This is a genomic window from bacterium SCSIO 12741 (genome assembly GCA_024398055.1).
Lineage (GTDB): Bacteria > Bacteroidota > Bacteroidia > Flavobacteriales_G > Salibacteraceae > SCSIO-12741.
The window spans coordinates 2133845-2191515 of the sequence record CP073749.1 but is presented as its reverse complement, the minus strand read 5'-3'; the positions used below and the strand labels follow the sequence as shown (position 1 = coordinate 2191515).

The following is a 57671-nucleotide window of genomic DNA, read 5'->3' as shown; positions in this document are numbered from 1 at the left end:
GATGTTACGGTTAGTAGCCTCCGCGATCAAATGGGAGTGGTTACCCAGCAATCTATTCTGTTTAACGACACCGTATTCAACAATATAGCTTACGGTGAAGACAAAGCTTCACTCGAGGATGTGGTGCGTGCAGCTAAAATTGCCAATGCTCACGAATTTATCGAAGGGTTAGCCGATGGCTACCAAACCAATATCGGAGATGGAGGAGGAAAACTTTCTGGTGGGCAAAAACAACGCTTAAGTATTGCTCGAGCTGTTCTCAAAAATCCATCGATACTTATTCTTGATGAGGCCACATCCGCTTTGGATACAGAATCTGAACAACTGGTTCAATCGGCCTTAAACAACTTAATGAAAAACCGCACCTCGCTTGTCATTGCTCACCGATTGAGCACCATTCAAAATGCCGATAAAATTGTGGTTTTAGAGAAAGGCATCATTGTTGAGGAAGGCACACACCAACAATTAGTCGAAAAAAATGGTATCTATAAGAAGTTATACCAACTACAGAATTTCAGATAGCGTATAACTTAATAAGAACTGATAGTTATGAAACACCTTTTATCTGCCGCGATTTTATTCGTATTCTCAACCAGCCTGTTCGCCCAGACCCCAATTGTTCTGGATAGTTCGGACGTTTATACACCAAGCACAGAGTTTGACATTATCCGAGGGAGCAACCCCTCAGTAGCCTCCGTTTCTGGTACGGCAAACCACACCTGGGACTTTTCTTCCATTTTAGCGGACTCTACCTTTAAGGTGAGTATTCGTAAGGTAAACACCACTATGTATCCTGAAGACACTGCTTTTCCAGGAGCCAACGTGGTTATGGATAACCCGGTTGACGGAACCATTTACTTTAATAAAAGCAAAGACTCCCTGATCATCGATGGAGTTAGAAATCTTCCCTTCGTGGCTGGAGTGAACATGGACATGAATTTTGACCCGGATGTTAAAATGATCGAGTTCCCGTTCACCTATCAGGATGCTGAAACCAGCGTAACTTTGATTGACACCGTCGTAGATACCAACATTGTGATCTACAGCAAAATTCGCATCGACGGAGATCTTGGGTTTATTTCCACGGTTGAAGGATGGGGAAAATTGATCACCCCTCAAAAGACGTATGACGTGCTCAAGGTCTTCACCAAAGAGTACCGCGATCTGGATGTAAATGGTTACAACGCATTAACCGGTCAGTGGACAACCACTCCGATTATCGAGCTTAACGATACTACTTACCGCTACCGCTGGTATGCCAAAGGCGAAAGCTACCCCATTGCCGAAGCTATTGCAGATGCTCCAAACGGAATTGTAACAGAAGTTTACTACAAGTTAACCGATTCTCTTTTTACTTACATCTCAGCATCTAACGATCCGAAATGTTTTGGAGAAAAAACGGGAGATGCCACAGTAAGCGTTCTTGGAGGATCTGGAAATTACACCTATATGTGGAGTGCCTCAGCAGGCAGCCAGGGTACAGCTAAGGCGAGTAATTTGGGTTCAGGTACTCATACCGTAACCGTAAGTGACGTAGTGGCCGGAAAAACTTCTTCTATCAACGTTACTTTGATGGATCCACCTGCTCTTACCCTTACTGTTGATTCTACTAAGGATGAAGGCACAACTCCTAATACTGGAGAAATTCATGTAAAGGCTGGTGGAGGAACTCCTCCTTATCTTTATGACTGGGACAACTCAAGCTCAACCAGCTCAGTAGCCACCGATCTTCCATCTGGAGACAACACGGTGACAATTACTGATAACAACAATTGCCAGAAAGACACCACGATTACTTTAGGATCTCATGTAGGAATTGAAGATAACCGTGCAAACCTTGAAAACTGGAAAATTCTACCACAACCGGCTAAGGACTGGCTTTCTATTCAAGGAATTGAAGGAAGCTTCACCCTTGAGTTATTCAATGTACTTGGAGCTTCAGAAATGGTCATTGAAGCAGAAGCTGGACAGAAAATTGACATTCGCTCTATTGAAAGCGGATTGCACATCGTACTGATCAAACAAAACGGATCAGAACTTATCCAACGATTGGTAATCGAGTAGTACTCGAAACAAAACATAAATGTCTTAACGGCTCTTTCCTCCTGGGAAGGGCCGTTTTTTTTGTGCAGAAGAAAAATTTGGGCAAAAAAAAAGCGGCCTATCCGAAGATGACCGCTTTCCAATTTCGTTTGGGACCTGAGGTACCTCCCGCTTGTGACAAGCACAAACCCTATGCGGGAGGAGGTCCCAACCAACCAATCGTAAATATTATGAAGTAGTTTTAAACTTGCCTAGGACCTTGAGCCCTCCCGGTAATAGGGCGTACACAGGAGGAGGTCCCAACCAACCAATCGTTATAAACTACTTGTTTATTTCAATTTTATCATTCCCATACTGGGAGTATCAAAGAACTATGAGACAAATTTAAAAATATTCTCTTAAAGTTTTGCACAACTTTCTTAATAATTTTTTCACTCTTCCGAAAGCTGCACCAAAACCTGAGGGAGAATATCGTTCAACTTTTCAACCAGGGCAGGGATTTCCGACAAATTCTTCTCCTCTCCAGCAAACTCGTTTAATCGGTAAATATTGTCTTCCAGTTTACCAATTTTCATCATTAGGATGGAAGGTTTAATCTTATGAGCGAAGAATTTCACCTTCTTCCAGTCCTTCTCTTCAAGCCCTTGGTTCAATTGTTCGAGGTAATCTTTGTTGTTGGTTACGAAGAGCTGAATCATCTCTTTCATAAAGGATTCATCATTGCCGGTCATTTCCCGCAACTCATCCAAGTTATACAGTTTGTCCACGTTTAGGTTATTTCGATTCTACCTTCTTTAATCATCCGGTAGATTGTTGATTTACCAATATCGAGTTTTTTTGCCACTACAAGAACGTTATTGTTGTTTTTCTTTAAGTAGTAACGAATCAAGTTCTCATTGTATTCTTTCAACGTGGTTTCCTGCATCATAAACTCAGGTGTGTCTCTGGTAGACTTAAACACCAAAGACTCCTCATCGATCACATTATCATTGGCCATCACCGCAGCCAATTCAATAACTGCCTTTAATTCCCGAACGTTTCCTGGCCAGTGGTAATGCATCATTTTGCTTTGCGCCTCTTTGGTAAAGGTCATCCGGTTCATGCCATTCTCTTTGCAAAACACATCGGCAAAGTATCGCCCGAGGATGATGATGTCATTTTCTCTTTCCCGCAGCGGCGGAAGCTCGATCGGCAGTCCCAAGAGGCGGTAGTAGAGGTCTTCCCTAAAGTTTCCTTTCTTTACCTCTTCAGCCAAATCTCTATGCGTAGCTACAATCACGCGAACATCTAACTTCAAGGTCTGATTACCTCCAATCCGAGTCACCTCTTTCTCCTGAAGTACCCGGAGCAATTTCGCCTGAAGGTTCAGATCGAGCTCACCAATTTCATCGAGGAAAACAGTTCCTCCGTTGGCCTCTTCAAATTTCCCGATTCGCCGGGATTGTGCTCCGGTAAAGGCTCCCTTTTCGTAGCCAAACAACTCACTTTCGATCAACTCCTTCGGTATAGCGGCCATATTGACACTTACCAAAGGTTTCTTCCGTAATTTGGAATTGTAGTGAATGGCCTTGGCCACCAATTCTTTACCTGTACCTGTTTCACCCGTCACCGAAACGGTGATGTTGGTTTTGGTGGCTTTCTCCATCAACTTAAACAACCGCTTTATAGCCGAGCTATGTCCCTTGATGATGGATTCAAAATCGTAATGAGTTTCAATTTCCTGCCTGAGGTGTTCCAACTCTTCTTTCAGGCCAATGTTTTCCTTGAGGTGCCTTAAGGTGTTCCAAAGACGATCGCGGGTCTCTTCATTCTTAACGATGTAATCATAAATTCCTCCACGCAGCAATTTTACCGCTGTGGTAATATCTTCTTGAGCAGAAATGACAATGAGAGAGGTATCCGGTCGTGTTTTTTTAATCCGTTCGATTAAATCCTCGCATTTCATATCAGCGAGACTGTAATCCAAAGTTATCACCCTGGGTGCACCGTCCAGGTTCTTTAGCAAATCGCCTCCACTTTCAAAGACGACTGCCTCAAACTCAGGGTTTAACTCCACGTTATGCTTTAAATAGCGGGCGTAAACTGGATCGTCTTCTACAATGTATATGCGCATTCGAGTGCAAAAATTGGAATTTTTCCCAAAATTAGATAGGATTTTCAACCCAGGGTGAAGTTGAAACCTAATTTGACCATTTATACGACCGTTTCTCCCATTTGTTTGTTCCTGTAAAATAGATCGCCAAGAAATCTGTTTATTCAGTAAATTTGTACTCCCTGATGAAAAAAGGACTTTACATTCTAATCCTACTGATGACCAGCTTTTGCCTGGAGCTCAGCGCTACGCACAACAAGGCGGGTGAAATCACCTATGAGCGTGTTTCGGGGAACACCTACAAAATTCGGATTACTACCTATACGGATCCGATGAGTACCCAGGCTGACCGGTGTGAGTTGGGAATCAAATTTGGGGATGGGCAGGAAGATACCATCGCCCGGGTAAATTCTCCTGGCGGAATTGGCGGATGTAACCCCAACATCAAATGCGATTGTAAGGGTGAAATTCTGGTTCCCGGAAAAATTCAAAAGAACATTTACGAAACCACACATACCTACGCCGGTAATGGAACCTACGTTATAACGATGGGTGACCCTAACCGGGTAAAAGACATTAAAAATATTCCCAGTTCGGTTAATGTGCCTTTCTTTCTAAGAACCACCTTGATTATTTCACCCTTGCTGGGAGTCAACAACTCTCCAAAGCTCACCTTTGCCCCTATCGATGAGGCTTGTGAGTGTAATCCCTTCTACCACAATCCTGGTGCGGTGGATGCTGATGGAGACAGTTTGAGCTACGAACTTTCCGTGTGCTACGGAAAAAATGGTGATCCCATTCCTGGTTATTCCTTTCCTGCTCCAACTTGCCCAAACAATACTTTTTCCATTGATCCGGTTACTGGAACGCTCACTTGGGACGGGCCTGGAGACGATGGGATCTACAATGCCTGTATTCTCGTTCGCGAATGGCGAAGAGATCAAATAACCAATACTTACCGCGAAATAGGAAACGTGCTACGAGATATGCAGATTGAAGTAAACAAATGCTTCAACTCTCCCCCACAGTTTCTTGAAGTTCGAGATACCTGTGTTTTAGCGGGTGACACGCTCCTCACAGAAATCGTGGCCTATGACAACGAAGGCGATCAAATTACACTTTCGGGTTCCGGTGAACCTCTATCCCTACCCTCGAAAAAAGCCATTTTCAATACGGCTGTGAATCGGGATACGGTACGCTCCAATTTTTATTGGGAAACCGCCTGTTCACATATTCGTCCGAGTCAATACCTCATGAATTACAAAGCGGAAGATGGAAACACCGCCACCCCGCTGATCAACTTTATGACCCACAAAATTCGAATTGTGGGACCCGCTCCTAAAAATGTTACGGCCCAAGCCATTCGCAAAAACATCCATCTCAACTGGACACCACCGGTTTGCAACAACGTGGTATCCTATGAAATCTACCGAAAAATCAGTTCAACCGCATGGACGGCCAGCTCATGTGAAATTGGACTTCCTTCTTACTTAGGTTATGATAAAATAGCCACGGTTACCGGAGCCTCTTCTTCGAGCTATATTGACAACAACGATGGCAAAGGCCTGGTACATGGGCAAACCTATTGTTACCGTATTGTTCCCATGTATCCTGAGAACTACCCTGGATATGCATCAGAAGAGGCCTGTGCAGAGCTATCATTCGATGCCCCTATCGTTCGAAGAAATTCGGTGAACATTACCCATTCTAATCAAGGAACCGATTCGATCTTATGGGCAAAGCCAGTTGATATTATATTGGCTGAATGGCCTCCACCCTACCAGGTAAAAATTTATAGTTCAGAAGGACTCAACAGTGCTACGGATTTGGTTTACACCTCTCCTCAATACAATGCCTGGAACGACATTGACACGCATTATTTACTGGAGAACATCAATACCGATAACAAGGCCAATACAGCCATGATCGAACTCTACAGCGAAGATTCTTTAATAGGATCAACCCACGTAGCTTCTTCGGTATTCCTTCGTATTAAGCCGGATGACAGAAAACTTCACCTGCTTTGGGACTACGACGTTCCCTGGAAGAATTATGAGTACCACGTTTTCAAAGAAATCAACGGCACCTTTCAGGTGATTGATACGGTAACTGAACCGGCATACACGGATTCGAATCTGGTGAACGAAAGAGAGTATCGCTACTTTGTTCGAGCCTTTGGAAACTACTCCATTGTAGAGCTACCGGATACCGTATTCAACAATTCTCAAATCGCATTAGGCATTCCCAAGGACACCATTCCTCCATGCCCTCCACGACTCCCGGATATCGACTCCCGTTGTGAATTGTACCAAAACGAATTGACCTGGAATAACCCGAACAAAGACACAAGCTGTCCTCATGTAGATGCGGTATCTTATAACATCTACTTTACTCCGGTTGTAGGCCAACCTTATGAGTTACTGGTTCATATTCCAAACATTGAAGACACCACTATTCTGTTTGACGAATTGACTTCCGTGGCCGGATGTTATGGAATTACCGCCATTGACACCTTTGGAAACGAAAGTGTGCTGTCCGAAAGAGGTTGTGTGGACAATTGTCCGATCTACGAACTACCAAACGTTTTCACTCCGGGCGGAGATGGGCACAACGACTTTTTCCACCCCTTGATGCCCTATCGCTACATTCAAGACATTGATATGGTCATATACAACCGTTGGGGCCAAGTTGTGTTTAAAACTACCGATCCGGATATTAATTGGAGTGGTATCAATCAGGAATCCAATAAGCAATGCCCATCGGGAACCTACTTCTACGTGTGTATTGTCAATGAAATTAGACTTTCCGGCATCCGCCAGCGCGAATTAAAAGGGTTTATTACCCTGGTTAATCAATTGGACTTTGTTCCATCATCTGAATAGTGCATGTTCACTGGTATTATCGAAGACTTGGGTACGGTCAAAAAAATAGTTCCCGAAGGAAGTAACATCCATTTGCATATTAATAGCAAACTCACTCCCGAATTAAAAATTGATCAAAGTGTAGCTCATAATGGAGTGTGTCTTACCGTAGTTTCAATTGATCTGGAAACAGAGGAATATGTGGTTACCGCCATTGATGAAACTTTGGTAAGGTCTAACATTGGTCAATTGAGAATTGGTGATAAAGTGAACTTAGAGCGAAGCCTTGTATACAATGGTAGAATCGACGGTCACATCGTTCAAGGACATGTGGACCTTAAAGGCAGCATTACCGATGTAGAAGAGCTTGATGGCAGCTGGAAGTACACCATCGAGTATGATGCCAATAGTGGTCACGTAACGGTAGAAAAAGGGTCTGCTTGCATCAATGGCGTAAGCCTAACTGTGGTTGACTCCACTCCGGGGTCCTTCTCGGTAGCTATAATTCCGTTTACCCACGAGCATACCACATTCCACACCTTAGTACCAGGAAGTAGCGTTAATCTCGAATTTGATATTCTGGGAAAATACGTAGCGACCTATCTCGATAAGATCAAGGTCAACTACTAAATCGCCTTACAGAGGGATATTTCCGTGCTTTTTCTTCGGTAGATGGTCTACCTTGTTTTTTAGCATTTGAAAGGCTCGAATAAGCTTTTCACGGGTTTCTGATGGACGAATTACTTCATCTACATAGCCTCTTGCCGCTGCGTTGTAAGGATTAGCAAACAACTCAGCGTACTCAGTTTCCTTTTCCTTCCATTTAGCTTCCGAATCTTCGGCACCCTGAATCTCCTTACGGAAGATAATTTCGGCTGCACCTTTGGCTCCCATTACAGCAATTTCTGCCGAAGGCCAAGCGAAGTTCATGTCTGCACCAATGTGCTTGGAATTCATCACATCATAAGCACCTCCGTAGGCCTTACGCGTAATAACTGTAACTCTTGGAACAGTAGCCTCACTAAAAGCATAAAGAAGCTTAGCTCCGTTGGAAATAATGGCATTCCACTCCTGGTCGGTACCCGGTAAAAATCCAGGAACATCTTCAAACACCAAAAGAGGAATATTAAAGCTATCACAGAAACGAACAAATCGTCCTGCTTTGCGAGAAGCTTGAATGTCTAATACTCCAGCCAATACCGCTGGCTGATTGGCTACAATACCGATGGACTGACCAGCGATTCGTGCAAAACCAACAACAATGTTTTCTGCAAAATTTTTGTGAACCTCAAAGAAGGAATCAGTATCGGTCACTTCTTCAATCACCTCACGAATATCATAAGGCTGATTTGGGTTATCTGGAATCACTGAATCCAGGGCTTCGCGCAACTCAGATTCCGGTGCATCATAAGCCACTGATGGAGGCATTTCCTCGCAATTCTGAGGTACGTAAGACAACACCTTTTTAAGTGAATCTAATGCTTCAATTTCGTTTCTGCAGGAAAAGTGAGTGACTCCCGATTTTGTTGAATGAGCAGATGCTCCACCCAATTCTTCGGAAGTAATATCCTCATGGGTTACTGTCTTTACTACGTTAGGTCCGGTAACGAACATGTAAGACGTTCCTTCCACCATGAAAATAAAGTCGGTAAGAGCAGGAGAATAAACCGCTCCACCGGCACATGGCCCCATAATGGATGAAAGCTGTGGAATAACACCTGAGGCACGCGTATTTCGGTAGAAAATATCAGCATAGCCACCCAAGGAAACTACTCCCTCCTGAATACGTGCACCACCTGAATCGTTTAGGCCAATTACGGGCGCACCGTTTTTCATGGCCAAATCCATGATTTTGCAAATCTTCTCAGCATGAGCTTCTGCCAATGACCCCCCATAACGGTGAAGTCTTGAGAAAATACATAGATCAACCTTCCATCGATAGTACCATAACCGGTCACCACACCATCTCCTAAAAACTTCTGCTTGTCCAAGCCAAAGTTGGAAGAGCGATGGGTCACAAACATGCCAATCTCCTGGAAGGATCCTTCGTCAAGTAGAAAATGAATTCTTTCGCGAGCCGTAAGCTTTCCTTTATTATGTTGACTTTCAATTCGCTTTTCGCCTCCCCCTAATTGGGCTTCGGCAATTTTTCTATCCAGTTCTTCGAATTTCTTTTCCACAGCTAATCTTTTTCTTAGTCATCGCCAAAATCAAACTCCCGTTATCGAGAAGTAGATCTGGCCATGAACATTTTCAGGGTTCCAAAAATAAAAAAGACCGCATTGCGTGCGGTCTTCCTTATCATTTTATTTGGCTAAGTGTTATTTCACAATAGTCACCGTACCGAGCTCTTCGTGTCGGTTCTTCTCATCTTTGGCATCACCCGTGATTAATTTCCAGGTGTAAACGCCTACTGGAGCAGACTCGCCGGACTTACCAACGGTTCCATCCCAAGACTCATTGTAGTCTCTGGATTCGAATACCAATCCACCCCAACGGTCATAAACCATTACGTGGTAGAAGTCCAATTCAAATCCAGTTCCAATCGGCTTCCAAACATCGTTTTTGCCATCGCCATTGGGCGTGAAGCTCGTTGGTACGTAGATGTAGAAGTCTGGACGGATCACTAAGTTCATGATTGTATCATCCTTACAACCCAAGTTGTTGATTACATCCAATCTTACCGGATAATTACCTGCTTCACTGGATGGGAAAGTAAACTGGGTATTGCGCTGCATGGCTGTATCCAATCCAGCGAAGTTCCATTGCCATTCTACCAATTTCCCATCAGACTCGTCTCTAAACTTAATTCGAGTATCAAGAAGCGTAGTAGGCTGAGGACTCATGCTGAAGGATGCTGTAGGCACTTCGTATACGTCCATGTAGTTCTTTCTTACTAAGGAATCCACACAACCATCTGTACTGGTTACCACCAATTTCACGTCGTACTTACCACTCTGAGTATAGGTCTTGTCAACACTTCTACAGGTAGTAGCACTGGTTTCATCACCGAAAGACCATTCACATTTTGCTGATGCATTGGTCAGGTTCTGGAACCCTACTGTGAGTGGAGGACATCCAGCGGCAGTATCAGAGCTAAAGTCAACCACCGGTTGTGGCATAACAGCGATAGTCACACTATCCATTACTTCTGGTGTACCACACTCATCGCTTAACATCAAGTAGTAAGTAGTGGTTTTCTCGGGAGAAGCATTCGGCTGTGCAATGAAGGCATTAGACAAGCCAACGAATGGTTGCCACAAGTATTTGTATCCGTCTCCTTTTCCACCCAGGGCCTTAGCCTTAAGCTTGGTGTTGGATCCTTTACAGATAGCAGTGTCATTTGGCATTTCGATGGACAAGGAGTCAAACAAGTTAACCTTCATCAAAAGTCCGTTCGAAGCACAACCGCGGTTGTCAGTTGCATATACCGAGTAGATCGAATTTGCATCCGGACACACATTAGCCACATTGGTTGAACTCACAGATGGAGTCCAGTGGTACTGGTGCTGTGGACTGTTTCCTCCGGTGGAGAACACTTCCAACTTAGCACAAGTAGACACACAAACTGTGGTAGAATCTTGTGGAGTAGTCAACACCATCAATGGTGGTTCAGTTACCGTAATGGCTTTGTTTCCTTTACAACCCTTCTGGTCACGTACAAACACCTGGTAAGTTTTAGCACCTACATGGGTCTTAGTTACCGAGCTATCCAACATGGCGTAGGTAGAATCTGCACCTGAAGTTGGAGGGTAGTAATTGGATCCTGAATCCAGGCTAAAGAAGAACATTCCGTTTCCACCTTTACCCTTGATGTGTAGTTCTGCATCTCCGTATCCATAACAAGTTGGAGCTACATAATCCAGCGAGTCCACAATAAGTTCTGGGATCTCGGTAATGGTAAACGTGGTATCCAATTTACATCCGTTCGCATCGCTTACTTCCATGGAGTAACCGTTGTAGGCAAACAACTTGGTGAAAGCAGAATCCTGAACTACTTGAGGTGGGTGAGTTGCACCCGACCAGGAACCACTCCAGGTATAGGTATACGGCCCTGTTCCACCACTACCTGATGCAATGGCCCAACCATCACCTTGCTTGTAACAGCTGTCGATGAAAGTAGAGAATGAATATTGCAACTGATTCGGCTGAGTCAGGGTATCAAATTCTGGGAAGGCCTTACATCCATTAGCTCCTCGGGCAAAAACGATATACGATCCAGCCGAAAGACCTGTGAATGTTGCACTATTACTCCAGGTTACTCCTGAGTCAATACTGAAAGACAACGGTTGAACACCACCTGTGGCATGCACCGTAATCTGTCCCGTTCCGTTATCATAACACGTTAAGTTCTGCAGTGACACGGAATCGATTACCGGGGCACCTTGATTGTAAAGTACATCAACTGTAGTATCACTCAAACAGCCCATACTATCCTGAACTTGCAAGGTGTAAGTACCAATGGTGAGGCTATTAAAGAGACTATCCGTTGACCAAGTCAATCCACCATCAATGGTAAACAAGTAAGGCTTTACACCACCTGTTGGAGAGAAGGCAATTGATCCTTGACCCGTTTGACAGTTAGGATCGGTAAGAGTTCCATTCGCTTTAACCGAATCTGCAAATACGGTTATACTGTCTACAATCGTACAGCTACAAGTATCCGTGTAAGTCAATTTGATAACCGTAGTTTGGGTCAAAGAAACCTTTGGATTTGGAATACTTGGATCGTTGAACGCAGAAGCAGGTGTCCAGCTAAAAGTGCTTTGACCACATCCAGTAAAGTAAGTAGTATTCAACTGAAGGCTGTCACCAGCACAGATGGCGGTATCGTTTCCGATTTCCAACTCAGCTACTAAAATCTTAATTCCAGCATCATCGCTACACTTTCCAAAAGTATCAGTTACCAATACCGTGAAAGAATCGGTAGAGTTGATCGTTGCTTCTGGATTTTGCAAGGTATCGAAGTTCAATCCAGTTGATGGAGTCCACTTATAGGTAAACTCTTTAGGATCACGTGCCCCACAGTAGCTCACCTGGAAGGTAGGACGATTTAGGTTGTTACTCAAACTCAACATTTGAGAAGTACAAGATGAAAGTGTACCATAGTCAGCCAAACAACTTGGAGCCAATGTTGAAACGTAGGCTACAGATGCATTGCTGGATGAGCCACTTGCTGAGTTATCCCAACATACTTCTACAAGAAGAGAACTATTTCCATCGTAGTTGTAGTTGTTATCGAATGGATGCATATTCCATCCAGCTGCTGGTGTAACGGTTTTCGCATTGAATACAGTTACTGCATTTTGCTCCCAGGAGGTCAAGGTAGTTTTGTTGGCAGGCAAACACTTTAATTTAATGGTATATCCGGCCATAGGCGAAACACCATTGGTACCCACAACATTAAACCCAAGACCATCTATAATACCAGCTCCAATACCCATAGCGCTAAGTTCAGCAGCCGTGTACAAGAATTGCTGACGTGCTTTCACCTGACCACCACCGTAAGGACATGGCCAGTTAGAGGTTCCTGAAGGACCAGAACCGTTTGAGTTTGCTGTAGAAGTGCTTGATTTATGCACCAAGGCACCCGTACATTGATCCACCGTTGATCCACAGCTGGTAGGCATTGCTCCTAGTGATAAGTTTATCTGTGAAGGAGTACCTGGACAAGCCGGGTTTGGATTTGCCGTAGCGATAATACTCTTCGGCATCGGTGGAGTAACATCTACGAAAATAGAGTCTCGTTTTGTACATCCCGAATCCGATATGATTGTAAACGGATAATACTGACCGACTATCGGAGTAACATCTGGATTCGCTATCGAGTCATTCGACAAGGTCGGATTCGCATCCCACTCATAAGTGTAGGTAAAATGCGTGGAGTCCGCTCCTGCGAAAATATTAATCGTGCTATCCCCGAAACAGATCAAGGTGTCTGAGTGTTTCAGCACGTTGTAGTTTCTTGCCGCAACAATTTTGACCGAATCTCGATCCTGACATGCCGAGGCCTTAACACAACCCTCTTTCATGTCTGACCACACCTCCAGGTAGGTCGTTTTCGAGGGGAAGAATCGTATGGTTTTATTCGTATCCGTGGCGTTCGTATCCCCCATATATTGACCCCCCATTGGAGGGAGTCCCCATAAACCGAGGCCCATTGATAGCTCGACCCTCCGGAGGCCACCACCGTGACCGTATCTGCGCCCATACAGACCGCCATATCCGGCCCTGCACTGGTCGCATTCCTCACTTGTATTTCGAATACGGAGAATCCGTTACCTGGGTAGTCACATTTATCGTCATTAAATACGAGGTAGAATATCTTAATCGGGTTATTACCGATGGATGCCGTCCAGGTAAACTTAACCACTGCTTTATTACTCGTGATACTCGTTACGGTCATCTGAGACCCTGGCATTACCTGATCATGATTTGAGTTAAATGCCAGTGTATCACCAATATCCTTATCGTAAATTGTATCCTCAAAACTGAAGGTTGTTCCATTACAAACCTGGAGTTTGTACTTACTTAACCTAATGGCACTTTTCCCTTGAACATTGGAAATACCTGAGGAGTCAATTGGAATGTTATTGTTACAGGTAGCAACCCTAAACTGTACATCACGAAGGGTCTGAGCCTTCCAGGTACCTGTACATCTTTCGTATTCGGTTACCCAGAATGCAACCACCCGTTTACCAGCGGAGGCCGGAGTAAATTCCATCAAACCAGTCTTAGGGTCCAATGTAAAGTTCGCGGCTGGAGCAGTTGCACTAAAGTTACCCGTGTAGTTCGCACATGTAGTAGAATTCTGCATCGCACAATTCAGGGTAAACTTCAAACTATCACCGTCATTATCAATGGTACCAATACCAAATAGTACTTTCTTACCTACACAGGCAGATGGGATAGGTTTTACTTCATCCGCAAAGTCAGGAGCACTGTTGTCGAAGAAATTGAGATTGTCGAATCGAGTTTCAACATACATACCCCCAGAACTGATATTGGAGTTACCGGTATTACGACAACATTGTGGTGTAAAACCTAAAACCCAGTAATTACACTGAGTCAGAGTAATGATTCCTGAGTATTTAAATCGAAGGTATCCTTGAGCGGTACCGTTCCGACAGTTTGATGTAGGAGCAATACCCGGATTTAGAATCTTGTCACAGAGGTCAGACACCTCTTCAGCCACCAATTGATTGGTACCCGTACCGGAAGTAACACCCGAGTAAGGCCCTCCAAAGGGTGAGGGAACTGGAGCCACAAAAGCCAGGTGATTCAACGTATAAGTGGAAGAAGCTCCACCAGTAGAACATTGTCCAGTAACATTTGCCGTGGTTGCCGAATAGTTAATACCCGCACAATCCCGGAATACCGCTACTTCTATATAGTACTGATAAGTACCAGTAGTAGCTCCAGGGCCTACATATTTATACTTAATACTACCCCCAGAAACGTGAGAAGCATTAGCCCCAAATGCGAAAAACAAAAAAGCCACCAATAATAGCAATTGGCCTTTTTGCAAAGATTTAAAAATAAAATTCATAACTCACCCAGTTTTGTTGTTCCGGAAACGGTTGACGGACCGCATTTTCCGGGCGATAAATATACCTAGAGAAGGACGAAAAAAAAAACGCCCCTTTACGGAGCGTTTTTTCTGATTCACCAAGTTAATCTACCGGTTTATTCTTTTTCTCTGATCAGAGTAATAGTTCCTTTCTCTTTAATGATGGTTTGATCCAGGTCTCTGATTTTGAGTTCGATGACATAGAAGTAGGTTCCGTCAGTTTGTGGAGCACCTGCTTGGTTATCTCCTTTCCAGATCGGATCTTCTAAGGTCAACTTCTTCACTCTTCTTCCCCAGCGGTCGTAGATAAAACCTTCGATGCTGTAGAAGTCACGCTTAAACCATTCCTTCATCACCTCTTCTCCATCGGCACAGTAGCAGGTAGCTACTCCATTGCTGTTGGGTCCACATGGGCAGTCTTCTGCTGCTGGAGTGATGATCGACCACCAGTCGTTCATGCCATCACCAAAGTCTTCACCCTTTTTCGCTGGGGTAAATACGTTCGGGAATTTAGGCTTAACGCGCTGATCAATGTCCATATCGATTTTTATACTGTCTCTACAGCCAGCATCGTTTACAGCGACCAACCATACATCGTAGGCTCCAAACAAATCGTACTTCACTTTCAACTCTGATTCAGGACCAGGGTGAGAAGTATAACGTCCGTGTGGGTCATACTCATCCCAACGTGATAGGGTATCTGCTGTTCCAAAGTATGGACCTGATGCAGTGTACCACTCAAAGTATCCGCCTCCGGATGAGGTGATGGTAGTATCTCCGTAGTTGCCTTGCTCGGTGATGTTTACATAAGTAACTTCTTCACCGATAAACTTCTTGTCTACCCCTGCTGGATTGGTTCTGATATCCGCATTTGGATTACCATAAACCTTGTAAGGAATATTCTGGAATCCTCTACCATCCACGCGGCTTACACATCCTGTGATGGTATCTACATAGCGGGCAAACACATAGTGCAATCCATTGCTGTTATCCAATCCTGGATATTCGAAAGTAGATCCGGTATCATCTGGAAGAGTAGACAGTGTATCTACATACCACTCAACGATCAATCCGGCTGGAGCATCTTTTACAAACAATCCCTGAATGCTATCCCCTTGACAGAACACAAAACGCTCTTCCACTTCTGGTAGCTCAATTTGTGCACGGTGGATCACCTTGGCTGAGTCAAAGGACAAACAGCCATACTCAGGGTGATTGGTCCGGTAGCGAACAGCAAACTGATACTTGATCGTACGCTCCTGTCCGGCAGGAATCTGACATGGACGGAATCGAGCAATGTGAGGAAGTGGCATCCATGAACCTCCATCCCAGAAGTTAAAGGCTAAATCTTCTATCGCATTCGGCCATCCTGAACTGGCTTTGTCGCCATAGCTCAACAGAATGTCGTTTCCGGGAATACCCAACTTGGTATCTCCTGTTCCTCCGATATTGATCCCTTTGGCAATTAAGAACTGGAAGGTATCCGTTCTAATCTTGTTTGCCTGGATATCACAGAAGTCGTTACAGTAGTACATGTCCAGAATATCAATCTCCGGTGCTTCTACAACCGTGATTGGAATAGTGGCGCTGTTTCCACAGAATCCAGTTTTCTCAATCTTCAAGGTATAGCTACCCGTAGTTCCAAACAAAGCAGGATCAATCACACCACGTTGGGCGTCGATAATGGCGTTTGGCACTTCCAAACAACTCCAGATTCCACCTTTTCCTTCTACATCTACCGTATCAATGACTGGGTTACTCAAACAGAAGGAGTAGTCCAGATAAGGTATACCGTTGTGTAAAATACCGTTGTAGGTCGTATCCCAACCTGGGTGTACAGGTAACTCAAAGGTATCGGTGTTCCAACAGCCTTTGAATACAGTGTAGGTAAATACGGCTGTATCTACTTTACCACCCGAGGTGTTAAACTTAGTTCCATCGATGAAGTAAGTCATCTTTCCATTGGCATCTGGAATGGAGTCAACTCCATATCCTTTAAAGTATCCACCTGGAGTCTTGGCAATCAACTGCTGAACGGTAGTATCCTTCCACAGAGCACACAAGCTATCCGGAGTTAACAATCCGGCATCTGGTTTTCCAACAATCGTTACCAGGTTACTATCCTTATTGGCACAAGCGTCTCCGGTTACTTCATAAACTACCCAGAAAGTTCCTGTACCGGATACTTTAGGGTCCCAAAGTCCAAGTGTATTGTTAATGATACCAGCTCCTGACCAGTTACCACCTGGGGTAGTAATGTTCCAAGGAGTTGGAGAGGTCAACTGAACGTATCCATTGTCAATACAGTGAGGATCTGTAGTATCAGGCTTAACATCGTATTGGCTAACCACATCAACTAACACATCTAATGTATCGTGACATACTTGGTAAGCTGAGTCAGTAATGATTACTCGGTAAACTCCAGTTGTAGCCAAAGAAGCGTTAGCAACTGCAGAGTCTTGGTTTGTAGCTCCTACAAAACCACCATTTGGTTTTGGGTTCCAATCGAAAGAGAACAAGCTGGAACGCATTCCTGAACAAGCACCAAACTGAGTTCTTGGAATCGTTTGTTGTGGGAATCCAGGAGACATAGCTCCGTTGCTACAAGCAGCAGGTCTCCAGTTAAACTGCTGGAAGTAGTAACCAGATGCGTTGTAGGTAACCGGATCGAAAGTCATTTCGTGGTGACCTGCATACCCATTTTGGTTTTGCCAGCACACTTCAACGATAATGTTCGAATTTCCATCCCAGTTGTACTGGTTGTCAAATACGTGAGTATTCCATCCAACTGTAGGAATTACAGCTTTAGGAGAGAATACTTCAAACAATTGCTGATTCACAAAGTTTGTTCCAACCAATTCATTTTGACTGATACAACCCATCTTAATAGTAAAGTTGTTGAATGGAGTGTACTGTGGACTACCTGGAGATCCGTAGATCTTGGTAATCTCCCAAGCGATGGACGAAATAGGTCCAGCTTCCATTCCACGGGCTTTCAAATCAGCTGCCAGGTAAATGAACTGAGCCTTAGCCGATGGGTTATCACTACCGTATACTACCGGTAGGTTATTGGAGTTAGCACCGTTCTTCAAAGAACCGTTACCACCAATATTAAAGTTTTTCGTTGTCCCTTGACATTTGTACTGAACCGTTCCACAAGGACCGTAGTTAATACTTCCTTTATCTACCCAAAGGTCAATAGTCTTCTGCAAACAGATCAAGGTATCGGAAACTTTAGCTTCCATATTGTCAGGGAATGGATCCGTTACCGAAACCTTCACTTGTGATTCACGAACACAACCTGAATCTGATTCAACAAGAACAGTAAATGTAGTATCGTGTGTTACTCCAGAGAATGTTGGATTCTGCAAAGTATCGTAGTTCAAGAAACTTGATGGGGTCCACTTGTAAGTATAATTCATGGTTGAGCGTGAAGGAGTCACACCCAATTGTCCAGAACCAGGGTTACACAAGAACAAGTCTGGAACAACTTTATTCGAGAAGCTATCTACTACAGTAATTAGAGTAGTATCTGTTTTCTTACAAGCCAAGGCTACCAAACATCCCAAAATCAAATCTGATTCTACACTAAGTACAGTTGTTTTAGTAGGCTTAAAGAGTGCCGTTCTATTGGTATCCTGATTAGTAGTATCAGGAAAGAAGTTCACACCTGTAAGAAGTGGGTCTCCACTAAGGGACTTCCAATCGTATTTACGACCTCCGTAAGCTAAGAGGTTAACGTCATCACCAATACAGATAACTTGATCGGGTCCAGCATTTGTTGCATTCCGAACCTGAATCTCAAAAGCAGAGAATCCATTACCAGGATAATCACATTTGTTATCATCAAAAGAGATGAAGAAAGACTTTACAGGGTTTTCACCAATAACAGCAGTCCAAGTGTGAGTTACAACTGCTTCGTTTCTTTTCAGGAAAGTGATGGTTTGCGTTGCACCAGGCAACACACGATCCACGTTCGTCTCAAAATAAAGTGAGTCAGGATCTGGATCTCGAATCGTATCTGACCAAGAGAATGTTTCCCCTTGACAAACCTCGATTGCATAACGTCCAATCTTCTGAGCATTACCAATTAAGTTGGAAACCCCACTGACGTCTTTTGGTACTTTATTGGTACATCCCTTAACCCGGAACTGAACCTCACGTAGAGTCTGTCCTTTTAGTCTACCAGTACAACGCTCATACTCCTGAACCCAGAAAGCCACCAGGAACGTTCCTTGAGTAGTAGGCTTAAAGGAGATCAAACCAGTTTTACCATCCAGGGTAATACCAGTAATAGGAGATTGACAGGTATATGGGTTTCTTGGTGTTGCGTTTGTGGTTTGAGTATTGGAAGGACAGGCAAAAACGTAAGCCAAACTGTCACCTCCAAAGGCTGTATCCGATGTGCCCAGTCCGTAGAACACGTCCTGGCCCACACAAGCGGAAGGCATCGGTTTCACCTCATCGGCAAAGTGCGGCGCACTATTTACCGGGAAGTCTAACGTATTGAAAAAGGTTCGTAGGTAAGCTGTGGATGCCGTAAAGTTTGCCATGGCATTTCGACAACACTGTGTAAGCGTTCCAAATTCCCAACTATTACATGGCCCCAGCGTAACAATTCCTTCGTACGTATATAACTCGTATCCATCCGGTCCGGTGGTGGAGTTACAACGAGAAGCTTTGTTTCGACAAACGTCAGATACATCCTTGGCACCATTGTTGGCAGGACGTTCTCCAGGTTTAGAAACATAATTTACTTTATTCAGGGTATAGGTCTGGGTAGCACCCGAAGAGGTACATCTCGCCGTTACCACCTGGGTATTGGCACCATAACTAATCCCGGAACAGTCACGAATAATTCCGACGGTAATTTTATACTGATGGGTACCCGGCTGTGCACCTGGACCAACATAAGTATACTTGATACTACCACCCGATACGTGAGAGGCATTTAGGTCCGGAGTAAAGGCCAGGAGGGCGAATATTCCGAACAAGATTCCTACGATTTTTTTCATAGCTTACGTATTTGCATTAGTTTACTCAACCAAAATGACGAACCTTTTATATAAGGGTTGCCTATTTTTTTAAACTTTTTTCAAGCCTGCTAAAATAACATTTTTTAGTAATCGATTTTTAGCTCGCCAATCGCCCCAACATTCCCAATTTCAGATCATTAGCCCTATTGTTTGCAAAACCCGCTAATACAAACCTTTAAGGATACCACATTGCTTGACGGATTACTTTATTTTTGGCGCTTGTCTAAAAAGGAAAAATACGACTTGTGCCTGGCTCAGATAGAGGGTTTAATTTCAGACGAAAATGACCTCATGGCCAATTTGGCTAATGTAGCGGCCGCACTCAAAGAAACCTTTAACTGGTGGTGGGTTGGATTCTACCGGGTAGAAGAAACCCCTTCAAATCGTCAACTGGTACTGGGACCATTCCAAGGTCCGGTAGCATGCACCCGAATTTCTTTTGGAAAAGGGGTATGCGGGACAAGCTGGGCTCAAAAGGCCACGCTTGTGGTTCCTGACGTGCACCAATTCCCCGGACATATTGCCTGTAGTGCTGAGTCAAATTCTGAAATCGTTGTACCTGTATTGGACCACAATGGAGAGGTTAGCCTTATACTAGATGTAGACAGCCGCGAATTTGATCACTTCGATCAAACGGATCAATCCTATTTGGAAAGGGTGGCAACCTTGTTGTCTGATAAACTACCGGTTCATGAATAATTTATCGCTTTTGTGGCTTTCGGCTTTAGCCCTTTTCGCTACCAGTTGCGCCCAACAAGCAATGCCTACCGGTGGCGATAAGGACACTACTCCTCCTGGAATCTCTAAAAGCAAGCCGCTCAATGAGAGCACCAATTACGTGGGCAATTCAGTTATTTTGACTTTTGACGAATACGTTAAGCAAAGTAATTTGGGACAAGAACTCATTGTCTCGCCTCCTTTGGAGAAAAACCCTGAATTTAAGATTCGTAAGAAATCATTGATCATCTCCTTTGATGATTCCTTAAAACCGAACACGACCTACACCTTTAATCTTGGACAAGGAATTGTAGACTTTAGAGAAGGAAATGTTCTGGACTCCAATGTATTTGTATTCTCTACCGGACCTTACCTGGATTCGGCAAGTGTAAGTGGAAATGTTAAAGACGCCTTTACCCTTGCGCCACCAGAAAATGTTCTGGTCATGCTCTATGAGCAAGAAGACGATTCCATTCCAGCTCTTGAGCGCCCCTACTATTATACTAAGGTAAAACCTGATGGCCAATTTGAGCTGACTCATTTGAAGGAAGGCACCTATCAGATGTTTGCCCTAATCGATCAGAACAACAACTACCTATACGACCTGCCCAATGAATGGATCGGCTTCTCATCAGAACTAATATCAACTCAAAATCAATCGGATACGGGTAATTCCATCGCCTTATTTCAGGAAGATTTGGGGCAGCAGTATGTGATTTCTACCGAAGTAAGTCGTTACGGTAAAATAGATGTGATATTCAGCAAACCGGCAAAAACTCCGGAAATCAAATTTTTGGATGATGGCTCCAAACCTCCATTTCTCAAAATTTGGAACTCCAAAAAAGACAGCCTCCAACTGTGGTACCGTCCTCAGGACTGGACTACGGATAGCATGACTTTGGAAATTTGGGACAATGGAAATGCGCTCGATACCTTTCAATTGGCCCGACCTGATTTACCAGAAAAGAAGGCCGAACTAAACGAGTTGAATCTGGATTTGAGCCTTAACACGTCAAAAAATGTGGCCAAGTATTTTGCTCCGCTCTACCTTCGGTCTTCAGCACCCTTGAAGAAAGTTGAAAATCTAACAGCCACTCTCATCGAAGGAAAAGACACCCTTCAGGTAAACCTTATTCAAGAGGATGAATTTAAACTGAAAGTAGAACACAAGCTTCAGGAAGACATGCGCTACCAATTTGTTTTGGTAGACTCCTCTTTAGTTGATCAAGTGGGATTTAGTCATGATTCGCTTGAACTAAACTTTCAGACCAAAAGCGCTATTCAGTACGCCAGTCTTAAGTTGAAAATTTTGGGACTTTCCGGAAAAAGCACCTTAGTGGAATTGCGAGATGAGAAGGATGAAATTCTCTACAGACAGGACAAGCTATCTGGAGAAGGAAATCTAAATTATCCCAATCTGGAGCCTGGCAATTACCGCATCAAAATGATCTTTGATGACAACCAGAATGGCAAATGGGATCCGGGAACTTTCATCCCAAGAAAACAACCTGAAAAAGTAATCTACTTCTCCGGACAAATTGAGATAAAAGAAGGATGGGACAAAGAACTTGAATGGATTATTCCTGCAGAGTAAAACCGTCAGCATCCCGATGAGCGGGAAACTTCTCTCTGAATCGAAGCAACTCTTCAGCATCGATCTCTGCAATAGCCACCTCTTCCTCATGAGGCTTAACTTGAGTTAAGGATTCTCCCTTAGCATCATAAATTGCTGAGTCGCCTGCGTAGGATATTCCGTTTCCATCCTCCCCCACTCGATTCACGGCGACTAAGGGCGATAGGTTCTCAATGGCCCGTGCTTGACTTAACACCTTCCAGGCATTTCGGCGAGCTGCCGGCCAATTTGCTACGTAAATCAACAGGTCGTAATCCTCTCGAGATCGGCTCCACACGGGGAAACGAAGGTCGTAACAAATCAAAGGACAAACTCTCCAGCCTCTCCAGCTAACCACAAGCTTCTGACTCCCGGAAGCGAAAACCTTGTCCTCTCCTGCCATGCGAAACAGATGCCTTTTGTCATAATGACTTACTTCTCCCTTCGGAGTTACCCAATAGAGCCGATTAAAGTATCCTTCCGTCGTTTTTACAATAAGGCTTCCCGTTACTGCGGCATTCAGTTTTTCGGCCTGGGTCTTCATCCACTGAAGCGTTGGTCCGTCCTCCGGCTCAGCTACTCCCTGGGCGTTCATGGTAAAACCCGTGGTAAACATCTCCGGAAGTACAGCTACATCGAGCTTTTCCCCTTCCAGCTTTTCAAAATACCCTTGAATGCGATCCCTATTCTTCTGAGGCTCTTCCCAGTCGAGCGTGATTTGTAGAATCGCTATTCGAAGATTTTTCATGCTTATATTTTCCGAAGGATTTTGGCTGCCTGCTCCAGGGTTTCATTCTGTTTGGCAAAACAGAATCGCAGCACCTTATTCTGAATGGGATTGTGGTAGAAAACGGAAACAGGAATGGACGAAACCTTAAATTCTTCGGTCCATTTTGCCGCTAATTCAGCATCCTCTTCATCCGATATTTGGGAGTAATCCAACAACTGAAAGTAGGTCCCTTGAGAGGGTCTTACAACAAACCTTGAGTCTTCTAATAGCTCACAAAAGAGATCCCGTTTTTCCTGGTACATTGGAGCCACATTTAAGTAGTTCTCCTCGTTTTCCAGGTATTGAGCTAATCCATACTGAACGGGGTGATTGCAAGCGAATACTTGAAACTGATGGATCTTTCTAAACTCCTCCATTAAGAAGGAGGGAGCCAGGCAATAGCCCATTTTCCAACCGGTTGCGTGAAAAGTCTTACCAAAAGAATACACGGCAAAACTTCTTTCCGCAAGACCTGGATAACGAGCAACGCTTTGATGTTCTATCCCATCAAAAATAATGTGTTCGTACACCTCATCGGAGAGGATCAGAATATCGGTTCCTGAAACTATTTTTTCAAGGGCCTGCATATCTTCCTGACTCAAAATGGTTCCAGAAGGATTATGTGGGGTATTAATGATGATGAGCTTGGTTTTGAAATTCACCGCCTGCTTCACCTCTTCCCAATCAATGCGAAAGTCTGGCGATTTAAGTTGGATGTATTTCGGCGTTCCTCCATTGAGCTTAATGGTTGGTGCGTAACAATCGTAGGCCGGAGTGAACAAAATCACTTCATCACCCTCTCCTACCACTGCGGTAATGGCCGAATAAATGGCTTGAGTAGCTCCTGCGGTAATGGTAATTTCAGTATCCGGATGATAGCTTCTTCCGTAAAGCTTCTCGACTTTTTCTGAAATTCTCTCTCTCAATGACAACAAGCCCTGCATCGGGGCATATTGATTGTGCCCAGACTTCATGGCCTTATTTATCGACTTAATGAGCTGTGGATCCACTTCAAAATCAGGGAAACCCTGAGATAAATTAATGGCCTTGTGCTCAGCCGATAGGGCTGACATCACCGTAAAGATGGAGGTTCCTGCCTGAGGCAGTTTAGACCTGATGTTCCCGTTAAAATCAGGCTTCATAAGTAGGGTGTTTTAGGGTTTACCCGATTATCCTTTTTTGAGGCTGGCCATTAGGAAATCACTGTTCATTCGAGCAATATTCTCGAGCGAAATTCCCTTTGGACATTCTACCTCACAAGCTCCGGTATTGGTACAGTTTCCGAATCCTTCCAGATCCATTTGATTGACCATATTCAATACACGTTCGTTTTTCTCTACTTGACCTTGAGGAAGCAGTGATAGCTGAGAAACTTTTGCCGATACAAACAGCATGGCCGAAGCATTCTTACAGGTAGCAACGCATGCACCACAACCAATACAAGTAGCCGCGTCGAATGCTTTATCAGCATCTTCCTTAGGCACCGGAATGGCATTTGCATCCAAGGTATTTCCTGAAGTATTGGTAGACACAAATCCCCCTGCCTGAATAATGCGATCGAATGAAGAACGATCTACTACCAAGTCTTTGACTACTGGAAAAGCATTCGCTCTCCAAGGCTCAATGTAAATGGTATCTCCATCCTTAAACTTACGCATGTGCAACTGACAAGTGGTTACCGCACGGTCAGGACCGTGAGCTTCCCCGTTGATGTAGAGTGAGCACATTCCACAAATTCCTTCGCGGCAGTCGTGGTCAAAAGCTACTGGGTCTTCCCCTTGATTAACAAGGTCTTCGTTTAGCACGTCCAACATCTCCAGAAAAGAAGAGTCAGGTGAAACGTCTTTTACCTGATACGTTTTCAGGCTTCCCTTGTCATCCTTGTTTTTTTGTCTCCAGATTTTCAGTGTTAAATCCATAATTCAAACTATTAGGTAGCCAGTAGCTATTACTTGTAACTTCTTTGTTTCAGTTCAATATCCTTGAATTCAAGGTTTTCCTTGTGCACCACGGCATCTTTAGGATCACCTTTGTATTCCCAAGCGGCGGCGTAGGCAAAGTTCTCATCATCGCGAAGGGCTTCCCCTTCTTCCGTCTGAGATTCTTCTCTAAAGTGTCCTCCACAGCTTTCTGTACGCTCAAGTGCGTCCATGGCGAAAAGCTCTCCAAGCTCCAGAAAATCGGCAACACGACCGGCTTTTTCCAGTTCAGGGTTAAAGCTGTTCAAGTCCCCAGGAACACGAACGTCGGCCCAGAACTCTTCGCGAATCTTACGAATCTCTTCGATGGCTTCTTTCAAGCCTTTTTCGTTTCGAGCCATTCCTACTTTATCCCACATCACTTTTCCTAAACGCTTGTGGAAGTAGTCAACCGAGTGTTTTCCGTTGTTGTTGATGAACTTGTTCAATCGATCTTTTACTTCCTTCTCGGCCTCCATAAATTCTGGAGAGTCATTGGCAATAGGTCCTGTTCTAATATCATTGGCCAGGTAATCACCAATGGTGTAAGGAATGACGAAATAACCGTCGGCCAATCCTTGCATCAGTGCAGAAGCTCCCAAACGGTTAGCTCCGTGATCTGAGAAGTTAGCCTCTCCCAAAGCATAGCATCCAGGAATGGTGGTCATCAAGTTGTAATCTACCCAGATTCCACCCATGGTATAGTGAACCGCTGGGTAAATCATCATTGGGGTTTTATAAGGGTTTTCATCTACGATTTTCTCGTACATCTGGAAGAGGTTACCGTATTTGGCCTCAACCACTTTTTCCCCTAACTCACGAATTTTTTCATCGCTTGGATTGTGCATCCCTTCTACGTGGGCTTTCTCCTTTCCATAGCGCATAATGGCGGAAGCAAAGTCCAGGTAAACGGCCTCACCTGTTTTATTTACTCCATATCCGGCATCGCATCGCTCTTTGGCAGCACGAGAGGCCACATCACGTGGAACCAGGTTACCAAAGGCGGGGTATCTTCTTTCGAGGTAGTAATCCCGATCTTCTTCTTTGATTTGGGTAGGCTTAAGCTTTCCGGCACGGATCGCTTCCACATCTTCCATCTTCTTAGGAACCCAGATTCGACCATCGTTCCTCAAAGACTCTGACATCAAAGTCAATTTGGATTGGTGATCTCCCGAACGTGGAATACAGGTCGGGTGAATTTGGGTGTAGCATGGATTTGCGAAGTAAGCTCCTTTCTTGTGAATCTTCCAGGCAGCAGTAGCATTCGATCCCATCGCGTTCGTGGAAAGGAAGAAAACATTTCCATAACCACCCGAGCAAATCACTACAGCGTGGGCTGAATGTCTTTCAATTTCTCCGGTAACCAGGTCACGTGCGATAATTCCACGAGCCTTGCCATCCACCACAACCACGTCAAGCATTTCGTGACGGTTGTACATGGTGATTTTCCCTTTGGAAATCTGGCGAGACATGGCCGAATAAGCTCCGAGCAACAACTGCTGTCCGGTTTGTCCTTTGGCGTAGAAAGTACGACTTACCAATACTCCACCAAATGAACGGTTATCCAACTGACCTCCATATTCACGGGCAAAAGGAACCCCTTGAGCCACGCACTGGTCAATAATGTTGGCCGATACCTCCGCCAAGCGATAGACGTTCGCTTCACGAGCCCGGTAGTCTCCTCCTTTTACCGTGTCGTAGAACAATCGGTAAGTAGAGTCACCATCATTTTGGTAATTTTTTGCTGCGTTAATCCCCCTTGAGCTGCAATAGAGTGTGCTCTTCGTGGAGAATCCTGAAAGCAAAATGCTTTTACATTGTAACCCAACTCAGCCAATGACGCAGCTGCTGCTCCACCGGCCAATCCGGTTCCTACAACGATCACATCAATCAAACGCTTATTCGCCGGATTAACTACATTGATGTTATTCTTATGATTGGTCCACTTATCAGCAATGGGCCCTTCTGGAATCTTAGCATCTAATTTTGTCATAATCTTCTGATTTTCCGATTAAGCGTTAATAAAGTGATAGACTGCAATCAGGATAAATCCGGCGGGAATTACGATTGCATAGATGTTTCCTAATTTTTGAAGCATGGGAGTGTAACGGCTGTGGCGGAATCCCACGGATTGAAAAGCCGATTGAAAACCATGCATTAAGTGCAATGACAGAAATACGAAAGCCACACTGTACAAGGCCGTCCAGATTGGATTGGCAAATTTGTGGTGAAGCTCTTCCCAGTAGCGGAATTCCCCATGGGCATTAAGTCCTGACATATCACCCACGATAAATTTGGTGTTAAGCTCAGGTATCCAGAAATCAACGAAGTGTAACAACAAAAAGGCCAACACCATTAATCCGGTAATCACCATGTTGCGAGACATCCAGTTCGCATTTTCACTCGGGCGGTTCATCGCGTATTTCACCTTTCTGGCTCCTTTGTTCTTCATATCCAGAACCATCCCCATTCCAATGTGGAAGAAAACTCCAAAAGCCAATACCGGCTGAAGGGCGAATTGAACCAAAGGATTGGTTCCCATGAAGTGGGACACCTCATTAAACATGTCCGGCGAAATGACCGAAAGCATGTTAATAGCGCAATGTTGCAACAAGAAAATCAACAAAAAGAAACCGGACAAAGCCATCAGAATCTTTCTGGTTATCGAAGTCATTCCTTTTACACTCGACATAACAGTAAATTTCACGTGTTTAGAAGGGACAAATTTATACGCTACGTGGTTCTGGAAATACAATCTATTAACAAATAATATTGTTTGGAATGAATCTAAATAACTTGGAATGTTTAAAGGCTTTTCCTAAAAACCACTTTACTGTGCTTATCCATTTTCCAAATGATTCTTCTGAGATTAAATCCGTAGCGACTTTCGGGGTCTTTTTGGCTCTGGTGTGCTATTTTTGGCCCTCTTAATCAAATACGTTTACCATGAAATATCTTCCTATCTCCAAAAATCTGTTCATTAAGAATCGTAAAAAGTTCGTAGAGCAAATGGAGCCCCGTTCTCTTGCCGTGTTTAACAGCAACGACATTTTTGCGGTAAGCGCCGATAGTACTTTGCCCTTCACGCAGCACCGCGACATCTTTCATTTATCAGGTGTAGATCAGGAAGAAAGCATTTTGGTCTTGTTTCCGGATGCCCATGAAGAACACTACCGTGAAGTACTCTTTTTGAAAGAAACTTCGGAATTGATTAAAATCTGGGAAGGCGAAAAGCTTACCAAAGAAACGGCCTTTGAAACCTCTGGAATCAAAAATGTTTTTTGGTTGCAGGATTTCGATCGCCACTTCAAAGCCATGATGGCCCAGGCTGACTCCATTTATTTTAACACCAATGAGCACCTCCGTGCTAATACAGAAATGCAAACTCGAGAAGATCGCTTCATTGAGAAGTGCAAAGCGGAGTATCCAGCTCATCAAATGCGCAAGTCAGCTCCCATTATGCACCAAATCCGTTCGGTGAAGGAACCTGAAGAACTTGAGTTGATGCAAACGGCTTGTAACCTTACCCACAAGGGTGTGGAACGCGTTCTCAACTTTTTGAAACCTGGCGTTTGGGAATATGAAATTGAAGCCGAAATCCTCCATGAGTTTGTTCGCAATCGCTCTAAAGGATTTGCTTATACCCCCATTATTGCCTCTGGATTCAATGCTTGTGTATTGCACTATATCGAGAACAACCAGCAATGTAAGGATGGGGATGTAATCCTCATGGATTTTGGTGCTGAGTACGCCAATTATGCATCCGACTTAACGCGTTGCTTCCCGGTGAATGGCCGATTTACGCAACGCCAGAAGGATGTTTACAACGCTGTTCTCCGTGTAAAAAAAGCAGCTGAGCAATTACTCGTTCCAGGCACTTACCTAACTGACTACCACGTAGAAGTGGGCAAGTTAATGGAAAGCGAATTGCTTGGATTGGGATTGATTGATCAGACAGATATCAAAAACCAGGATCCTGCCTGGCCAGCTTATAAAAAGTACTTTATGCATGGCACTTCCCATTACATTGGGTTAGATACGCACGATGTTGGTCCTTGGACCGAGCCTATGCAAGCTGGAAACGTGTTCACTTGTGAACCTGGCATTTACATTCCTGAAGAGAATCTGGGCATCCGAATTGAGGATGATTTGGTCGTTCAGGAATCTGGCGCACCGAAAAATCTAATGGGTGACATTCCGATCGAAGCCGATCACATTGAAGAACTGATGAATGCTTAATGGCCACGTCCGTTAGCTACCGAAACAGTCGTATATCGTATTCCGTTTCCGGATCCGGCCTAAATGTGGTGTTGCTGCATGGGTTTCTGGAATCCTCGAGCATGTGGAAGGGGATGGTCCCCGAATTGTCTAAAAAATTTAAGGTCATCACCATAGATCTTCCCGGACATGGTGAATCTGATTGTCTGGGATACATCCATACCATGGATTTGATGGCGGGCGCCGTCAAAGCCGTTTTGGACGAAATTGGTCTTCGAAAAGCGGTAATCATTGGTCACTCTATGGGTGGATATGTGGCACTGGCCTTGGCCGATTTGTATCCTGATATCATTAAAGGAGTCTGCTTATTTCATAGCTCTGCTAAAGGGGATTCGGATGAAAAGAAAGCCAATCGCGATCGAGCGATAGAATTGGTAAAAACGAACCCAAAGACTTTTATCCGAGCCGCCATCCCGTTGTTGTTTAGGCATAAGTTCAGAAGTCCGTTGAAAGCAGAGATTACAGCAGCTAAAAACGAAGCACTTCAATTTCCAGTTCAAGGAATCATCGCGGCACTTGAGGGCATGAAACGAAGGCCGAATCGTGAAATCATGCTACGCTTTCCGCCCTACCCTATTCTTTTTGTGGCAAGCAGGTGGGATCCCGTTTTTAACCTCCAGGATCTACAGGAGCAAATGAACATATCTGAAGATGTGGAAGGCGTGGTCGTCAAAGAATCGGGACACATGGGGCATCTTGAAAGCCCCGAAGAATCATTGCAGATCCTCACCAAATTCTGCACCCGCTGCCGGTAAGAACCGGAGATTTCTCATTTCCTTAATCAGAAGGCATAAAAAAGGCCCGCACCTGAACACAATCAGGAGTACGGGCCTTTACTCACAATCATTTCGATTTTAGAAGTTATCCAGGTCTACCGGGCGCATTACACCCATCCATTTTAGGATTTTCTCTCCTACTCCAGGAGCTTCTACATGGATAACATATACTCCAGATGCAATGGGCACTCTGGACTGGTTTTTCAAATCCCATTCCAGGAAGGTAATGGAGTCATCATCTTTCTTTAAGGTTCTTACGAGCGTACCATTAACGGTATAAATCTTCACATTTACTGTTCTTGGCAGGTTAATGATTCGTACCCGAGTATCAATCTTATCCGTCTCGTAGCGAGAGTAGGCATAGTAAGGATTAGGTACTATTCGAATATCATCCAGAGCAGAAGCGAGCAACTCAGAATTGTTAAAGCTCGGTGCCAGATCATTCGTTGAGAAGTTATACAACGGACGACCAGCATTAAGCAATTCACCCATCAAAACATTGGTAGAGTCATTTCCTGGACGACCGTCAGCGTACTCCAAGCCAAACTCTGTAGAGGCCGCTCTAAATACATCTCCTCGGTACCAGATAGAATCCGTTGCCGTATCAATAACGTGCTTAACAGGTCCTGCTGACACGTAGTACTCTTTTCCTACTTCCAGCTTATCGCCATGGCTCAAGTACTCTTCACCAGCACCTAAGTTCTGATAAGGAACATTAACCCGCAGCTTTACGGTAACATCAGAGGTCAACAATTTATGGTTCTCATTCAAACGTGGGAAAAGAGTCCACATTCCGGCATGGAACACCTGAGAAGCGCGGTTCATTTTATCCACGTCGTCGGCGTTTGAATCATCCAATACACCGCGCACATCTTTCATTTTTTCGTATATCCATGCGCCTGCATCATAAGCCGGCATCCGGTTTGCTGCGTGGTTGTACATAAAGTTCAATTGAGGGTTAAAAGCAGCACCTGCAGGAAAATCTCCATAAGGCAATACTTCATCGTCCACGGCATTGTTGCGGAATACATATACGTAGTGGATACCCCCTGCACGGAATTCGTTTTGTGGGCCTTCAACCAAAGAAGAGGTTGGATTCCACAACATATCGCGTCCATTCTCAGCAATGAGGTATGAGTTTTCTGAGAAAGCCATGTTCAAACGTTCACCTGTTTCCAGGTCGATCGCATAACCAGGGAACCATCCCATACCACGTCCACCAATGTAAGCGGGATCATTTGGATCAGTCGATGGTGCAGCACCTTCAGCAGCCGAATTTCCAGCTTTATCAACAGAAGGAGCATCACGAAGCTGACCGCGAATCACTACCCCACCTTCTGATTCAGATGCGGAGTTGCTCATTTCAAATACCGGACAGCGGGTCCATTTGGACTCATCATTGGTAAATACCACGTTCACACTGTGTAGCAGGTTGTTCTGGTTCAATTCATCAACGGATTGATACCAAACACTATCATTACCATACCTGTCCGTAATCTTACGGTTGTCGTACTTCCAAAGGTTTTTAGAACGCTGAACCGTACCTTCTACATTGGCATTCAAGAATCCAGGTACTGGACCTGAAGGTGACTTCCAGGCAGTCATTCTAAATGGAGCTACTCCACCTTCGATAAGCCCTTCAAAAACTTGTCCATCATCCATTCCTTGACCATTCTTGGTAAAGGACCCATCGGATCTTTCGCGTTGCCAGTAGTTCCAATCATCGTAAGCAGATTCATCAGCCGGAGTTCCAGCCTCGTCTTGAGTCGATTGTGTACCACTTAAAATCCAGTTAAATTGAGAGAATCCATCCTGATCAGGCACGCCAGACAACCAAGGATCGCTTGGGTTACTGAATACAACCTCAGCACTAATCACTCCCATATCGGTAGCCAGATTCTCCTTCGATCCAGGAGCACCTACCTGACCAATATTCATACTTAAGCCTAATTCCGGAAGTAGAATTTCGCTTCCAATTTCAATGCTACGAGTGGCACGTAGAGTATCCTTTAACTGATCTCCGGAAATCAACCAGTAAGCATCGGTCAAGTCACCAGGAGTAGCCGTATCTTTAAACCAGATGGTGTACTCACCTTTCTTCACATTCAGTGGATCTACTACCTTCAGGTTAACAGGGCCTTCACCTCTTTCATAGGTAAGAACATCCGCTTTTCCATTTTCCAAAATCTCTTCGATGGTAGTCTCAGAAAGATCCAGGAAGTTACCTCCGTTACCGGTTCCTTCCACGCGGGTCAGAACTACTCCATCTCCGTACTTAGAGTTGAGGATTGTACCTCCGTTCTGCATGGTAATGCGGTGAGGAATACCCTGAATAGGCAAAATAGCTCCGGTAGGAGACTGACGGCTACCTAAATAAGGTTTGTCTACGGAGTTTCCGTTATAGGCATAAGCAATCGCCATGAAGTAGTAGGCTCTGTTGTTAATCAACTTGTTATCACCTTCTGCAAAAACATCCTGGGTAATTTCGAAAGAAGAACGAATACCCTCGTTCTCGCCGTCTACTTCCAGTTTTGGCACTTCCACTCCCAAATCAGAGTCGAAGTAAAAATTGGTCAATCGAGATACACTGTCTTTAATATCCACCTGAGCAATCAAACGAGCTTTCTCAATGTTATCCAAGTCGGATGGAGAAACAGTATTGTCAACGATCTGGTAAATTTTGTATCCCTGGAAACGGTAGGTCTTAAATTCTTTGATCTCGTCAGCAGTAGGAGCGTACTTGTCAGCACCTGTTCCAAAAGAATCTGGAGGAATGATCGTCGGATCCTGCTCTTCGTATTCTTCGTTGTAGTTGTTGGAAACGATTGTATTGTTTAGGTAAAGAACCAATCTGTTTTCAAACTCTTGAATCGTTAAGTCCGGAGCATCAGGACCGTTCAACAGCTGGAAACAGTTGTCAAACAAAGCCTGAGTCTTATCATCTGCTTTACGCATTACTTCAACAGACTCATTCTGATCACCATTGGTTGCACGTGCCCAAACTACACCGACTGTAATGTTGTTTACCGCACCTGGCTCCAAAGTAAATGGACCAGCACTCTGCATGAATCGACGGTCACCTTTAGTGTTACCAGCAGTTACCTCTGTCCAGTTGGGTTGTGGATTTCCACCTGTACCCCATCCTACTGGATCAGTATCTCCAGGGAACATGTAGTCGGCCTGAATAGATCCGCCGGATCCAACGTGACCTGTACCACCGTATACCATACGAGAACCATCTCTCCAGATACTACGCAAGTAGTTGTAGTACTCAACACCGTTGTTGGGGTCTCCACGAACGTTGGATGGATCGTTGATGTGGTACAAGAATTTTCTCATTCCGAAACGCTCGTTGTCAATAACTCCATCACCATATCCAATACCGATACCAGCGTAAGGAATACCATCTTGAGCCAAGGCTTCAGAGTAGTTCAAGGTAAGGGGGTTATCTTTTCCATCAGGATCCTGGAATGGCCCTTGGAAGAAGTCAACACCAATAGCTGGAGGAATGGATCCATATCCAGTTGCACCACGGCAATCCTCATCAAGGTTGTCACCGTTGTAGGCAAATCCTAATCCACGTTGAACATCACAACCTACGTAGTCATCCTGAGAACATCCCAAGTCAGCATCTACCCACTGTCCGAAGTAAGTTTCGGTCAAGGTAAAGGTTGAACGGTTAATCAACTCGTAGTTGTAGAATGTCATGTTGTTCACTTCATCGTTGGTAGCAAATCCAAATGCCTGAGCGCGGATCTCCATACCAATGGCTCCAGAACCAGTTTCTGTGTGAACGTTTCCTTTATCGTTAAATACCCACCACAAGTTTTGGTCACCAAAAATGTTGATGATCTTAGCCTTACAGTCAGAGGCATTGTTCAAATCGTAAGCGGGATAATCCCCTTGAGCGGGGTTATAGTTTCCGTCACCATCGCGGTCTACGAAAGGTGCCAGGTAATAGTCTTCGTTGTAAGGCTCAAAGTTCCGTCCGTGAGCTGGCCAATCGATGATACTTCTTGGAATGGAGTAATCAGGGAAAAGTGTCGCCTGCTTGTTAGTTCCATTCAATGCATCTTCCTGTCCGGCTTCATACCAGGCAGCAAATTGAGCTACTTCATTTCTTGTTGTTATGTAATGACCATCGTAATCTGCACAAGTTACTTGATCAATTTCAGCATCAACAGTGCTAAGCGGACCGGTCCAGAAATCTACTCCTGTACCACGGAAACGCTGAGCAGCCACTTTAAGCTGACCGGAGATATCACGCCCACCCAACCAGAGCGCTCCAGCAAATAAAGCCGTGTGACCCGAATTCTTCGGAATTTCGTACTGGGCATTGGTAAAGTCCCACCACATATCACCACCAGTTTGAATCATCGCCCGGGTGTTATTGATATTCAATTCGGCAAATGAAGAAGATGGCGCGCAGTTGGCTGCCAGACTCGATTGAGGCTTTTTCCCTCCACGTGTACCAGTAGGTTTATCAATATGAGCCAAAAGTTCTCCTGTACAAAGGAGGCAAATCAAAAGTGCAATGTTGAGTTTTTTCATGGCCTGTGCAATTTAAAATCCAGGTAAAACTACCTATTTGGAGGGCCGAAAAATTGGGAAAATGGCGACCGTAGGGGTTTAGGAAATAAGCGGTAAGCAGTCTTGATTAAACGGCTTTTGAAGAGGCGAGACTCGAAATGCGAGGACGAGAGCGAGGACGGGATTCGAGGAGCGAGATGCTGGACTCGAGATGCGAGGGCGGGTGGAGCGTTTGAGGACGAAGACGAGAATGAGGATGGGGGATATTCAGAAGTGCAGCGAGAGGCGAGAAAGAGACGCGGTCATAAAAACACACCCCTCGATTCTCGCTTCTCGTGACTCGACTCTGAACTAGTTTATTTCGGCCAACATTTCCATGAAGCCGGACTTCTTTCTTCGCGAAACGTCTACTTTGGAATCGTCGGACATAACTACATATCCACCTTCACCTTTGAGGTATTTTTTGATGTGTTGCAGGTTAATCAAATGGCTTCGATGAACGCGGTAGAAATATTCATTTTCCAGCAATGACTCGTATTCACCCAGGGTTTTGGAAGCCAGGATTTTTTTGCCTGTTTTCAGAAAAATTCGGGTGTAATTCCCATCGGACTCACAACGAATTATATCGCTGATTTTCACGAAAATAATACCGTTACTATCGGGAATTGCCAACTTTCTTTCGGTGGACTCGGAACGTAGATTTTCGACCAGATTCTGGTAGCTTTCTGCAGGTGCAGCTTCCCGGGTTTCGCGATGCTTGTCTACCGCCTTTCTTAGCTCATCAATATCCACTGGCTTCAGCAGGTAATCGAGCGCCGAAAACTTAATCGCCTTGAGGGCATAATGGTCGTAGGCAGTGACAAAAATGATATTGAAGTCAATGGGCTGCATGCGTTCCAATAGTTCAAATCCGGAACCAAAGGGCATTTCAATATCCAAAAACACCAAATCGGGTTTGTATTTATTGATTTTTTCCATGGCCGAAGCAATGGATTCTGCCTTAGCAATAATCTTAACGTCGTCAACGTATTTTTCCAATAGGTTGGTCAGTGATTCTCTTGCACCTTCTTCATCGTCTACGATGATCACTCGAATGTTGTCGTTTTTCATAATCAGTTGTTTTTAAAGGGTATAAATATCTTTACCCGGGTGCCTGTAGCGGATACTGATTCATTCTCCCGGTCTTCGACTTCTACACTCAGATTACTTTCATTCACCTGATTGATAATCTCCAGTCGATCCCGGGTAATGGACATTCCCGCTGACTTATAATTTTTGTTCCTGTTCTTCTGTATATCGCCTGCCTTTTTACGGCCGATTCCGTCGTCTTCAACCACACAAATAATGTGTCCGTTTTGCCGAACGAGCCCCACATCAATGTGCCCTTTCCCTTCTTTGTGCATGATGCCGTGGAGAATGGAATTTTCCAAATAGGGCTGAATGAGCATGGAAGGGATCAGATCATAATGGGTATCTAAAGCCTCGTCTACGATAATGGAATAGTCAAACTTCTCCTTGAACCTCAATTTTTCCAAATCCAGGTAGAGGGTAATAGCCTTTAACTCGTCTTTTATAGGAATTTCTTTACGCTTGCTGTTGTCCAGGATAACCCGCATGAGTTTGGCGAACTTGGACAAGTAGCGAAGGGCTTCCTCGGTGTTGTTGGCAGATACATAATGCTGAATAGAACTGAGGGTATTAAAGATAAAATGAGGGTTCATTTGTGCCCTCAAAGCCTTCAATTCGAGGTCAGCAATTTTCTTATCAATTTGACTCCGTTGCTTAACCCGGCTTCGGAGGTTTTGGACATATATTATGATGCCTGTTCCTATTACCAGAATCACCAGCAATACCATCAAAGCTTTGAACCAAAAGGTCTGGTAATAGAAAGGATGAATCACGAAACCTAATTCGGCCGGCTCTCTACCCCAAATACCATCTTTGTTCATGGCCTCTACCTGGAGGTTGTACAAGCCCGGAGGTAACATGGTATACTGCACCCGATTGGAGCTGGTGTAAATCCATTTTTTGTCCACTCCTTCCATTCGGTAGCGGTATTGAAATAAACCGGATGGATTACCCGGAGAACTACCTACGAAGCTTATTTCCAGAAAATTTTGATCCGCCTGCAATTGGTATTCACCTTGCACCAGCGTGTCGATGTTATTGATACGAACACTGCTAAAAAATACTTGAGGCGGAAAGGTATCTCTCAAATTTGCCCCCAGGGCCAAACTGGCTGAGGGATTATCCAACCGAACGGCTTGTGAAGACCGAATGGTTGTGGTGTCTCCGCCCTGAGACAAGACGGGCTGGGAGTACACTATTTGAGGGTTGAGGTTGAAGTGAAAAACACCGTTGTTTGCAGTTCCAAACCACAGGTTTCTACTTCGGTCTTCTTTAATAGATGTGATTGACTTTCGACCCAAATATTCGATTCGGTTCATGGAGGAAATATCACCCGTAGGAAAACAAAGCACACCACCCTGTTGCATACCGATCCATATTTTCCCTTCGCTATCTTCCAAAAGGGATTCAATATTTTTTTCTACGAAAAGTCGAGCTAAAACTCCATTGGCGTTGAAGTGAACCATTTCAGTTCCCGTGGCAAACAGGAATCCACTTCCTTCTAATTTCAGAAAACAGCTCTTTCCAAAACTGGTTTTTCCCGAGAGTGGAATTTCCATTTTCTTTCCAGCCATCTCGGCCATAAGCACTACTTCATCGTCACCGTCAACCGTTGGAGAAGATCCATATACGTAGTAACCGGGTTCAATTTCGCGGATGAAATAACCATTTTTGGCCGTCAGTAGATGCGCTACATTTTCCACTGTCTTCGACCGTGAATCTACTCTCCAGAGCCCACCGCCAATCACGGTACTAATCCACACATTACGCCCTTTGTCCACCACCATACTGTTGATGATCCGGGCGGATACCTGTTGTGCCAACTGGTTGTTAAGAGCAATCCCCTTAAAACTTCCATTCTTCAGGCAGTAGGCCTTACCTTCGGAAGAATAGCACCACAATTCACCTTCAGGAGAAGTAGTAAACCCAACCAATTCTTCCTCGCCAAAGTCATTTTCAATGCCGTAATTTTTGAATTCAAATCCTTCCAGCTTAGCCACCCCATTGGCAGTAGCAAACCAGAGATTTCCATTGGCATCGTCTTCAATGTCAAAGACTTTATTGCTCACCATCCCATCGTCCTTACCAAATGGGGTAAAGAGCGACTCTTGCCCTTGGGCATAAGGAATAGCCAACAACAAAAGCCATCCGACCAGAGATATGTGTGAAAGCGAATTCATGGCGTGAATGGATGTTCAAATTAGAACATTTCAAAAACATGAACAATCTAAAATTAGCTGAGTTTGGCTGGTAATAAATAACCGGTTGAATCTGGAAAACGAACGGGTTTAGCCCTTCCGCTTATAGACAGGAACGGTAGAACATGGCTCTCCGTACATTAGGATTTTCACCCAGGGTTTTAGCCGAGCCGTGATAGCTACCCATACATCCATGGGAACTTCCCGGTCTCCACAGCCTTTAATAATCACCCGAGCATCTTTAAAATCGGCTTCATTCAATTGCTCAATCGCTTGGAGCACCTTGCGATGTGTCACCTTCTCCTTTTCCCCAAATTCAACGGAAGCGGCATAAGGTTCCAATGCTGTGGTCAATAACATGTAGGCCCACGAAGGGACGATGGCATCCGCCGAGCAGAGAAGACCGACGTGATGATCTTGAAAAGTGGACCAGTCATGATTTTTGACAAAGTCGCGAAACTCTTTTTCCCGAAGCACCAATCCCTGCCACAGGTTTTGAGCCAAGTCGTATTCCACCACCTCACGCTCCGGCCACAAGGTCTCCAGATCAAAGGTGATTAATCCGCTTTTTGCTACTCTGTTTACAATCTCGTCCAACAGCTACGATTTACATGAATCCTAATTCCAATTGAGCTTCTTCACTCATCATATCCTTTTCCCAAGGAGGGTCAAAGGTAATCTCGACCTTAGCCGAAGCTAAACCACTAATTCCAGCCACTTTCTCTTCCACATCTACAGGAAGGGATTCGGCCACTGGACAGTTAGGCGAAGTCAAGGTCATCATGATTTTGGCATTGGCCTGATCGTCGATCGAAATATCATAGATCAATCCCAATTCATAAATATCCACCGGAATCTCCGGATCATAACAGGTTTTTAAAACCTCAATGATGGTATTTTCAAGTTGTTTCTTATCCATGATCAAGCCATTGAATAGGCCAGCGCGTAGGCCTTTATCTTTTTTATCATCGACACCAATCCGTTGGACCGGGTGGGCGACAAATGCTCCTTTAAACCAATCTGATCCACGAAAAACAATTCGGCATCTACAATTTCCTGGGGAGTATGTCCCGAAAGCACACGGGTAACCATACTTACTATTCCCTTGGTAATGATGGCATCGCTATCGGCCTGAAAAGTGAGTTGATTTCCATCGAAATCAGCTGCTAACCAAACCTGACTCTGGCATCCTTTTACCAGATTCTCTTCCATTCGATTGGCTTCGTCAATCGGAGCCAAGTCTTTACCCAGATCAATGATGTACTCGTACTTTTCCATCCAATCTTCGAAAAGAGCAAACTCTTCGATCAATTCCTCTTGTGCTTCTTGTATGCTCAACTCTCTTTTATATTGATCTTTAACTCAACATTCTTTGTGCCCGTTTCAGCCCTTCTGCAAAACGATCTACTTCTTCAAAAGTATTGTAGAACGCAAAAGAAGCCCGAACGGTTCCAGGAATACCAAAGTACTGCATAATGGGCTCGGTACAATGATGTCCCGTACGCACAGCAATTCCCAACTTATCAAGAATAACACCTACATCGTAAGGGTGGACTCCGGTTAACAGAAAGGATAATACAGCTGCTTTGTGGGAAGCGGTTCCGTAGTAATCAATTCCGTCCATTTCGGAAAGATGACTAACAGCTCGCTGCAGCAACTGGTCTTCGTAAGAGGCTATTTCTTCGAGTCCCACCTTGTTCATGTATTCCAAAGCAGACTTCAACGCAATTCCTCCGGCAATGTGTGGGGTTCCCGCCTCAAACTTGAAAGGCAGTTCGTTCCACGTTGATTTTTCGAGGGTCACGGTTTTGATCATTTCTCCTCCACCTTGATAGGGAGGCATTTGATCCAACCATTTTTCTTTTCCGTAAAGCACGCCCACACCAGTAGGACCATAGGCCTTATGGGCAGAAAAAGCGTAAAAATCGCAATCCAACTGCTGTACATCTACTTTCATGTGAGGTACAGCCTGAGCCCCATCTAACAAAACAGGAACGTCACGTTCATGAGCCCATGCGATAATTTTTTCCACCGGATTTACCGTTCCCAAAGCATTGGAAACGTGACTTACGGCAACCAATCGGGTTTTGGAACTAAACAGTTCTTCCACCTTTTCAATATCCCACTCTCCGGTAGAAGTCATCGGAATCACCTTGAGAGTAGCTCCTTTATCTTCGCAGAGAATTTGCCAGGGCACCAAATTAGAGTGGTGTTCCAGAGCCGAAACGATGATCTCATCGCCTTCTTGAACAAAGGCTTTTCCAAAGCTGTAGGCCACCAAATTGATGCTTTCCGAAGTTCCCCGGGTAAACACAATCTCGTGACTATGCTCCGCATTCAAATGTTGTCTAACGGCTTCTCTTGAAAGCTCATATTTATCCGTAGCAGCTGCACTCAAGTGGTGCACACCCCGGTGAATATTGGCGTGTTCTTGCTCGTAGTAGTGCTTTAGAGTATCAATCACTACCTGGGGTTTCTGCGCCGAAGCGGCATTATCCAGGTAAATCAAGTCATGGCCATTAACCTGCTGATGAAGGGCAGGAAAATCCTCTCGGATTTTTTCTATGGGGAAGGCCATTGTTTCGTTCATCGGTTTAGTTCCTCTTCTTGTCTTTTTTCCAATACTTCCTGAACCTGAGCTTTGAAATCTCCAACGCTCATTCGGCCAATCACCTCGTATACAAAGGCCTCTACCAAAAGCTGCTTGGCTTTATCGGCAGGGATTCCTCTGGACTGCAAGTAGAATAAAGGTTCTTCATCCAATTGCCCGGTAGTGGATCCATGACTACAGCGTACATCGTCTGCATAAATTTCCAATTCGGGTTTTGAATTCACTCCAGCATCATCGGACAAGAGAATATTTTGATTGCTCTGAAATGCCTCAATTTTCTGGGCATCCTGACGCACCATTACTTTTCCATTGAATACGCCGGAAGAGCGATCGTTTAGTACGCCTTTATAATTCTCTTCCGAACGGCAATGTGGGTAGGCATGATCCACAAATGTGTGGTTATCCATATGTTCCTCACCTTTTGGCAGGTAAATACCGTTCATTACGGTTTCGCAATTTTCCCCACCGGAAAGAACATTGATGTTGTTTCGAATGAATGTTCCGTTAATGGACAAAGTATTCATCTCCAACCGACTATCTCTTTCTTGAGTCGCATCAATTTGGGTAATCAGGTAATTCTGCTCACCAGGCTGTTGCAATTGATTTACCGAACCGCTTGCATTGGCCTTCATTTCTCCGTCTACAACGAGGTTTGTCAAGCACAATGCACCGTTATTCTGACTGTATTCAAAAACAAAGTCAGCGTGCGAACCCTTTTCCCATAAAATGGAAATACGCGGTTGAGCCACTTTTTGCTGCCCCGAAGATTCCACCTTGATTTTGATGGCATGAGCCAATTGCAATCCAGCGGGAACTTTGATGGAAATTCCTGCAGTCATAGCCACAGCATTCAAAGCCAGGAAATAGTGATCTTCCAATTGCCCGATGCTTTGCCAGATCTGATTATGCTCTTCTACTTCGAGCTCAGAAAGGGTGAGTCCATTGTGTACCAGGCTTCCATTTCTGAAAACCAAGTCAAAAGCAACATCTTCCTGAGTAGCTTTTTCCTGATCGGAACGCTCCAGCTCAAGTTGCTTGATTTTAGAAACCCGAGAATACTTCCAATACTCCTCTCTGGAGCTCGGAAAACTTAATGAAGCCAAAGCCTGTTGGGCTTGATTGTGCCATTCAGACCCGGTCTCGGCGAACTGAAAAGCGCCTCCTTCGTGAAAGGCTGCTTTTTTCTTTGGTGTAACCGTTTCTGCCATAAACTTATCCGGCAACTGCCTCCGACTTTAACCAATCGTACCCTTTTTCTTCCAATTCCAAAGCCAATTCTTTGGTACCCGATTTTACGATCCGACCTTTGTACAATACGTGTACATAATCAGGTACGATGTAATCCAACAAACGCTGGTAGTGCGTAATAACCACAACGCCTTTGGAATCGTCCTTAATTTTATTCACTCCATTAGCCACAATGCGCAGCGCGTCGATATCAAGCCCAGAGTCAGTTTCATCCAACACGGCCAACTTGGGATCAAGCATTGCCATTTGGAAGATTTCATTTCTTTTCTTTTCTCCACCGGAGAATCCCTCGTTTACCGAGCGATTGGCCAGGTTTCCACTTAGCTCAACCAGTTCTTTCTTTTCCTTCACCAATTTCAGAAAATCCTTCGCAGCCATTTTTTCCTGGCCGTGGTAATTTCTGATTTCATTGATGGCCGTTTTCAAGAAGTTGATGTTACTCACTCCTGGAATTTCCACCGGGTATTGGAATGCAAGAAATACCCCTTCAGCTGCCCGCTCATGAGGTTCCAAGTCCAGGAGGTCTTTTCCTTCAAACAAAATAGAGCCACCTGTAACTTCATATTCTTCTCTTCCGGCAAGAACCGATGCCAGTGTACTTTTACCTGATCCATTCGGCCCCATAATGGCATGAACCTCTCCAGGCTTCACCTCCAGGTTCAATCCTTTCAGGATTTCCTTGCCATCAATTTCCGCTCGTAAGTCTTCAATCTTTAACATGCTGTATTCTTACTTTCCCGTTCCTTTAAAAAAATCGTCTTTGTCCCTGAATAGGACATTAAAAGTGGTTAGGCTTCCATAAATACGAGTAATGTATTGCTGCATCTGTACTTTTTCAGAATCAGCTAAAGTGGAGTTGCTATTGATTTGCTGCTCCAACACTCTCAAGCGATCGCGAACCATCACTATTTTATGAAAAAAGGTGTCGATTGGAATTTCTTTGGGTTTTAGGCTGGAATCTCCGGGTTGCAATACCAAGGTACCACCATCCCATTTTTCTCCCATTTCCACAGGCTCGAGCAGGCCATTGTGCTCTTCCAAAACCTGTTTCAAAAGGCCGGTCATATCGTTTAAGGTCAATTGAACTGGGGCACTGTTTTCGGAGGCTTCTTCATCCAAAATTTCGAATTCCTCTGTAAGTCGGCTAAACTCCAACTCGCCACCACGCTTAAACATAACGGTAAATGAACTCAAGCTACTGTGGCTTACAATTCCTTCTCCGTATCGATCGTGGTTTATTCTTGTGCCTGCTTTTACTTCCATGGTTTTGATTGTATTACCCTACAGAACCTTCGAGTGAAATGTCCAGCAATTTCTGCGCTTCCACAGCAAATTCCATAGGCAGTTGATTTAGTACTTCTTTGCAGTAACCATTTACGATTAGACTGATGGCTTTTTCCATTTCTATCCCCCGTTGCTGGCAATAGAAAAGTTGGTCTTCACCAATCTTCGAAGTGGTTGCCTCGTGCTCCACCCTGGCCGAGCTGTTGTGGGTCTCGATGTAGGGGAAGGTATGCGCTCCACAAGTACTTCCAATCAAGAGCGAATCGCATTGAGAGAAGTTTCGGGCTTGGGTTGCACTTTTATTTATTCTTACCTGTCCACGGTAGGAGTTGTTGCTTTTTCCGGCTGAAATACCCTTAGAGATAATAGTAGACTTGGTGTGTTTACCAATATGAATCATCTTGGTACCGGTATCCGCTTGCTGGTAGTTGTTGGTTACAGCCACACTATAGAATTCACCCACCGAGTAATCTCCTTTGAGAATACAACTCGGGTATTTCCAGGTAACCGCAGAACCTGTTTCCACCTGCGTCCAGGAAATTTTGGAATGCACACCTGCACACAAGCCACGCTTGGTAACGAAGTTGTAAATCCCACCTTTTCCTTCTTTATCACCTGGATACCAGTTTTGAACCGTCGAGTATTTCACCTCAGCATTATCCAGGGCCACAATTTCTACCACGGCGGCGTGCAATTGATTTTCATCCCGCATGGGTGCGGTACAACCTTCCAGATAGCTTACATAACTTCCTTCATCGGCCACGATCAAAGTCCGTTCAAATTGCCCTGTACCCGCCTCATTAATTCGGAAGTAGGTAGACAATTCCATAGGACAGCGAACGCCTTTGGGAATGTAGCAGAAAGATCCATCGGAAAATACGGCACTGTTGAGCGCTGCATAAAAATTGTCGGTCGTTGGAACTACCGAAGCCAGGTATTTTTTGATCAAATCAGGATGATCCTTAATGGCTTCTGAGAAAGAGCAGAAAATTACACCCAATTCGGCCAACTTCTCTTTAAAAGTCGTTTTGACCGAAACCGAGTCCATCACAACATCCACGGCTACACCGGTCAATCGTTTTTGCTCTTCGAGAGAAATCCCCAGTTTGTTGAAGGTCTCCAACAATTCCGGATCCACCTCATCCAAACTATCCAACTTCTTCTTTGGCTTTGGAGCCGAATAATAATGGATATCCTGGAAATCTATTTTTGGATAATGAACATGAGCCCATTCCGGTTCGGTCATCTTTTTGAACTGCTCAAACGCCTTCAATCGAAATTCAAGCATCCATTCCGGCTCTTCCTTTTTCTCGGAAATGAGTCGAATGACATCTTCATTTAATCCTTTGGGAATTTTATCAGATTCAATGTTGGTTACAAAACCATACTTGTAATCTGAGTTTATGTGTTCTTCTAGAATCTCATCTTGCCCCATAAGTGCCTACCCTTCTTACTTTTTAAATCGCGAAACTCTCACCACACCCACAGGTACGGTTTGCGTTTGGATTGTTAAAAGAAAATCCTTTACCGTTAAGCCCACTGGAATACTCCAGGGTTGTTCCTGCCAGGTAGAGAAAACTTTTCTTGTCCACCGCGATTTTAATACCTCTATCCTCAAAGATTTTGTCGTCTTCTTTCATTTCGGTATCAAAATTCATTTTATAGGTTAAGCCGGAGCACCCTCCGCCTTCTACACCTACCCGAATCAATGACCCTTGAGGTATCTTATCAGCCTCCATCAATCGGAGCACTTCGTTCTTTGCTTCTTCTGATACTTTTATCATATCAAACCTTTCAAAAGGCCACGCCTTTTCTGATTTGCAAATTTATTTAGAATTGTTCTAAATAAAAACTTTTCTTGAAATTTTATACCTAATAGTAGGTAGAAAATCTCCTTAGCTTTGGGTATAAATTCTCCCCTGATTTAGACAAAAGAGCGCCCAAAATGTTGGCCATTACGAGTGCAAAGGTAGTTCCCGGCCATAAAACACGTATTTATACGCTGGCATTTCCGAGATTTTTAACGGAATATAGCTTTACCATTATTACTAAGCTATTATGAAAAGGCTCATTCTACCCCTATTTTTTCTTGCCGGGATAGGCTTTTTCACCTCGTGTGAACGTTCCGCTGAAAAGGCTGTTAACAATCCTCCCAATGCAGATCCTATCGAAACCACGACTCCCGATACACTTTATGCCTTCGCACGACCATTAGATAATGCCAAGTTTCTGGACCACACTTGGGTCATGAATTACAATCCCAATTCAGTTTGCCCACCGGACACTTCAAACGGAAAAAAATATTGGTACTGCTGGGGTGTTTGTCACAAAACCGGCGATGCCGACCCTTCCTCCCGCCTATTAGGCTCACCAGAGGGGAATCTGGTTATGGCCATATGTATAACCACTCCCAATGATTCTACATCCAATGTGGATGCACATGGAGGAATCACGAGTTTCTACGCACACTACGGAGTATGTCATCAGGTGGCGAACCGCACATTGATGGCATCTGCAACCGATTCCACTCCACCTTTTACCGTTTCGGCAGCTAAGGGATATTGGTTATCTCACCTGCTTTATGGAACCTACGGTGGCAAATCTGCATCGGCATGGAATGACCGGGTCGCCAATTGTTCTGCGGAGTCAATTAATGTTGAGGCCAGGATGGCTGCCTACGACCAGGATTTTAGTCAAAACAAAATGAAGTCATTGCTCGGTGATGATTTCTCGGAAGAAAAAATGAACGGGTTTAATCGTGTAAGAGACAACATACGAAATCAAAAAGATGCTTTGGCCGAAGAAGTAATTGCCGGAAACATGAGCGTGCTGGAATTTGCAAACGCCGTAAACCAACTGGTCAACGACTCTTTACCTACCCTGGAAATGATACTTGGAAATGAATCCTTTAAAAACCTATACAACCTGGAATCGTCTGCACCCACAATGGTGATAGACACCGCATTGGCGGCCAGAGAAGATGCATTGCGTTAACCCCCTTAAACTAAACTGTTGTTAGTTAACCTTAAACTAAGTCGTGGCTTGAGGTCAGGAAAAAGGCTCGAAAATTTCGAGCCTTTTTTATTTTTCACCAGCTGGTAACCACGCGTTTTCCAAGTTTTTAACCCTTCTCGGAAGCCAGGATCAAACAACTCATTAGTTTTGCAAAAAATTTGGCGCTATGACGGATCCACAGGAAAATCGCACGGAGTTGGAAGAATTCGGGGAATTCGGATTGATTCAACACTTGACTAAGCCTATTAAACTGCACCACAAGGAAAGCATTAAAGGCGTAGGTGATGATGCCGCTGTGATTGACACAGGTAAGGAATTGACCTTGGTGAGTACAGACATGCTTACCGAAGGTGTGCATTTTGACTTAATGTATGTTCCGTTAAAACACTTGGGCTACAAAGCAGTAGCCGTGAATCTGTCGGACATCTACGCCATGAACGGAACCCCAAAACAAATTACCGTGTCCATTGCGGTGAGCAACCGTTTTTCTGTTGAAGCTCTGGAGGAATTATATAGTGGAATGCTCAAGGCCTGTGAGGCATACCAAGTGGATTTGATTGGTGGCGACACCACTTCTTCTCTTTCCGGGTTAACCATAAGCGTGACTGCCATGGGAACGGTTTCAAAAGAGAAAGTAACCTACCGCAATGGGGCTAAAGAAAATGAACTGGTTTGCGTAAGTGGTGATTTAGGCGCCGCCTATGTTGGCCTTCAATTGCTGGAACGCGAAAAACAGATTTTTAGCGACAATTCCCTGGTTCAACCCGACTTAGAGGGCAAGGACTATGTTTTGGAACGTCAACTAAAACCTGAGGCCCGTATTCAAGCCGTAAAGGTGCTCGACGATGTGGACATTCAGCCCACTGCTATGATTGATGTATCCGACGGTTTGGCGAGTGAACTCATTCACATTACTTCGCAATCCGGCAAAGGGGTTCAAATCTACGAAGACAAAATTCCTATTGATCCGGCTACGATTATGGCAGCTGAAGAATTGGGATTAGATCCAACCATGGCGGCTTTGAATGGCGGAGAGGACTATGAATTGCTTTTCACCATTAAGCCTGATGATTACGATAAGATCAAGGACATTGAAGGGCTTCATGTAATCGGACACATTACAGATGCTAACGCTGGTTGCCATTTGGTGACCAAAGCTGGAACGCTGGTATCTCTCAAAGCACAAGGCTGGAATGCCTTTGGCGAGCGAAACGAGGGTTAATTACTTTCCGAAGCATTTCGGGAGACATCCCGAAGATTGATGATAAATACGACGATTACCGTCACGATTATCGCAAAGAAGGAAATGAAGATCACCTGAAGCTTGGCCTTAACCGGTTTCAAGAAATCCTGATCGGAAACCGAGAAGATCAATCCATAACGGTCTGAGAATAGTTTAATCGGTTCGTAAACCGTTAACATCACATCCGGTTGTTTTAGCGAAGAGTGGAGCAATGAACCACCCTTGTGTTCCAAGAGTGAGTTTACGATTTTGGTCTGTTGATTGCGTTGAAGAATAAATTCCCCCAACTCCTTTTCACCCCGAGAGGCTTCCCGGAATCCCATATTTTCTGAAAAGATGATTTTGAAACCATGGTCACCAATGTACTGGTTGTCACTTTGCAGCTTGATGAGGTTAAACACATCAATAACAACGGCCAGGTAGATTCGATCCTTCGCATCTTCCTTGTACACCGGAATCATGGCTAAGGAGCGATTTCCTTCCAGGTGAATTACCTTGGTTTTATGCGTAAACTGAAGCGGAAATTGATTGTCAATCAAATTCCCAAACCCTTCGGCTACCGTTCCTTTGGAATCAATCCCTAAGTAATAATAGGAGCTATCATTGTAGATGTAGAGGGTATCAATAAAGTCGTTGTAGCGATTAACCAGCCGTTTTAAGCGGAAGCGAAGTTTGCTGGACGCCTCATCTTCCCCGGTAAACACCACTCCAAAATCATCCAATTCAGACAGAAAGGGAATTTCGGAACGGAACTCATCTACCTGACGGTGAGCCCCATCTATAGTTACTTGTAGCTGCCCTTTTAAGTACGTAGATCTTGCCTCAATTTGGTTGGTCAAAAGAGTACTGTAGAAAAAATAGCTGAGCACCAGCAACCCGATGATAAGCAACGGGAGTGCGAAAAAGGTTACAGGGCTCGTTTTGGCAAAATCCTTCAGCATGAGCGTTTCAATAAAAGGCTAAAGTAGCTCATTATTTGATATTGCCAAGCTCAATTAGGACGCCACAGCCACGGTTACCGCAAAAATTTCGATGTTTTGAACAGAACCCAGAGCAGTGGCACATTCGGCCAGCGTTGATCCAGTTGTAATCACATCATCAATCAACCAAACTTTCTTACCCTGTAGCTTGTCAGGGTGCTCTACCTGAAAGGAGGTGCTCATATTTTCAAACCGTTCGTAATGTCCTTTTTGGGTTTGCGAGGTGGTATGAACCGATCGAATCAAATTGCCTGTATGAATGGGTACATGAGTCACCTGGTTAATTCCCTGGGCCAGGAGCTCACTCTGATTATAGCCTCTTGTCTTTTCTTTTTTACGATGCAAGGGCACCGGTATTAAAAAATCAGGCGTGGGAAACCGAGGGCTATCCTTAAGCCCCTCTCCCATCCACTGCCCCAATTCAAGCCCCATACGTTGATTTCCTTCATACTTGAGCGAGTGAATTGCTTTTTGCAGAGAGGAATCCTTTTTAAAGTAGAAATAACTGGTGGCCGCCTTCACCGGAGCCTTTCCCCACAATAATTTTTCTACCGGATTATCCGAAAACCGGTCAAACTCCGTTAAAGGAATCTGAAAGCGGCATTTCAGGCATATTTGTTGCTTGATGTCGTTGATAGGTTCCTCACAACCTACACAGAGGTGTGGAAAGAACAGTGAAATAATTTCTTTCAGCATGTTTAAGGTTAAGGAGCTAGTTCAATACTTTTGTACAAACGCAGTCTAAAATATGGAAAATTCAGGTTCTGAAAATATGCAGCCCCCTTCGGGATCTTCAAACACTACCCAAAAAATCTTGATCGGATTGATCGTCCTTTCGCTCTTTGGAAACCTCTACCTCGGCTTTGCTCTGATGGAAGCCAAAGACCAGAATACGGCATTAAGCGGTCAGAATACGGAGCTCAATACGGAGAAGAACCAGGTAGAAGAAGAACTCTATGGAATGCTCGCCCAATACGACAGTTTAACCGTGGACAACGACAGCATCAAAGCTGAATTGGACATGGAAAAAGCCAAAGTGGAGGAATTGATCCAAAAGGTAAAGAACGGAAACTGGACGATTTACAAGCTCAAGAAGGAAACCGAAAGCCTTCGTAAGGTGATGAAAGGATTTGTCCATACAATTGATTCACTGAATACGGCAAACCAGGAGCTCATTGCTGAGAACCAACAAATTAAAACGGACCTGGGTGAGGAAAGACAGAGAAGTAAAGATCTGAGCGAAGAGAAAAAACGACTGGAGAGTAAAGTGAAAATCGGAGAGCAGCTGAATACGGTTTTCATGGAATCTTATGCGCAAAGGGTGAAAAGTAACACCATTCATAAACGCACGGACAAGGCCAGCAAAACAGATAAGATTAAAACCTGTTTTACCCTCAACGAAAATGAACTGACAAAGCCCGGAAAGATGATGGTATACGTCAGAATCGTATCTCCCGGAGGCCAGGTATTAACCTTGAGCGACGACAGGGACAACATGTTCGAATTTGAAGGAGTTAGAGGATTGTACAGTGTTAAAAAGGAAGTGCTCTACGAAAATAAGGAAGTGGATGTATGCCTCTACTGGGAAGTAGATGTCGAAAAAGAGCTTAAGCCTGGTAAGTACATCGTACATGCCTACGCCAAGGACTATGAAATTGGCGTAACCGAATTTACCCTTCGCTAATTTCGATTATGGCCAGCAGGACTACCGTACTCTTATCGATTACCCTTCTGATTTGGAGTGGATCCTTATTGGCCCAAAAGAAATCGCCGCTAAAGAAAAAGGAGCGCCAACTCATTGAGAGTGGCAATCCGAATGAACCCATGCGGCTTTGGTTAACCACAAATCCCAAAGATTCTGCCCTGCTTCGAAAAGTAGCTAAGCCCGTTAATCTGGAAAAGGACAGCAACCTAATCCATTACTTTCACAAACGTTTCTTGGTTACTGTAAAAGACCCCAAGAACATGGGCGTGGGCATCGCCGCCCCTCAGGTCGGTTTGAGCAGACAAATGATCTTGGTACAGCGCTTTGATCAGGAAGGGAGCCCTTTTGGCTTCTACCTGAATCCCAGAATTTTGGAATATTCTGATTCTACCCAGCTGGGTAAAGAAGGCTGCCTGAGCATTCCGAATCAAACGGGAATGGTGTTTCGAGCCCAGGAAATTGTGGTTGAGTACTTAGACTTAAGTGGCAAGAAACATATGGAATCGGTCGATGGATTTACCTCTGTGATTTTCCAGCATGAAATCGATCACCTCAACGGCATACTGTTTACCGATCACTTGAACTCGGAAAGGGAAAAGAAAATTGACCCGAAATCAGAATCCCGCTAGCTCAGGCTCCTTATCGGTAGCAAAGGGGATATTATCCAATTCAATTTTCATGGAATCCTTGTGGGCTTCAAATTGCTCTTTGTAGGCCTCTTTGATAGGCAAAGATGGGGGTAACTTTTCCCGACGGTGATCCACCTGTTTTCCATTTTTCCAAAAACGGAAGCACACATGAGGTCCAGTGGCCAATCCAGTGCTACCCACGTAACCAATTACATCACCCTGGCGAACGTATTTACCCTTTTTCATCCCTTTGGCAAACTTGCTCATGTGCAGGTATTGGGTCGTGTAGGTTCCATTGTGCTTAATCTTGACGTAATTGCCATTAAACTTTTTGTACCGGGCTTCGATCACAACGCCATCCCCTACCGCTAAAATCGGCGTTCCTGTAGGCGCTGCATAGTCAGTACCGCGGTGGGCCTTCCAGCGTTTTTGTACCGGGTGATAGCGGCGATTGGAATAGCCAGAACTAATTCGTCCAAACTTTAAGGGTGCTTTCAAAAAGGCCTTTCTCAAGCTCTTTCCATCCTGATCAAAGAAGGCCACCTGCCCATCCTGATCAAATGGAAATGCATAGAACGGTTCTTTGCGGTGCTGAAACAAGGCCGCTTCAATGTGTCCAACTCCCACACGGGTATCTTCCACGTATTTGTCGTAGTAAATAACCTTGAACTGGTCTCCTTTTTGAATGCGGTAAAAGTCAATACTCCAGGCATAGATTTCGCTCAACTCCATAGCTAAGGCCGGACTCGCCTTCACTTTCATTAGCGTTTCGTACAGGGAGGAATGAATGGTTCCAGCTACTTCTTTTCTAACCAAGTGTACATCTCGCTGCCCCTTGTAAACCCGCATGGAGTCTCTCAGGTCAAAAACAACGTAATCGATTGCATTCGCATCGTAGATAAAGTACTGGGCTTTGTCAATCGAATCCTGGCTACAGAGAATGGTGTAGGACTTTCCGCTGGCCAATTTACGAACATCATAAACCGGCTTAGCCCGTTTTACCAGGCGGTCAATTTCCGGCCATGGAATGTGGTGTTGCAAAAGAATGTGAGAAAGCATCTCATTCTTATTGATCACACCTCTAACCACTTTAAATGAATCCGTTTCAATGCCGTATTCAATATGAACAACAGGAGCTTCTTCTTCCACAGGCGGAAGGGAGCTATCAGCAATTTGATCATCGTCTTGACAAGCCGTACCCAGCAGCAGAGACGCAAAAGCAATCAGTAAAAGTTGAAAATACCTCAAATTCAATAATTTATGGTGGGATTTCTCAAAATTGGGGAATTAATTGGCCTTTTCTCTCCTTAAATACCCCTTGTTGTAAACAGGTTTTTGTTTATACCTGAGCCCGATTTTCCTGGCTTTTAGCTGGATAGAACCGTTGACCGGTGCAAAGAAACGGAAGTTTTCAGGAATTGGCCTGGATGGATACGATTTCTTCCCATTTTAGGTTTATTTAGCAGTACGGAACGCTTGCTAAGCCGATAGGTGACTCGAAATCGTTTGATCAAAATCGGTAAATTTGACAAGCTCAGAACGAAGCATTTAATAATGAAGCTGTTACTAACCATACTAAGCTTTTGCATAGCCACAGAATTGCAAGCTCAACGAATGGAGTTCAACATTTCGGGAGCGGGTAAAGACATTGGTAATTTTTTCATTGAGCGTTACATTTCTGAAGACAGCACCTACTTCTATTCCGAAAGCCTTGTCACCTTTGACGTTATCTTTTCGGAATACACCGTTAAATACATCAGTCAAGCTTTTTACCTAAGAGACACCTTGAATCACTGCAACGTAACGGTATTGGTCAACGGTAAATTCAAAAAATCGACAGATACTCAGAGAAAGGACGGTGGCTACAACGTAATCTTTACCGATGATAAGAAAAAGGAATCGCTACACACCTTCAAGCATCAAGGTTACTTAACCTCAAGTTCCTCTTTGTTTTATGACATTCCAAGTCAGGGAGACACCAGCTATGCTGAACTTTACGGCAATGGAGGAGTGATAGACTACACCAGTACCGGCCAATACAACGTGGAGAACCTGGATGGCTACAATCCGACGCATTATTTTATTTCCAATGGGCAGGTGCAAAAAAGAGTGGTAGAAAACCTGGTATTGGATTTCGTTATGACTTTAACCTCCGTCAAAGAATTACCCTCTAACACCGATTCGTCCAACTCAAAACCAATCCCAAAGACTTTCTGACTCTTCGGGGATCGGACGAGCCAATTTTGCTTTTAGATTTTGGTGTCCGGTAAGTTCCAGCTTGACGCTACCTACAAATATTTTTGCCTTAACAAGAATGGGAATTTTGTTCTCATCCGCACTCACCCATACTTCTACATCTTCATCGGAACGAAATACTCGCCCCTTTTGAACCACCGGTGAGAACTTGTAGCATTCAAACTCCCCCATTCCAATTTCCAGATTTTCCTTCCCTTCAAAACGAACGTAGAAGGGCCACATCTCATAATCCATAAAGGCATTGATGCGGTATAGATCACCTTTTTTGGCTTGGGTAAAATCGAGTGCTCGCAGGTAGTAAAACGACGACAGCATATCCTGAACATCTGCCGGAGTTTTGATGGTTCCTTTGCGCTGGGTATTGACTACGCTATCCTCGGGCACAAAATGGTAATCGCGATCGATGATGTAGCCGCCTTCATTGACCCGGCGAACAAACTTACGCGGTGCCAGGGTGCTCGTATCCAAATAAGTCTCGTAGCGATCCCGAACTTTATAAAACCACTCAAAAACACTCAAGGTTTTTCCAATTCCCACCATGTGGTAAACGGGATGACCATCGATTAGGGAATCTTCATTGGTGACCGTTAAGGTGGCTTCGCCCGCCTTAATCAACCCATAATGGCATAAATAGGTAACCGATTCACCTTTTTGAAAAGCTGTTGCCAATGGAACAGGCTGATCGTTGACCACTTTATCCTTTTCGAAATACCGCTCCTGATCGAATGAAACCAAAACAACCAGGAGAAGAATCCAACTACTCTTACTAATCCACTTCTTCATAGCTCCGGTTTTTTAAAGATAACGGAAGAGCTTAAAAAAGTGTGCCAAAATTCAGATCTTAATTTTTTTCGGGCAGGTAAACCCGCTTAACCCGCTTAGAAATACCGGTTAAAACCTCATAATGAATGGTGCCAAGAATCTTGGCCATGTCATAGACCTCTTGCTGAGAATTGAAAATAATCAACTCATCCCCAATCTCTGCGGCAACATCCGTAACATCTACCATGCACAAATCCATGCATATATCGCCCACAATAGGCACTTTCTTATCCTTCCAGTGAAGGCTCCAGTTTTCGTTGCCCAAGCGTCGGTTTAACCCATCTGCATAACCGACAAAAATGACAGCAATCTTAGAATCTCTTTGGGCTACCCAACTACGATTATAACTCACTGAGTCCCCTTTTTTCACCTCTTTTAGCTGAGTAATTCTGGTTTTCCAGGTATAGACATTCTGCAAATTGGCCTGATCCGACGAAATTCCATACAACCCTATACCCAAGCGAACTAATTCGTAGGCATGATTGGGAAATCGTTCAATTCCACCGCTATTGAGAATATGTCGTTTTGGAGCATAGCCCAAGGTTTGGGTTAATATGGAAGTAAGCCGTTCGAAAAGCTGAAATTGTTGTTGGGTAAAATCATCAAAGGCAGGTTTATCACTGGCCACCAAGTGCGACAATACCGTTTTAACCAGCATCGACTCGTTGTTCATCAAAAAGGAACACAACTGGTTTAAGTCTTTTTCTTCAAATCCAAGACGATGCATCCCTGTATCCAACTTAAGGTGGACCGGATAAGGTTTGTGATAGGATCGAAAAGCGGCCAATTCTTCTGAAAAAGCTTGTAAGGAGTCGAGATCATACAGCACCGGTTGAAGGCCATATTCAATCATTTGGGAATAACCATCTCGCTCAGGATTGAGAATGATAATCTCTTGAGTAATGCCAGCATCCTTGAGTTCCACCCCTTCATCCACACAAGCTACCGCCAGGTAGGCGACTTTTTCACCTTCAAACAGTTTGGCAATATGCTTAATACCAGCTCCATAGGCAAAGGCCTTAATCACCATTACAAAGGAAGTTTCAGGGCCTACCTGATTGCGGAAATGATCAAAGTTTTTGAGGATGGCCTTTAGGTCAATTTCGAGGACAGTTTGCCTGGTCTTATGCAAGGCGAGTTGCTTCACTCTTCCTCCTTTTGGTCTTCGCTCAAGGCTTCCATATAAGCCTCTCTCGAAAGTGGAATGTAATTCTCCTGGGCGCCCAATTCCACCAGACTTTCCCCTTCACTGGTGCGGTAAGAAAAGTTGGCCAACTTACCGGTACGCACACAAATCGCATGCACCTTGGTTACGTATTCTGCAATGGCCATCAAATGAGGCATGGGTCCAAATGGGCGACCTTGAAAGTCCATATCCAACCCTGCCACAATTACGCGAACACCGCTATTGGCCAATTGATTGCAAACTTGAGGAAGATTATCGTCAAAAAATTGAGCTTCATCAATTCCCACCACTTCCACATCATTTGCCAAAATGAGAATGTTGCCAGAAGAAGGGACAGGCGTTGAAGGAATGCTGTTTTCATCGTGAGAAACCACCTCCTCATCATCGTAGCGAGTATCTACAGCCGGCTTAAAAATTTCGACCTTTTGCTTGGCAAATTGGGCCCTTTTTAAACGGCGGATAAGCTCTTCCGTTTTTCCGGAAAACATAGATCCACAGATTACTTCGATCCAGCCAACTTTGTGCTCTTTGGTAATTTTGTCTTCAAGAAACATGTGGGGCAAAACTAATAAAAGGAGAAGGAGGGTTTCAATTTTAAAGTTCAAGTTAAATCATAAATTTTCCTTGCTCCCGATCTCGGCATCCTTCTTGTTAATAGAAAGAGGCAATATTTACGATGCTTTGTCATTTTATAAAATAAATTTGTTGCTACTTCATGAATTCAAGAGCGCTCGAACTGGCTAAAAAAATAGAACGACTTCAACGGGAGTTCTCCATGCTTCCCAAGTTGGAAGAACGTCACGACCTGCGCGAAATTGAAGAATACCAGCACTACATTCTGGAGCTGGAAGAAGCCTTAATCCTATTTCGCTATTTCGTAGAAAACCCGACTCTTGGAACGGCTATTCACAAATCGGTAGACCGTGAGGTGATGGATCGTGTGGTTCAGCATCAGGTGGCCGAGGAAATGAGTGAGGAAATTTTCTCCGACATGGCTCGGGATCAGAAAACCTCCACTCCTCCTGTTTTGGTAGATGATCCCGAAGAACCTGCTTTGGAATCAAGTTCTGAGGAAACGGTGATTGAATCAGAATCTGTGGAAGAACCGGAAGAGGTGATTATCGAAGTTTCGACGACTGAAGTGGAAGCTCATATCGAAATTGAGGAGGAGCCAGAGCCAGAAATTGAGCTTGAAGCCGAAGAAGTGTCGGAAGAACCGGTACAGGAAGCTGTTTCAGAAACCGCTGAAGAAGCTCCGGAAGAATTGACTGCCGAGTCTCGCGAAGAGATTATTGACGAGATATTGGCTGCTGAGCCTGAGATCTCTACTCAGCCTTCTATCAACGAATCTCAGCCCGAGGAAACAACCCTGGCTGACCGCTTGGCCAGAAGTCCGATTAAAGATTTACGCCAGGCCTTCGGATTGAATGAACGATTCTACTACGCCAACGAGCTCTTTAATGGAGACGGCGAAGAGTTTGTTCGGGCTTTAAACGAATTCAATCACCTGGAAAGTTATTCTGACGCCCAAAGGTTGATTGATGCCAAGTACCGTGCTCTCTACAAATGGGATGATGAGGACGAAGTAACCCAAGGGTTTCTCGAAATCATTGAAAGGAGGTACCTCTAGTGCTTACCCTGGTACCGACTCCCATCGGAAACCTGGAAGACATTACCCTGAGAGCCATTCGCTGCCTGAAGGAATGTGATGCTATCCTGGCAGAAGATACCCGGCAAACATCCAAGCTACTTCAACATCTCAGTATCAGTAAACCGCTGGTTGCTTTTCATGCGCACAATGAACACAAAGCCCTCCATCGGGTAACGGATCGATTGGCCGCTGGGGAGAATCTGGTCTTGGTGAGCGATGCAGGAACACCCGGAATTTCCGATCCTGGATTTCTTTTGGTTCGTGCCTGTGTGGAAATGGATTTGGAAGTTGAAACGCTACCTGGTCCAACTGCTTTTGTCCCTGCCCTTGTCAATAGCGGGTTGCCTTGCGATCGATTTGTATTCGAAGGGTTTCTACCTCAGAAAAAAGGACGGCAAAAAAGGATGCTGAGCCTGCAGGAAGAAACCCGCACCATGGTTTTCTACGAATCACCACATCGCTTGGTAAAAGCTTTGAACCAGTTCATCGAAATCTTTGGTTCGGAGCGTAAAGTATCTGTCTCTCGAGAGATCACCAAAATTCATGAAGAGACCGTTCGAGGCACCCTCCAAGAGGTACATGACTACTATAGCGAGAAGACTGTAAAAGGTGAAATCGTAGTGGTTTTGGCCGGCGTAGGATGAGCTAAATACCCTGTTTAGCAATCATTTCCGTAGTATTTTAGCTAAAAGCCCAGTTTGAATTTGTCAAATTACGATTTCCTTTAGCCTCTTTTTATTTCGGGTTTATAAATCACGTTGTTTTCATTTTTCGAAGGCAGTTACAAATAACTGATTAACAATAACTTAATCCAAATCAGTGAGCCTCATAAATTGGCAGTCGACCAACCTGAAGGCAACCCTCTAAGTTCACCCATTAAAATCCATAGTTTTGAATTAAAGTCCCAGCATTATGAAATCCATCCTTACCTGTACCCTTTTATTAATCAGCCTACTAACCCTAAACTCAATCGATCTATTTGCCGGCCATGTGGCAGGAGGATCCATTAAATACAAATATGTTGGCCCAGGTTCTACCCCTGGAACTTATCAATACTATGTTGAAGCAAGCGTATTAAGAGATTGTGCGGGTGTTGCCTACACCGTGACCACAGCAGCAGTCACTGCCAAATGCAGTGGTTCATCAACGGTCACCAACTTCTCCCTCAGTAATTTGCCTTTTGTAGCCCCCACACCTACTCCATTTGGAGGTCCCTATGTAGGAATCAGCCAGCAATCGGGTTCTACGACGATGGTTGCTGAGGAAGTCTCTGATGTTTGTGATAAAGTACTTAACCCCAATCAGAATCCTTTAACCAACTGCAGAGGAGGTACGATTCAAGGCTACATGCGCTTTAAGTATGCAAGCCTCATCACCTTAACTCAATGTAACTATTGGACCCTTGGTCACACCATTACGGGTGGGCGAAACACGGGTAACGCCAATATCAATTCGGCTAACCTGTATGTAGAA

General features: G+C 44.4%; 43 protein-coding genes and 2 pseudogenes (2 of these 45 running past the window's edge). 16 read left to right on the top strand and 29 right to left on the bottom strand.

Going from position 1 to position 57671, the window contains the following annotated elements; translation table 11 throughout:
- Positions 1 to 522 carry the 3' portion of an ABC transporter ATP-binding protein gene (locus KFE98_09235; GenBank protein UTW64301.1) on the top strand. It extends 1326 nt beyond the left edge of the window, so only the last 522 of its 1848 coding nucleotides appear in the window; its start codon lies beyond the left edge, outside the window; it ends in the stop codon at positions 520 to 522.
- 27 nt (positions 523 to 549) lie between these two features.
- Positions 550 to 2064, top strand: a complete 1515-nt coding sequence (locus KFE98_09230) for a hypothetical protein (GenBank protein ID UTW64300.1) — start codon at positions 550 to 552, stop codon at positions 2062 to 2064.
- Between the two features lie 410 nt (positions 2065 to 2474).
- Here the strand turns inward: KFE98_09230 and KFE98_09225 are convergent, their stop codons facing one another.
- Both KFE98_09225 and KFE98_09220 read right to left on the bottom strand, forming a co-directional pair.
- A complete protein-coding gene (locus KFE98_09225; GenBank protein UTW64299.1) occupies positions 2475 to 2810 on the bottom strand; it encodes an Hpt domain-containing protein in 336 nt (111 codons plus the stop codon).
- Between the two features lie 2 nt (positions 2811 to 2812).
- Positions 2813 to 4156 (bottom strand): sigma-54-dependent Fis family transcriptional regulator, encoded by a 1344-nt coding sequence (locus tag KFE98_09220; GenBank protein ID UTW64298.1) that lies wholly within the window; start codon positions 4154 to 4156, stop codon positions 2813 to 2815.
- 164 nt (positions 4157 to 4320) lie between these two features.
- Here KFE98_09220 and KFE98_09215 point away from each other — a divergent pair, with 164 nt between their 5' ends.
- On the top strand, positions 4321 to 7017 hold the full coding sequence (locus KFE98_09215; protein UTW64297.1) for a gliding motility-associated C-terminal domain-containing protein: 2697 nt from the start codon (positions 4321 to 4323) through the stop codon (positions 7015 to 7017).
- Between the two features lie 3 nt (positions 7018 to 7020).
- Positions 7021 to 7626 (top strand): riboflavin synthase, encoded by a 606-nt coding sequence (locus KFE98_09210; protein ID UTW64296.1) that lies wholly within the window; start codon positions 7021 to 7023, stop codon positions 7624 to 7626.
- Between the two features lie 6 nt (positions 7627 to 7632).
- Here the strand turns inward: KFE98_09210 and KFE98_09205 are convergent.
- From KFE98_09205 to KFE98_09190, 4 genes and pseudogenes are all read right to left on the bottom strand, one after another.
- Positions 7633 to 9176, bottom strand: a pseudogene (locus KFE98_09205) (acyl-CoA carboxylase subunit beta).
- Positions 9177 to 9317: 141 nt separating this feature from the next.
- Positions 9318 to 13112, bottom strand: a complete 3795-nt coding sequence (locus KFE98_09200; GenBank protein ID UTW64295.1) for a gliding motility-associated C-terminal domain-containing protein — start codon at positions 13110 to 13112, stop codon at positions 9318 to 9320.
- Complete coding sequence (locus KFE98_09195; protein UTW64294.1) at positions 13025 to 14545, bottom strand: hypothetical protein; 1521 nt, start codon at positions 14543 to 14545, stop codon at positions 13025 to 13027. The genes KFE98_09200 and KFE98_09195 overlap by 88 nt, the downstream gene beginning before the upstream one ends.
- Positions 14546 to 14682: 137 nt before the next feature.
- Positions 14683 to 19581, bottom strand: a complete 4899-nt coding sequence (locus KFE98_09190; GenBank protein UTW64293.1) for a gliding motility-associated C-terminal domain-containing protein — start codon at positions 19579 to 19581, stop codon at positions 14683 to 14685.
- Positions 19582 to 19893: 312 nt separating this feature from the next.
- On the opposite strand from KFE98_09190, the gene KFE98_09185 reads away from it, so the two are divergent.
- Both KFE98_09185 and KFE98_09180 read left to right on the top strand, forming a co-directional pair.
- Positions 19894 to 20301, top strand: coding sequence for a GAF domain-containing protein (locus KFE98_09185; protein ID UTW64676.1), 408 nt, complete (start codon positions 19894 to 19896; stop codon positions 20299 to 20301).
- On the top strand, positions 20294 to 21913 hold the full coding sequence (locus KFE98_09180; protein ID UTW64292.1) for an Ig-like domain-containing protein: 1620 nt from the start codon (positions 20294 to 20296) through the stop codon (positions 21911 to 21913). The genes KFE98_09185 and KFE98_09180 overlap by 8 nt, the downstream gene beginning before the upstream one ends.
- On the opposite strand, the gene KFE98_09175 is transcribed toward KFE98_09180, so the two are convergent.
- The 5 genes and pseudogenes from KFE98_09175 to KFE98_09155 all read right to left on the bottom strand — a co-directional run bounded on the left by KFE98_09175 (position 21897) and on the right by KFE98_09155 (position 27350).
- A complete protein-coding gene (locus tag KFE98_09175) occupies positions 21897 to 22679 on the bottom strand; it encodes an amidohydrolase (protein ID UTW64291.1) in 783 nt (260 codons plus the stop codon). The genes KFE98_09180 and KFE98_09175 overlap by 17 nt on opposite strands.
- 2 nt (positions 22680 to 22681) lie before the next feature.
- Positions 22682 to 23842 (bottom strand): methionine aminotransferase, encoded by a 1161-nt coding sequence (locus KFE98_09170; protein UTW64290.1) that lies wholly within the window; start codon positions 23840 to 23842, stop codon positions 22682 to 22684.
- 27 nt (positions 23843 to 23869) lie between these two features.
- Positions 23870 to 24619: a succinate dehydrogenase/fumarate reductase iron-sulfur subunit gene (locus KFE98_09165; GenBank protein ID UTW64289.1), complete on the bottom strand. Its 750-nt coding sequence runs from the start codon at positions 24617 to 24619 to the stop codon at positions 23870 to 23872.
- A 29-nt stretch (positions 24620 to 24648) separates the two neighbouring features.
- A pseudogene (locus tag KFE98_09160) lies at positions 24649 to 26651 on the bottom strand (fumarate reductase/succinate dehydrogenase flavoprotein subunit).
- 18 nt (positions 26652 to 26669) lie between these two features.
- Positions 26670 to 27350, bottom strand: coding sequence for a succinate dehydrogenase cytochrome b subunit (locus KFE98_09155; protein ID UTW64288.1), 681 nt, complete (start codon positions 27348 to 27350; stop codon positions 26670 to 26672).
- A gap of 254 nt (positions 27351 to 27604) precedes the next feature.
- Between KFE98_09155 and KFE98_09150 the strand changes: the two genes are divergently transcribed.
- Both KFE98_09150 and KFE98_09145 read left to right on the top strand, forming a co-directional pair.
- Positions 27605 to 28897, top strand: coding sequence for an aminopeptidase P N-terminal domain-containing protein (locus tag KFE98_09150; protein UTW64287.1), 1293 nt, complete (start codon positions 27605 to 27607; stop codon positions 28895 to 28897).
- Positions 28897 to 29691 (top strand): alpha/beta hydrolase, encoded by a 795-nt coding sequence (locus KFE98_09145; protein UTW64286.1) that lies wholly within the window; start codon positions 28897 to 28899, stop codon positions 29689 to 29691. The genes KFE98_09150 and KFE98_09145 overlap by 1 nt, the downstream gene beginning before the upstream one ends.
- Before the next feature lie 99 nt (positions 29692 to 29790).
- On the opposite strand, the gene KFE98_09140 is transcribed toward KFE98_09145, so the two are convergent.
- From KFE98_09140 to KFE98_09085, 12 genes are all read right to left on the bottom strand, one after another.
- Positions 29791 to 34263 carry a T9SS C-terminal target domain-containing protein gene (locus KFE98_09140; GenBank protein UTW64285.1) on the bottom strand — a complete coding sequence of 1491 codons (4473 nt, stop codon included), beginning with the start codon at positions 34261 to 34263 and terminating at the stop codon, positions 29791 to 29793.
- Positions 34264 to 34593: 330 nt separating this feature from the next.
- Positions 34594 to 35352, bottom strand: a complete 759-nt coding sequence (locus tag KFE98_09135) for a response regulator transcription factor (GenBank protein UTW64284.1) — start codon at positions 35350 to 35352, stop codon at positions 34594 to 34596.
- A gap of 2 nt (positions 35353 to 35354) precedes the next feature.
- Positions 35355 to 37550, bottom strand: coding sequence for a histidine kinase (locus KFE98_09130; protein ID UTW64283.1), 2196 nt, complete (start codon positions 37548 to 37550; stop codon positions 35355 to 35357).
- A gap of 108 nt (positions 37551 to 37658) precedes the next feature.
- Positions 37659 to 38165, bottom strand: a complete 507-nt coding sequence (locus tag KFE98_09125; GenBank protein UTW64282.1) for a DUF2480 family protein — start codon at positions 38163 to 38165, stop codon at positions 37659 to 37661.
- A 10-nt stretch (positions 38166 to 38175) separates the two neighbouring features.
- The gene (locus KFE98_09120) at positions 38176 to 38487 is read right to left on the bottom strand and encodes a DUF59 domain-containing protein (protein UTW64281.1); all 312 of its coding nucleotides are present in this window, start codon (positions 38485 to 38487) and stop codon (positions 38176 to 38178) included.
- 2 nt (positions 38488 to 38489) lie between these two features.
- A complete protein-coding gene (locus KFE98_09115; GenBank protein UTW64280.1) occupies positions 38490 to 38906 on the bottom strand; it encodes a SufE family protein in 417 nt (138 codons plus the stop codon).
- 19 nt (positions 38907 to 38925) lie between these two features.
- Positions 38926 to 40158, bottom strand: coding sequence for a cysteine desulfurase (locus tag KFE98_09110; GenBank protein ID UTW64279.1), 1233 nt, complete (start codon positions 40156 to 40158; stop codon positions 38926 to 38928).
- A complete protein-coding gene (gene sufD / locus KFE98_09105) occupies positions 40155 to 41402 on the bottom strand; it encodes a Fe-S cluster assembly protein SufD (protein UTW64278.1) in 1248 nt (415 codons plus the stop codon). Before sufD ends, KFE98_09110 begins: the two co-directional genes overlap by 4 nt.
- On the bottom strand, positions 41392 to 42147 hold the full coding sequence (sufC, locus tag KFE98_09100) for a Fe-S cluster assembly ATPase SufC (GenBank protein UTW64277.1): 756 nt from the start codon (positions 42145 to 42147) through the stop codon (positions 41392 to 41394). The genes sufD and sufC overlap by 11 nt, the downstream gene beginning before the upstream one ends.
- A 9-nt stretch (positions 42148 to 42156) precedes the next feature.
- A complete protein-coding gene (locus KFE98_09095; GenBank protein UTW64276.1) occupies positions 42157 to 42690 on the bottom strand; it encodes a hypothetical protein in 534 nt (177 codons plus the stop codon).
- Between the two features lie 13 nt (positions 42691 to 42703).
- A complete protein-coding gene (gene sufB / locus KFE98_09090) occupies positions 42704 to 44146 on the bottom strand; it encodes a Fe-S cluster assembly protein SufB (GenBank protein ID UTW64275.1) in 1443 nt (480 codons plus the stop codon).
- A 22-nt stretch (positions 44147 to 44168) separates the two neighbouring features.
- Complete coding sequence (locus KFE98_09085) at positions 44169 to 44495, bottom strand: iron-sulfur cluster assembly accessory protein (GenBank protein ID UTW64274.1); 327 nt, start codon at positions 44493 to 44495, stop codon at positions 44169 to 44171.
- 274 nt (positions 44496 to 44769) lie between these two features.
- On the opposite strand from KFE98_09085, the gene KFE98_09080 reads away from it, so the two are divergent.
- Both KFE98_09080 and thiL read left to right on the top strand, forming a co-directional pair.
- Positions 44770 to 45705, top strand: coding sequence for a hypothetical protein (locus KFE98_09080; protein ID UTW64273.1), 936 nt, complete (start codon positions 44770 to 44772; stop codon positions 45703 to 45705).
- Between the two features lie 187 nt (positions 45706 to 45892).
- Positions 45893 to 46948, top strand: a complete 1056-nt coding sequence (gene thiL / locus KFE98_09075) for a thiamine-phosphate kinase (protein ID UTW64272.1) — start codon at positions 45893 to 45895, stop codon at positions 46946 to 46948.
- On the opposite strand, the gene KFE98_09070 is transcribed toward thiL, so the two are convergent.
- Both KFE98_09070 and KFE98_09065 read right to left on the bottom strand, forming a co-directional pair.
- Positions 46945 to 47910: a hypothetical protein gene (locus KFE98_09070; GenBank protein UTW64271.1), complete on the bottom strand. Its 966-nt coding sequence runs from the start codon at positions 47908 to 47910 to the stop codon at positions 46945 to 46947. The two genes, thiL and KFE98_09070, sit on opposite strands and share 4 nt — an antisense overlap.
- Before the next feature lie 54 nt (positions 47911 to 47964).
- Positions 47965 to 48645 (bottom strand): ComF family protein, encoded by a 681-nt coding sequence (locus KFE98_09065; GenBank protein ID UTW64270.1) that lies wholly within the window; start codon positions 48643 to 48645, stop codon positions 47965 to 47967.
- A gap of 52 nt (positions 48646 to 48697) precedes the next feature.
- Here KFE98_09065 and KFE98_09060 point away from each other — a divergent pair, with 52 nt between their 5' ends.
- Together KFE98_09060 and def are read left to right on the top strand one after the other, a co-directional pair.
- Positions 48698 to 49633, top strand: a complete 936-nt coding sequence (locus tag KFE98_09060) for a hypothetical protein (protein UTW64269.1) — start codon at positions 48698 to 48700, stop codon at positions 49631 to 49633.
- An 8-nt stretch (positions 49634 to 49641) separates the two neighbouring features.
- The gene (gene def, locus KFE98_09055) at positions 49642 to 50283 is read left to right on the top strand and encodes a peptide deformylase (GenBank protein UTW64268.1); all 642 of its coding nucleotides are present in this window, start codon (positions 49642 to 49644) and stop codon (positions 50281 to 50283) included.
- Here the strand turns inward: def and KFE98_09050 are convergent.
- Positions 50269 to 51537: a peptidoglycan DD-metalloendopeptidase family protein gene (locus KFE98_09050; protein ID UTW64267.1), complete on the bottom strand. Its 1269-nt coding sequence runs from the start codon at positions 51535 to 51537 to the stop codon at positions 50269 to 50271. The two genes, def and KFE98_09050, sit on opposite strands and share 15 nt — an antisense overlap.
- A 300-nt stretch (positions 51538 to 51837) precedes the next feature.
- Here KFE98_09050 and KFE98_09045 point away from each other — a divergent pair, with 300 nt between their 5' ends.
- Positions 51838 to 52500, top strand: coding sequence for a hypothetical protein (locus KFE98_09045; GenBank protein UTW64266.1), 663 nt, complete (start codon positions 51838 to 51840; stop codon positions 52498 to 52500).
- Here KFE98_09045 and KFE98_09040 read toward each other — a convergent pair.
- The 3 genes from KFE98_09040 to KFE98_09030 are packed head-to-tail and all read right to left on the bottom strand — an operon-like array spanning position 52474 to position 55101.
- On the bottom strand, positions 52474 to 53322 hold the full coding sequence (locus KFE98_09040) for a DUF3108 domain-containing protein (GenBank protein UTW64265.1): 849 nt from the start codon (positions 53320 to 53322) through the stop codon (positions 52474 to 52476). The genes KFE98_09045 and KFE98_09040 overlap by 27 nt on opposite strands.
- 58 nt (positions 53323 to 53380) lie before the next feature.
- On the bottom strand, positions 53381 to 54508 hold the full coding sequence (alr, locus tag KFE98_09035; protein ID UTW64264.1) for an alanine racemase: 1128 nt from the start codon (positions 54506 to 54508) through the stop codon (positions 53381 to 53383).
- Entirely contained in the window at positions 54505 to 55101 is a 597-nt protein-coding gene (locus KFE98_09030) for a thymidine kinase (protein ID UTW64263.1), read from the bottom strand. The genes alr and KFE98_09030 overlap by 4 nt, the downstream gene beginning before the upstream one ends.
- 161 nt (positions 55102 to 55262) lie before the next feature.
- Between KFE98_09030 and KFE98_09025 the strand changes: the two genes are divergently transcribed.
- The 3 genes from KFE98_09025 to KFE98_09015 form a co-directional block, all read left to right on the top strand.
- The gene (locus tag KFE98_09025; GenBank protein ID UTW64262.1) at positions 55263 to 56177 is read left to right on the top strand and encodes a hypothetical protein; all 915 of its coding nucleotides are present in this window, start codon (positions 55263 to 55265) and stop codon (positions 56175 to 56177) included.
- A complete protein-coding gene (rsmI, locus tag KFE98_09020) occupies positions 56177 to 56842 on the top strand; it encodes a 16S rRNA (cytidine(1402)-2'-O)-methyltransferase (GenBank protein UTW64261.1) in 666 nt (221 codons plus the stop codon). The genes KFE98_09025 and rsmI overlap by 1 nt, the downstream gene beginning before the upstream one ends.
- A gap of 268 nt (positions 56843 to 57110) precedes the next feature.
- A protein-coding gene (locus KFE98_09015; protein ID UTW64260.1) for a hypothetical protein crosses the window boundary here: on the top strand, positions 57111 to 57671 show its start. Its footprint extends 3357 nt past the window's final position; only the first 561 of its 3918 coding nucleotides appear in the window; the start codon lies at positions 57111 to 57113; the stop codon falls past the right edge of the window.

Excerpts from the sequence above, each read along its gene's own strand:
- KFE98_09145 (UTW64286.1), top strand. The coding sequence starts at position 28,897 with ATGGCCACGTCCGTTAGCTACCGAAACAGTCGTATATCGTATTCCGTT.
- KFE98_09170 (UTW64290.1), bottom strand. The coding sequence starts at position 23,842 with ATGAAGCCTGATTTTAACGGGAACATCAGGTCTAAACTGCCTCAGGCA.
- KFE98_09085 (UTW64274.1), bottom strand. The coding sequence starts at position 44,495 with ATGATAAAAGTATCAGAAGAAGCAAAGAACGAAGTGCTCCGATTGATG.
- def (UTW64268.1), top strand. The coding sequence starts at position 49,642 with ATGGCCAGCAGGACTACCGTACTCTTATCGATTACCCTTCTGATTTGG.
- KFE98_09210 (UTW64296.1), top strand. The coding sequence starts at position 7,021 with ATGTTCACTGGTATTATCGAAGACTTGGGTACGGTCAAAAAAATAGTT.
- KFE98_09190 (UTW64293.1), bottom strand. The coding sequence starts at position 19,581 with ATGAAAAAAATCGTAGGAATCTTGTTCGGAATATTCGCCCTCCTGGCC.
- KFE98_09025 (UTW64262.1), top strand. The coding sequence starts at position 55,263 with ATGAATTCAAGAGCGCTCGAACTGGCTAAAAAAATAGAACGACTTCAA.
- KFE98_09220 (UTW64298.1), bottom strand. The coding sequence starts at position 4,156 with ATGCGCATATACATTGTAGAAGACGATCCAGTTTACGCCCGCTATTTA.
- KFE98_09155 (UTW64288.1), bottom strand. The coding sequence starts at position 27,350 with ATGTCGAGTGTAAAAGGAATGACTTCGATAACCAGAAAGATTCTGATG.
- KFE98_09165 (UTW64289.1), bottom strand. The coding sequence starts at position 24,619 with ATGGATTTAACACTGAAAATCTGGAGACAAAAAAACAAGGATGACAAG.
- KFE98_09070 (UTW64271.1), bottom strand. The coding sequence starts at position 47,910 with ATGCTGAAGGATTTTGCCAAAACGAGCCCTGTAACCTTTTTCGCACTC.
- thiL (UTW64272.1), top strand. The coding sequence starts at position 45,893 with ATGACGGATCCACAGGAAAATCGCACGGAGTTGGAAGAATTCGGGGAA.
- KFE98_09060 (UTW64269.1), top strand. The coding sequence starts at position 48,698 with ATGGAAAATTCAGGTTCTGAAAATATGCAGCCCCCTTCGGGATCTTCA.
- KFE98_09120 (UTW64281.1), bottom strand. The coding sequence starts at position 38,487 with ATGGATAAGAAACAACTTGAAAATACCATCATTGAGGTTTTAAAAACC.
- KFE98_09140 (UTW64285.1), bottom strand. The coding sequence starts at position 34,263 with ATGAAAAAACTCAACATTGCACTTTTGATTTGCCTCCTTTGTACAGGA.
- KFE98_09175 (UTW64291.1), bottom strand. The coding sequence starts at position 22,679 with ATGAAAAATCTTCGAATAGCGATTCTACAAATCACGCTCGACTGGGAA.
- KFE98_09180 (UTW64292.1), top strand. The coding sequence starts at position 20,294 with ATGAATAATTTATCGCTTTTGTGGCTTTCGGCTTTAGCCCTTTTCGCT.
- KFE98_09110 (UTW64279.1), bottom strand. The coding sequence starts at position 40,158 with ATGAACGAAACAATGGCCTTCCCCATAGAAAAAATCCGAGAGGATTTT.
- KFE98_09150 (UTW64287.1), top strand. The coding sequence starts at position 27,605 with ATGAAATATCTTCCTATCTCCAAAAATCTGTTCATTAAGAATCGTAAA.
- KFE98_09215 (UTW64297.1), top strand. The coding sequence starts at position 4,321 with ATGAAAAAAGGACTTTACATTCTAATCCTACTGATGACCAGCTTTTGC.
- KFE98_09045 (UTW64266.1), top strand. The coding sequence starts at position 51,838 with ATGAAGCTGTTACTAACCATACTAAGCTTTTGCATAGCCACAGAATTG.
- KFE98_09230 (UTW64300.1), top strand. The coding sequence starts at position 550 with ATGAAACACCTTTTATCTGCCGCGATTTTATTCGTATTCTCAACCAGC.
- KFE98_09200 (UTW64295.1), bottom strand. The coding sequence starts at position 13,112 with ATGGGGGATACGAACGCCACGGATACGAATAAAACCATACGATTCTTC.
- KFE98_09195 (UTW64294.1), bottom strand. The coding sequence starts at position 14,545 with ATGAATTTTATTTTTAAATCTTTGCAAAAAGGCCAATTGCTATTATTG.
- KFE98_09135 (UTW64284.1), bottom strand. The coding sequence starts at position 35,352 with ATGAAAAACGACAACATTCGAGTGATCATCGTAGACGATGAAGAAGGT.
- sufC (UTW64277.1), bottom strand. The coding sequence starts at position 42,147 with ATGTTAAAGATTGAAGACTTACGAGCGGAAATTGATGGCAAGGAAATC.
- KFE98_09040 (UTW64265.1), bottom strand. The coding sequence starts at position 53,322 with ATGAAGAAGTGGATTAGTAAGAGTAGTTGGATTCTTCTCCTGGTTGTT.
- KFE98_09065 (UTW64270.1), bottom strand. The coding sequence starts at position 48,645 with ATGCTGAAAGAAATTATTTCACTGTTCTTTCCACACCTCTGTGTAGGT.
- KFE98_09095 (UTW64276.1), bottom strand. The coding sequence starts at position 42,690 with ATGGAAGTAAAAGCAGGCACAAGAATAAACCACGATCGATACGGAGAA.
- KFE98_09185 (UTW64676.1), top strand. The coding sequence starts at position 19,894 with ATGGCCAATTTGGCTAATGTAGCGGCCGCACTCAAAGAAACCTTTAAC.
- sufB (UTW64275.1), bottom strand. The coding sequence starts at position 44,146 with ATGGGGCAAGATGAGATTCTAGAAGAACACATAAACTCAGATTACAAG.
- KFE98_09130 (UTW64283.1), bottom strand. The coding sequence starts at position 37,550 with ATGAATTCGCTTTCACACATATCTCTGGTCGGATGGCTTTTGTTGTTG.
- KFE98_09030 (UTW64263.1), bottom strand. The coding sequence starts at position 55,101 with ATGTTTCTTGAAGACAAAATTACCAAAGAGCACAAAGTTGGCTGGATC.
- KFE98_09080 (UTW64273.1), top strand. The coding sequence starts at position 44,770 with ATGAAAAGGCTCATTCTACCCCTATTTTTTCTTGCCGGGATAGGCTTT.